Origin of the sequence: Lelliottia sp. RWM.1 (assembly GCF_016859735.1) — a bacterium.
Classification (GTDB): Bacteria; Pseudomonadota; Gammaproteobacteria; order Enterobacterales; family Enterobacteriaceae; genus Enterobacter.
This window is the reverse complement of sequence record NZ_WLVC01000014.1, coordinates 57,672-103,132: the sequence shown is the minus strand read 5'-3', so window position 1 is coordinate 103,132 and position 45,461 is coordinate 57,672. Positions and strand designations below refer to the sequence as shown.

Here is a 45,461-nt window from a genome sequence, read left to right as displayed (position 1 = left end):
GGTCGTTAGCTCAGTTGGTAGAGCAGTTGACTTTTAATCAATTGGTCGCAGGTTCGAATCCTGCACGACCCACCAATTTTAATATCTGACTCAGATGTTAAATGTGAAGGATAACGTTGCCTTAGCAACGGCCCGAAGGGCGAGGCGTAGCCGAGTCATCCTGCACGACCCACCAATGTAAAAAAGCGCCCTAAAGGCGCTTTTTTGCTATCTGTAATTTACACAATTCGAAGTTGCTGCAGGTGAGAGTCGGACGAAGCAAATCATCCAGCACGATCCACTCATATTTAAAGCCGCTTTTTCGCTCACCATTTCCGGTGACTTTTCACCTCAAATTCGCTATCTTGTTTAGTATATAAAACATGATTGTCATCCGTTTTGCTATGTCATGCAAAAGAAAGGCAATATTGTTAAGCCAGTAAAACGAGAAGCCATAATGAGCGTGATGTTTGATCCAGAAGCCGCAATCTATCCTTTCCCACCGAAACCTGTTCCGTTAAACCGGGATGAAAAACACTTTTATCGTGAGAAGATCAAACGCCTGCTCAAGGAACGTGACGCGGTGATGGTTGCGCACTACTACACCGATCCGGAGATCCAGCAACTGGCTGAAGAGACAGGCGGTTGTATCTCTGATTCTCTGGAGATGGCGCGTTTTGGCGCAAAGCATCCGGCATCCACACTGCTGGTTGCGGGTGTCCGTTTTATGGGGGAAACCGCCAAAATTCTGAGTCCTGAAAAAACTATCCTGATGCCGACGTTACATGCCGAATGTTCGCTTGACCTCGGCTGCCCAATCGACGAATTCAGCGCCTTTTGCGATGCGCATCCTGATCGAACCGTTGTGGTCTACGCCAACACGTCTGCGGCGGTAAAAGCTCGCGCAGACTGGGTGGTAACATCCAGTATTGCTGTTGAACTTATTGAACACCTGGACAGCCTTGGACAGAAAATTATCTGGGCCCCCGACCGCCATCTGGGAAATTATGTGCAAAAACAAACCGGGGCGGATGTCCTTTGCTGGCAGGGCGCATGTATTGTCCACGACGAATTCAAAACACAAGCGCTGGCGCGCATGAAAGGATTGTACCCGGACGCGGCTATCCTCGTTCACCCTGAATCGCCACAGTCGATTGTTGACATGGCAGATGCTGTTGGCTCAACCAGTCAGCTTATTAATGCCGCGAGAACTCTGCCGCATCAGCAACTTATCGTGGCAACCGATCGCGGTATATTTTATAAGATGCAGCAGGCCGTACCGGGAAAAGAGCTGCTTGAAGCACCTACTGCGGGAGAAGGAGCGACCTGTCGTAGCTGCGCTCACTGCCCGTGGATGGCGATGAATGGCCTGAAAGCGATTGCTGAAGGACTGGAAGCCGGTGGGGCAGAACACGAAATTCATGTTGATGCCGCCCTGCGTGAAGGTGCGTTAATTCCGCTTAACCGTATGCTTGAGTTTGCGGCTACACTACGTACTTAATTCAACATGCTCTGGGGAAAAGATGGATTTTTTTAGCACACAGAATATCCTGGTTCATATACCGATTGGGGCGGGTGGCTATGACCTGTCATGGATCGAAGCGATTGGTACACTGGCCGGTCTGCTCTGTATCTGGCTCGCCAGTCTTGAGAAGATCAGCAATTATGCGTTCGGGCTCATCAACGTGACCCTGTTCGCCATTATCTTTTTCCAGATCCAACTGTATGCCAGTCTGCTGTTACAGTTGTTTTTCTTCGCGGCGAACATTTATGGCTGGTATGCCTGGTCGCGGCAGAACAGCCAACAGGAAGCGGAGCTACAGATCCGCTGGTTGCCCTTATCAAAAGCTATCGCCTGGTTTGTGGCGTGCGTTGTTGCCATCGGTGTTATGACGGTTTATATCAACCCGGTATTTGCGTTCCTCACACAGATTGCGGTGTCAGTGATGTCAGCACTAGGGTTGAATGTCACAATGCCTGAATTACAACCCGATGCTTTCCCGTTCTGGGATTCCTGCATGATGGTTCTGTCGATTGCCGCGATGATCCTGATGACCCGTAAATACGTTGAGAACTGGCTGTTGTGGGTCATTATTAACGTGATCAGCGTGGTCATTTTCGCATTGCAAGGTGTGTACGCGATGTCGCTGGAATATCTGCTGCTGACCTTTATTGCATTGAACGGTAGTCGTATGTGGATTAACAGCGCGCGTGAGCGAGGCTCTCACGCACTGTCCAGTCAGTGATGGTGATGATGTGAATGGCCGGACTGCGCTTCGTTCAGGTGGCAGTCTGGTCCGTTACACGGCTGGTACTCCATCTGTATGGTGGCATGCGCAATCTCATAGTGATGTTCAAGAAAGTGCTGAATGCGTTCAAGCAGAGCGTCATGATCATGCGGTGGGATTACCTGAACATGCAATGTCATCAGCGGTTTCTCACCTACCATCCAGACGTGAACATGGTGAACATTTCTTACTTCGGGAATAGATTGGCGCAGGTTGCGTTTGAGTGCAGCGATATCCAGCGACGCGGGAGCACCTTCCAGTAATTCGTTCACACTCTCTTTCAGTAACTGCCAGGCGCTGTGAAGAACCAGACAAGAGACCAGAACGGACAGAATAGGGTCGATGGGTGTCCATCCGGTATAGATAATCACAAGGGCGGCGACAATGGCCCCTATTGATCCGAGTAAATCTCCCAACACATGCAGCGCCGCAGCACGCACATTCAGGTTTTTCTCTTCACTGCCGCCGCGATGCAAAATCCAGAATGCCAGCACATTCGCGAGCAGTCCGGCTACAGCAATAACCATCATCGTCGCCCCTGCGACAGGCTGAGGATGCCTGAAGCGCTGAAAGGCCTCCCAGACGATCAAAATGGTAATCACCACCAGAGCGATGGCATTCACGAACGCTGCAAGAGTTGTGAGCCGCAACCAACCAAAGGTATGACGGCCATTAGGAGGGCGTTGTGCAAACTGCACGGCCAGTAGTGCAAAGAGCAGGGCTGCGGCATCAGTCAGCATGTGTCCTGCATCTGCCAGTAACGCCAACGAGCCTGAAATAATCCCGCCAATAACCTCGATAATCATGAATATCGCGGTGACGGAAAAAGCCAGCATCAGGCGTTTCGCGTTTTCGTCTCTGGGGGTATGCGAGTGAGAATGCGCCATGTCAATTTTCCTGGTTCGATTTTAAGCTAAGTGTAGAATTTTTAATGTGTTACACAAATGTCTTTTTCGTTCTGTCACCGCAATTTCCCAAGAGGGTGTAAAAGGTGGTTTACACTAAGCGACTTGCAAGATAGATTGAAAGGATTGCATTCAACACTAGAGTTATGGCAGAGCTGGAAAGAAAATGAATTATCAGAACGACGATTTACGTATTAAAGAGATCAATGAGTTATTACCTCCTGTAGCACTCCTTGAAAAATTCCCCGCCACTGAAAATGCCGCAAACACGGTTTCTCATGCCCGTAAAGCGATCCATAAGATCCTGAAAGGTAATGATGATCGTCTTCTGGTCGTGATTGGTCCATGTTCTATTCACGATCCTGCTGCGGCTAAAGAGTACGCCTCACGCCTGATTAAACTGCGTGATGAGCTGAAAGGTGAGCTGGAAATCGTGATGCGCGTTTATTTTGAAAAGCCGCGCACGACGGTAGGCTGGAAAGGGCTGATTAACGATCCGCACATGGATAACAGCTTCCAGATTAACGATGGTCTGCGCATTGCACGCAAGTTGCTTCTGGAAATCAACGACAGTGGCCTGCCTGCCGCTGGCGAATTCCTCGACATGATTACGCCGCAATACCTCGCAGACCTGATGAGCTGGGGCGCAATTGGTGCGCGTACCACAGAATCTCAGGTACACCGTGAGCTGGCGTCCGGTCTTTCCTGCCCGGTTGGCTTCAAAAATGGCACAGATGGCACGATCAAAGTGGCGATTGACGCGATCAACGCTGCGGGTGCGCCTCACTGTTTCTTGTCCGTAACCAAATGGGGTCACTCTGCGATCGTGAATACCAGTGGGAACGGAGACTGCCATATTATCCTGCGCGGTGGCAAAGAGCCGAACTACAGTGCAAAACACGTGGCAGAAGTGAAAACCGGTCTCGAAAAAGCAGGCTTGTCTCCAAATGTGATGATTGACTTCAGCCATGCGAACTCCAGCAAGCAGTTTAAAAAGCAGATGGAAGTTGGTGCGGATGTCTGCCAGCAGATTGCAGGCGGTGAGAAATCCGTGATGGGTGTGATGATCGAAAGTCATCTGGTTGAAGGTAATCAGAATCTGGAAGGCAGTGAACCGCTGGTCTACGGCAAGAGCGTGACGGATGCCTGCATTGGCTGGGATGACACCGATACGCTTCTGCGTCAGTTGGCTGAAGCGGTTAAAGCCCGCCGCGGCTGATACGGCTGGGCAAATAAAAAAGCGTGGATTGCTCCACGCTTTTTTTGTCTCTGGCGAAAATTACTTCGCTTTACCCTGGTTTGCGACTGCCGCTGCTTTTGCAGCGATTTCGTCAGCGTTGCCCAGATAGTAATGTTTGATTGGTTTGAAGTTCTCATCGAACTCATACACCAGCGGGACGCCGGTTGGGATGTTCAGTTCGAGGATCTCATCTTCACCCATGTTGTCCAGGTATTTCACCAGTGCACGCAGGGAGTTACCGTGAGCGGCGATGATCACGCGCTCACCGCTTTTCAGGCGTGGCAGAATGGTTTCATTCCAGTATGGCACAACGCGATCGATGGTCAGCGCCAGGCTTTCGGTTTGTGGCAGTTCTGCATCGGTCAGTTTCGCGTAGCGCGGATCGTGGCCTGGGTAGCGCTCATCATCTTTGGTCAGCTCTGGTGGTGTTACTGCAAAACCACGACGCCACTGTTTAACTTGCTCGTCACCGTATTTCTCAGCGGTTTCAGCTTTGTTCAGACCCTGCAACGCACCGTAATGACGCTCGTTCAGTTTCCAGGATTTTTCAACAGGCAGCCAGGCTTGATCCAGTTCGTCCAGAACGTTCCACAGCGTGTGGATGGCACGTTTCAGCACAGAGGTGTAAGCAAAATCAAAGCTGAAGCCTTCTTCCTTCAGCAGTTTACCTGCTGCTTTTGCTTCGCTTACGCCTTTCTCGGACAGATCAACATCGTACCAACCGGTAAAGCGGTTTTCGTTGTTCCATTGGCTTTCGCCGTGGCGCACCAGTACCAGCTTAGTTACAGCCATATCTTACTCCTCAAGCATTTTGAATGATAACAATTCTCATTATATTGCCGTGACTGCGCCAGCGGCAACGCTTAACCCTAACCATAGCGAAAATAGTCTCTGAGTGTAAGATGCTTGTGAATCCAGGGTTATGATTTTGTCTGTGATCGGCGCTATTTTCAGCAGTATGGGCAAAAAAAGCCCTCCGGAAGGAGGGCTGGACGTTAATGGGGAATAAAGTGATATTCCGTCAGGCTCATGTACTCTTCACCTGGTCGCAGAATACAGTCTGGCTGCGGCCATTCTGGATGGTTGGGGCTGTCCGGGAGAAACTCACTTTCCAGTGCCAGACCTTGCCAGTCGCGGTACTCGTCATGTTCCCGTGCCGGTGTACCGCCAAGATAGTTACCAGAATAGAATTGCAGGGCCGGGGCAGTGGTATAAACCGTCATTTGCAGCTTTTCATCGGCGGACCAGACTTGTGCGGCAGGCTGATGAATATCGCCTTTTGCCTGTAGCAGGAAGGCGTGATCATAGCCTTTCACTTTGCGCTGATCGTCATCGCTCAGAAAATCCCGGGCAATGGTCTTCACGTTACGGAAGTCAAAGCTGTTACCGCTAACGGGCTTCAGACCCTGTTGTGGGATACCCATCTCATCTACCGGCAGATATTCGTCCGCCAGCATTTGCAGTTTATGCTGGCGCACGTCGCACTGATGACCGTCGAGATTGAAATAAGCGTGGTTCGTCATGTTGACCGGACACGGCTTATCAACCGTTGCGCGATACTCAATGGCAACACGGTTATCGTCGGTCAGGGAGAAGTGGGCTGACGCAGAGAGAGTGCCAGGGAAGCCCTGATCGCCATCACTGGAGTCCAGCGTAAGTAATACTTCTCTGTCGTTCTGCTGGGCAATTTGCCAGCGACGTTTATCAAATCCTTCCGGGCCACCGTGTAACTGGTTTTCACCCTGGCTTGAGAGAAGGGGATAGCGCACACCATCGAGTTCAAAGCAGCTTTTGGCGATACGATTGGCGTAGCGGCCCACCGATGCGCCGAGATAGGCCGCCTGATTCACATACTGCTCCGGTGACGCACAGCCCAGAAGCGTTTCGCGCACGCCACCATCCGGCATGGGAACGCGTGCAGAGAGTAATGTTGCACCCCAGTCCATCAGCGTAACCACCATCCCTGCGTGGTTGCGCAGGGTTAACAGGCGATACGGCAGACCATCAGGGGCGAGGGTTGGCGTTTCGTTTAGCACTGTCCCGCTCCTTGCGATGCTTTGCAGACATAGAAGGTTTCTTTGATGCCGGTTTTCGCTTCGTATTGTTTCGCGACCGCATCCTGAACCGCCGAAACCAGGTCTTCCGGAACCAGGGCCACGATACAACCCCCAAATCCTCCCCCGGTCATACGCACACCGCCTTTATCACCAATTGCGGCTTTGACAATTTCGACCAGTGTGTCGATTTGCGGAACGGTAATTTCGAAGTCATCCCGCATAGAGGCATGAGATTCAGCCATCAGCTCGCCCATGCGCTTTAAATCACCTTTTGCCAGTGCATCAGCCGCTTCAACGGTACGGGCATTTTCGGTCAGAACATGGCGCACACGTTTAGCGACAACAGGATCCAGCTCGTGAGCCACTTTGTTGAATTCATTAATTGAAACGTCACGCAGGGCGGGTTGCTGGAAGAAACGCGCACCTGTCTCGCACTGTTCGCGACGGGTGTTGTACTCGCTGCCCACCAGGGTCCGTTTGAAGTTGCTGTTGATGATCACCACCGCTGCACCTTTTGGCAGTGAAACGGCTTTCGTGCCCAGTGTCCGGCAGTCAATCAGCAGCGCATGCTCTTTTTTACCCAAAGCGGAGATGAGCTGGTCCATAATGCCGCAATTACACCCCACGAACTGGTTCTCAGCTTCCTGGCCATTCAGCGCAATTTGCGCACCATCAAGCGGTAAATGGTAAAGCTGCTGGAATACCGTCCCAACGGCTACCTCAAGCGAGGCTGAAGAACTTAACCCTGCACCTTGTGGCACGTTGCCGCTGATGACCAGGTCCGCGCCGCCGAAGTTTTTGTTACGTTTTTGCAGGTGTTTAACGACGCCGCGCACATAGTTAGACCATTGCTGGCTGTCGTGCGTCACGATGGGCGCATCGAGAGAAAATTCATCGCTCTGGTTGCCGTAATCTGCTGCAATTACGCGGATGTTGCGGTCATCGCGTTTGGCGCAACTGATTACGGTCTGGTAGTCGATCGCGCAAGGCAGCACGAAACCATCGTTATAGTCGGTGTGCTCGCCAATCAGATTAACGCGACCAGGCGCCTGAATAACGTGGGTGGCAGGGTAGCCGAATTTTTCAGCAAACAGGGATTGTGTTTTATCTTTCAGACTCATTTTTTAGACTCCTGATTCGCGGTAATGGACGTCGCTCACTGCGCGCAGACGCTCTGCCGCTTGTTCTGCCGTCAGATCACGCTGGGTTTCTGCCAGCATTTCATAGCCCACCATAAATTTACGCACCGTCGCGGAACGCAGCAGCGGCGGATAGAAATGGGCATGCAACTGCCAGTGTTGATTCTCTTCACCGTTGAACGGTGCACCATGCCAGCCCATCGAATACGGGAAAGAGCACTGGAACAGATTATCGTAGCGGCTGGTCAGTTTTTTCAGCGCCAGGGCAAGGTCATCCCGTTGCGCATCGCTGAGATCGGTAATGCGTTGTACGTGTGCCTTTGGCAACAGCAGCGTTTCGAACGGCCAGGCGGCCCAGTAAGGTACAACGGCCAGCCAGTGTTCAGTTTCGACCACAGTACGGCTGCCATCTGCCTGTTCACGCTGAACGTAGTCCACCAGCATTGGCGTGTGATTTTCCGCGTAATAGGCTTTTTGCAGGCGATCTTCACGCTCGGCCTCGTTCGGCAGGAAGCTGTTTGCCCACACCTGGCCATGCGGATGCGGGTTGGAACAGCCCATTGCTGCGCCTTTATTTTCAAACACCTGCACCCAGGGATAAGTTTGGCCTAACTCAGCGGTCTGTTCCTGCCAGGTACTGACGACTTCTTTTAGCGCATCCACGCTCAGCTCTGGCAGCGTCTTGCTGTGATCCGGAGAGAAGCAGATAACACGGCTTGTACCGCGTGCGCTTTCACAACGCATCAGCGGATCCTGGCTTTCAGGCGCAGCAGGGGTGTCCGTCATCAGGGCGGCAAAATCGTTCGTAAAAACGTAAGTTCCTGTGTAATCAGGGTTTTTATCCCCTGTCACACGAGTGTTGCCTGGACACAAAAAACAGTCAGGATCATGCTGTGGCAGCGTCTGTTTTGCAGGCGTTTCTTGCGCCCCCTGCCAGGGGCGCATAGCGCGGTGCGGAGAAACCAAAATCCATTGCCCGGTTAACGGGTTAAAGCGACGATGCGGGTGATCGACGGGATTGAATTGTGTCATGACGGATCCTTAGTCCGGATAACCTTGCGGATGGCGTGACTGCCAGTGCCAGGTATCTTGTGCCATTTCGTCAAGCGTGCGGGTGACACGCCAGTTCAGCTCTTTATCAGCTTTTGTTGCATCTGCCCAGTAAGCGGGAAGATCGCCGTCACGGCGCGGTGCGAAGTGATAGCTCACCGCTTTACCACAGGCTTTACTGAAGGCATTAACCACATCCAGCACACTGCTGCCGACGCCTGCACCGAGGTTATAAATATGCACACCTTGCTTGTTTGCCAGCTGTTGCATGGCGGCAACGTGACCATCGGCCAGGTCCATGACGTGGATATAATCGCGCACGCCCGTACCGTCTTCGGTTGGATAGTCGTGACCAAAAATAGCCAGTGAGTCGCGACGGCCTACCGCGACCTGTGCAATGTACGGCATCAGGTTATTGGGAATACCTTGCGGATCTTCACCCATATCTCCTGATGGATGTGCGCCAACCGGGTTGAAATAGCGCAGCAGGGCGATGCTCCACTCTGGTTGTGCTTTTTGCAGGTCAGTCAGAATCTGTTCCACCATCAGTTTGCTTTTGCCGTAAGGGCTTTGCGGCGTACCGGTCGGGAAACTTTCTACATAAGGGATTTTGGGCTGATCGCCGTAGACGGTGGCGGAAGAGCTGAAGATGACGTTTTTCACGTTCGCCGCACGCATGGCAGAGATCAAACGCAGCGTGCCGTTGACGTTATTGTCGTAGTACTCAAGCGGTTTCGCGACGGATTCACCGACCGCTTTCAGACCCGCAAAATGGATCACGGTTTCAATGGCGTGGTCGTGAAGAATTTCAGTCATCAACGCTTCGTTACGAATGTCACCTTCCACGAAGGTTGGCTGTTTGCCGCCAAGACGCTCAATCACGGGCAGCACGCTGCGCTTACTATTGCACAGGTTGTCGAGGATGATGACATCATGACCGCTTTGTAGCAGTTGTACGCAGGTGTGACTGCCTATGTAACCGCTACCACCTGTTACCAGAACTCGCATATTTCGCTCCATTGGGCTTATGGTATGTATTAACCATAGCATAACAGAGACGCGAAAAGTGTGACATGGGATAAATTAGTGGAATCGTTTACACTGATTATCAAACCTGATTTTTACATGGCTTTGGGCATTCTAGATCAAAGAGATAGCGTTGTAATGATGCAGCTTATCCGAAAAGAGGGGGCAGCCCCCCTGCAGGTTAATCTATTTTGCTCAAAAGGTAGCGATAGCCTGTCCCATCAGGGATAAACTCCAGGCGATGAGTGATGCAGGAAGGGGCGTCTTCGGCATGGTGTGAAACAAACAGCAACTGAGTTTCACCTTCACCAATCAACACATCAACAAATCGGCGGATCAACTGGCGGTTTAACGGGTCCAGCCCCTGAAGCGGTTCGTCCAGAATCAACAGCGTAGGGTGTTTGACCAGCGCGCGGGCAATCAATGCCAGGCGCTGTTGTCCCCACGAGAGGCTGTGGAACGGCGAATCAGCAACGCGGTTGTCCATTCCCAGGATTTCCAGCCACTGCTGCGCGAGTTTGTGCTGTTTATCAGACACGGCCTGATAAATGCCAATGGAGTCGAAGTAGCCGGACAGAATCACATTACGCACCGTGGTGCTGACCCGGTAGTCCAGATGCAGGCTACTGCTGACGTAACCAATATGCTTCTTAATGTCCCAGATGGTTTCACCGCTGCCACGACGACGCCCAAACAGCGTCAGATCGTTACTGTAGCCCTGAGGGTGATCGCCGGTGATCAGGCTGAGCAGGGTCGATTTTCCCGCGCCGTTTGGGCCAGTGATTTGCCAGTGATCGCCAGGATTCACCGTCCAGCTCAGTTGATTAAGGATAGGGCGATCGTCGTAAGACACAACGCCATTATGCAGGACGATCCTTGGCTGATGAGGATCTAAACCGTGTCGAGCCGAAGGGGCATCGGGTTCCGGGAGGGTAATACCATCGAGTTTCTCGCTGTGCGCCAGTTGGGCGATAAGCGCTTGCCGGAGCAGCGCCTCTTTTGGTCCTGTTTCCATCAGGCTGCAATCCGCTAACACTCCCGCGTATTGCACAAAATCCGGGATTTCATCAAACCGGTTGAGTACCAGCACGAGGGTGTAACCCTGCTGATTGAGCGTTTCCAGAAGTGCCGCCAGTTGGGCGCGTGATTGCACATCGAGCCCATCGAAGGGTTCATCCAGAATCAGCAAGTCCGGTTCGCTCATCAGCGCCTGACACAGCAGCGTTTTGCGCGTCTCGCCGGTCGAAAGATATTTGAAGCGCCGATCCAACAGGGCGGCTATGCCAAACTGCTCTGCCAGTTGCTGGCAACGTGCGCAGTCCTTGATCTCGTCCTGGATTATCTGTGCTGTGGTACGGCCCGTATCTTCTTCACCGGGGCTGAGCAAATCGGTGTTGTTACGCTGCCACTCATCGCTCACCAGCTTTTGTAATTGCTCAAACGAGAGACGGGTCACACGCGTAAAGCGGTTCTGGCGTTCACCTTTAAGTTGGGTAAGCTCTCCCGCCAGGGCACGCGCCAGTGCGGATTTACCGCTTCCGTTTGTGCCGACAAAGGCCCAGCTTTCGCCGGCCTGCAGTGTTAAATCAGGAAGCGTCAGCGTCCGGGTATCGCTAAGACGAAACGTGCCTTGCGAAATATGCAATGATGACATGATGTATCCCATTTTTTGCAGCAACAGATGTCAGGGATACTCACAGTTGGCGCGAATGTCAACGCGCTTAGCATAACGTGGCAATAATCACCCGGTCTGCATTGAAATATGCCGTCACCTCAGCACCTTCTTCCAGATTAATGGCATCGGCGACCGGCACTGTCGCGCAGAGGATTTGTCCATCCGGCAGGCTCATCAGTACTTCGCACTGTTCCTCACCGCGTTCGATATGGCTGATTGCACCGTGTAACTGGTTGTCCGCCTCTTTTGCAAGCTCAGGATCGCGCGTCACGCTTACCCACGGTGCTTTCAGCAGGATTAATACCTCTTTGCCTTCATCCAGCCCAAGACGTTGCCCGCTTTGTGCTGTGATCGCGGCTTTCAGGCGAGTGGAGCCATCGGCGAGTAAGATCTCAATGTGCTGTTGCACCTGCGAATTGTCGCGGGCTGTCACTGTACCAAACCACTGGTTACGGGCACTGGTTTGTAATGAGAAGCGGGAGATGGCGGCCAGCAGACTGTCCAGCGGCACATTATCGTCATCGCTGAGCACATCAAAGGCTTTTTGCTGAATTTGCGCCAGCAGATCGTAAAGCTGGATCAGGCGCTGACCGTAGCGAGTCAGCATCGCGCCACCGCCGCCTTTGCCGCCTGTCGCCCGGTCGACCAGCGCCTGTTCGCTCAGGGTATTCATTTCATTGATTGCATCCCACGCACTTTTGTAGCTGATGCCTGCGTTTTTAGCTCCCTGGCTAATTGAACCTGTATGATCTATTTGTTTAAGCAGGGCGATACGTCGCGGATCGGCGAAAAGCTTCTGCTGAAGTCGTAGGGTGAGGAGAATTTCGGCCTGCATAACAGTGTCCTGGCAAAAAGTGTATTGTGACCCAAATGCCCCTGAGCGCAAAGCGCACCGCACAAAAGGGGATGTTTTTCTTACTTTTCAGGGTAGAATAAGCCGTCCACAATATCTGGAGAAAACCATGTTAGAGTTGTTGAAAAGTCTGGTATTCGCCGTGATCATGGTCCCAGTGGTGATGGCCATCATCCTCGGTGCCATCTACGGCCTGGGTGAAGTGTTCAACGTCTTTTCGAACATCGGCCATAAAGGCCAGCCTAAAAAGCAGCATTAATTCCCTTCAAAACGCCCGGCCAGTCCGGGCGTTTTGCTCTCAAGTTTCCTCTCTTTTCGCCGATAGTATTCACAGCATCGGGTTTATTTACTCATTAATCGGTACGATTTAACGCTAGGATATCCCTACAGTTGTCGTTATATTTACGCATATATAACGACACTCAAAGGAGTTACAGATGGCACGTACATGGGTACGCCTTTTCGCAGGGGCAACACTGACACTTTCTCTCACCGGGCATGCGCTGGCAGACGAAGGTAAAATCACGGTTTTTGCAGCGGCATCACTGACTAACGCGATGCAGGATATTGCAGCAGAATATAAGAAAGAGAAAAACGTCGACGTGGTCTCCTCTTTTGCGTCGTCGTCAACCCTGGCGCGTCAGATTGAAGCCGGTGCACCTGCTGATTTATTCATTTCTGCCGACCAGAAGTGGATGGATTACGCGGTTGAGAAAAAATCAATCGATACGGCCACCCGCGAAACGTTGCTGGGGAACAGCCTTGTCGTGGTTGCACCAAAATCCAGTGCGCAGGGTGATATCACTATTAATAAAGAGACCAACTGGGCCAGCCTGTTGAAAGATGGCCGTCTGGCGGTTGGCGATCCTGAGCACGTCCCGGCCGGGATTTATGCCAAAGAAGCTCTGCAAAAACTGGGTGCGTGGGAGACCTTGTCTCCGAAACTGGCCCCAGCAGAAGATGTACGCGGCGCACTGGCACTGGTTGAGCGTAGCGAAGCACCTCTGGGGATTGTCTACGGCTCTGATGCTGTTGCCAGCAAAGGCGTAAAAGTGGTTGGCACGTTCCCGGAAGACTCCCACAAGAAAGTGGAATATCCTGTGGCGATTGTTGATGGACATAAAAATGCGACAGTCAGCGCCTTCTACGATTATCTGAAGGGGCCTCAGGCGTCTGCAATCTTTAAACGTTACGGATTTACGACTCACTAATGATATTGACCGATCCCGAATGGCAGGCCGTGCTGCTGAGCCTTAAAGTCTCTTCCCTGGCAGTTGCACTCAGTTTGCCCTTCGGGATCTTTTTTGCCTGGTTACTGGTTCGTTGTAAGTTTCCAGGCAAAGCCCTGCTCGACAGTGTGCTTCATCTTCCCCTCGTATTACCGCCGGTTGTGGTCGGCTATTTATTATTGATCGCCATGGGGCGACGCGGATTTATCGGCCAGTGGTTGTATGACTGGTTTGGTTTGACCTTTGCCTTTAGCTGGCGTGGTGCTGTGCTGGCTGCGGCAGTCATGTCATTCCCGCTGATGGTCCGGGCGATCCGCCTGGCGCTGGAAGGGGTTGACCTCAAACTTGAGCAAGCGGCACGCACATTAGGTGCAGGACGCTGGCGCGTGTTTTTCACCATCACACTTCCGCTTACGTTACCCGGTATTATTGTTGGCACGGTGCTGGCTTTTGCCCGCTCGCTCGGTGAGTTTGGCGCGACGATAACCTTCGTGTCGAACATCCCTGGTGAGACGCGTACCATCCCTTCGGCAATGTATACCCTGATTCAAACGCCAGGCGGCGAAAGTGCGGCCGCGCGGTTGTGCATTATTTCTATTGTGCTGGCGCTGGTTTCATTGCTGGTCTCAGAATGGCTGGCACGTATTAGCCGCGAGCGGATGGGGAAATAATCATGCTGGAACTGAATTTCACCCAAACGCTGGGAAGCCACTGCCTGACGCTTAACGAAACCCTGCCTGCAAACGGTATCACGGCGATATTCGGTGTCTCGGGGGCGGGGAAAACCTCGTTGATTAATGCCATCAGCGGGCTGACGCGTCCACAATCAGGCCGAATTGTGCTGAACGAGCGGGTGCTGAACGATGTGGAGAAGGGGGTTTATCTTTCACCGGATAAGCGCCGGATTGGTTATGTTTTTCAGGATGCGCGGCTCTTCCCGCATTACAGCGTGCGGGGAAACCTGCGTTACGGTATGGCGAAGAGCATGTCTGCACAGTTTGACAAGCTGGTGGCATTGCTGGGTATTGAACCACTGCTTGAACGGCTTCCTTCATCATTATCGGGTGGCGAAAAACAGCGTGTTGCGATTGGTCGTGCGTTGCTGACCGCACCGGAGCTTCTGCTGCTGGATGAGCCGCTGGCCTCGCTCGACATTCCTCGTAAACGTGAACTTCTGCCGTATCTGCAACGCCTGGCGCGTGAGATCAATATCCCCATGCTCTATGTCAGCCACTCGCTGGACGAAATTCTGCATCTGGCGGACAAAGTGCTGGTGCTGGAAGAGGGCAGCGTAAAAGCGTTTGGCAATCTTGAGGAGGTCTGGGGCAGCAGTGTGATGCATCCGTGGCTGCCAACAGAACAGCAAAGCAGCATTCTGAAAGTCAGCGTACTGGAACATCATCCGCATTATGCGATGACTGCCCTGGCGCTGGGCGACCAGCATCTGTGGGTGAATAAAGTCGATAAGCCGCTGCAGTCGGCGCTGCGGATCCGCATTCAGGCGTCTGATGTGTCTCTTGTGCTGCAACCACCACTACAAACCAGTATTCGTAATATTCTGCGTGCCAAAGTGGCGCAATGCTTTGACGATAATGGGCAGGTCGAAGTTCAGCTTGAGGTCGGGAGCAAGACGCTCTGGGCGCGTATCAGCCCGTGGGCCAGGGATGAGTTAGGGATTAAGCCTGGCCTGTGGCTTTACGCGCAAATTAAGAGCGTCTCTATCACCACCTGATCAGAGCAGGTGAGTATAAATGTACTGCGCGACGCTGTCGGTGGTGTTATCGCCAATGACGACGTTAGCGCGGGCTTTGACGGCATCATCAGCATTTCCCATTGCCACGCCTGTACCTGCGGCTTCCAGCATGCTGATGTCGTTATAGTTATCGCCAAACGCAATCACATTCTGCATCGACCAGCCCTGTGACTCGACGAACTGCGTCAGACGTTTACCTTTGCTGTTGCCTTTACGGGCAATATCGACCTGATCATGCCAGGACCATTCGCACTCAAGACCCAGCGTCTGCTCAACGTGCTTCGCAAAGTCATTCAGCTTGTGAGTGTCTTCGTCTGTCAGGGCGAACTTCCAGATAGCGTCTACATCCTGAGCAGCCTGACGCAGGGAAGCGACCTGGGTAAAGACAGGACGTTGCGCTTCAGGCAGTGACAGTGCCCACTTGCTGGTGCGGATAACGTGGCCAGTTGGGCGCTCGTACACCATCGCGTTATCGACATACATCAAGCCATGAATCGCGTGTTCATCCAGCAGGTCAATAAGTTGCAGAGCCTGGTCAACAGGGAGGGGATCGGACTCCAGAACCTTTTTTGCTTGATAATCATACAAATAAGTGCCATTACAACAAATTGCAGGTGTATCTAACGCCAGTGCCTGATAAAAAGGATGAATGGCAACGTGATGTCGACCCGTTACGATGAGGAGTTGATACCCCGCTTCTTTTGCACGCTTAAGGGCATCAAGAGAAGAGGGAAGCAGGGTTTTTTGAGGGGTAAGCAGTGTACCGTCTAAATCCAGTGCAATCACACGCGAGGTCATTTGTTCTTCCGGGTTAATATTGAATTTAAGGTCTTATGGGATGGTACACCGAGAGCATATCGCTGCAAAATTCCTGACTACAATTCAGCATTCGCCGTTAAAAATAATTACTTTCACGCGCAGTGAGGAAAGGAGTATTCATGAAACAGACCGTTTATACCGCCAGTCCTGAAAGTCAGCAGATCCATGTCTGGCGTTTGAATGCGGAAGGCTCGCTCACGCTGGTTCAGGTAGTTGATGTTCCGGGGCAGGTTCAGCCGATGATTGTCAGCCCGGATAAACGTTTTCTTTATGTTGGCGTGCGCCCGGAGTTTCGCGTGCTGGCGTATCGCATCTCCCCTGATGATGGTGCACTGACCTATGCCGCAGAAGCGCCATTACCAGGAAGCCCAACCCATATCTCGACTGACCACAAGGGGCAGTTCGTCTTCAGCGCTTCCTATAATTCAGGCTGCGTCAGCGTCACCCGTCTGGACGAGGGGATTCCGACAGAAACCGTGGATATCGTAGAAGGTCTGGAAGGTTGCCACTCGGCAAATATCAGCCCGGATAACCGGACGCTGTGGGTTCCTGCCCTGAAGCAGGATCGTATCTGCCTGTTTACGCTGAGTGATGATGGTCATCTGGTGGCGCAAGATCCGGCAGAAGTGACCACCGTTGAGGGGGCGGGTCCGCGTCACATGGTCTTCCATCCGAACCAGCAATATGGATACGTTGTGAATGAGCTGAATGGCTCTGTCGATGTGTGGGAGCTGAAAGATCCAAACGGTGAAATTGAATGTGTTCAGACTCTGGATATGATGCCGTCTGACTTCTCCGACACTCGCTGGGCCGCAGATATTCATATCACCCCGGATGGTCGTCATCTTTATACCTGCGACCGTACTTCCAGCCTGATTACCGTCTTTAGCGTCTCGGAAGATGGCAGTGTGCTGGCGATTGAAGGCTTCCAGCCGACGGAAACCCAGCCGCGTGGTTTTAATATCGATCACAGCGGGAAATACCTGATTGCGGCCGGGCAGAAATCTCACCATATCGCACTGTACGAAATCAAAGGCGAACAGGGCTTGCTGGAAGAGAAAGGGCGTTACGCTGTAGGCCAGGGGCCAATGTGGGTTGTGGTCAACGCACACTAATCCGCTGATAATAAAAAACCTCGCCATGGCGAGGTTTTTTTATGCCTGAAACCAGACTTATTGCTTCGGTTCAGCAACCACTTTGCTACCCAGACCGCGGTTGTTGTATTCCCACATGCGGTTGAAGTTAGCGTCGTTCAGGTTGCGCTGCACGTTGCCTTTGTCATCCACGACTCCGGTGTTGCCGGAATAAGGACGTTTGGAAATGGCAGCATCAGCCCATGGTTTCGCCATGTTGAAGCCTTCGTTGATGACGCTGTCACGGATCACAACCTGCCCGTTTGTTGTGGAATCAACGTCCAGCGAGCGGCCCAACTGTGCAACACCGTCGCCGGAAGCGGTAAAGCGGCTGTTCACGGCCAGGAAGCCATAATAGAGGTTAGACTGTGTGGCTGGCGCAAACACGTAGCCTTCCTGCTGGGTGCGGGAATTCACTACGCGGAAATCGGTGTTATCAAAGACCACTGCGCCACGGCCGGACACGAGATCCACATCCCCTTCAATATAGCTATTGGTGACCTGGGTACGCGTCAGACGGTTGTTTTGCAGGGTGTTCTGCACGCCGCTGTTAGTCACGAAGAAGGTATTCTGGCGACCCAGAATGTTCACGTTATTAATCTGTACCTGATCGCCATCGCTACGCAGGGCTACAGCCTGGTGGTTTCCGGCATCGACGCTGTCACCCAGGGTGTTTTGGATAGTCAGATTCTGCAACTGCAGACCGTTGTTCTGTGACCAGAACACGGCAGAGCACAGTACACCGACGGTCGCGCTGCGTTTGCTCTGGCAGTTATCAAACATATACCAGGCTGGTTTGCCCGGCATGTATTTACCGGCTGGATTTACCAGGCGACGCCAGGTATTGCTGTCGATTTCAGAATCGATCGCCAGACCAATTTTTACGTCGAGCGCTTTTTCGCCCATGCCGTACAACGTAATGCTGCCAGGGGCCGCTGGAACGTAAACCGTACCTTCGTATTCACCAGGCAGGATAGCGATGTACTGACGTGACGCGCTGTGTTTGGTAATCGCTGCGTCAACTGCGGCCTGGATAGTGGTATGTGTCACGCCCTGCGTACCCGCTGGCCCAACAACGAAATCAGGCTGCTTAGGCAGACGAATAGAGGATGGTGTCCACGGGGCGGCATTTGGGTCCATCGCCGAGAAGTAGTGTGCCTGATTGAAGTTCTTTGCTTCGTCAGCAGACAGGATCGGGCGAGATGCTGCGCCTGGTGCAACCTGCTCAGATGGCTTCTGATCCGGTGGCGTAGAGCTGCATGCAGACAACGTCACGCCAAAGGCGAGGGCCAGCGCCAGACGGGAAATCCTGGAAATGTTCAAGGTAAAGCTCCTGAGTATGCAAGTCTTAACGGGATAATCGAAATAGCCTGCTTTTTTATACTAAGTTGAGCGAAACAGGAAGATGAAAAGGTAAAAAGTTCTATTTTTCACCTGTCTGATGCGGGAAAGTCATCACAAATAAATAACATTTTCCGTAAAGGCAGTTGACAGAGGCAAGCAGATGAAAATAAATGTCTATACAACCCATGACAAGTGAAAACCCCATGCAGCAGCTTCATCCCGACGATGTGATATGGCGTAATGCGCGACTGGCGACAATGGATCCTGGTCATCCTGCGCCTTATGGTTTGATGGAACATGCTGCGCTCGTGGTGCGAGGCAACAGGATACAGGCCGTGCTGGCTGAGTCTGATATTCCGTCCTGGCATGGCAAGTCTGTTGATTTGCAGGGACGTCTGGTGACGCCCGGGCTTATCGACTGTCACACCCACCTGGTCTTTGGCGGTGATCGTGCGGCGGAATGGGAACAGCGTTTAAATGGTGTCTCCTATCAAACGATTAGCGCTCAGGGCGGTGGGATCAATGCCACGGTAACGGCGACCCGCAACAGCGCACCAGAAACCTTACTCCAGCTGGCACAGCAGCGTCTGCAACGTCTGATGGCTGAAGGCGTAACGACGGTTGAAATCAAGTCGGGATATGGCCTGAACGCCGAAACGGAAGAGAAAATGCTTCAGGTGGCGCGTCAGCTTGCGGTGAACAACCCTGTCGAGATTAGCCCAACCCTGCTTGCGGCCCATGCCGTACCGAAAGAATACCGCCACGATCCGGATGCCTACCTCACGCGGGTTTGCGAACAGATCATGCCCGCGTTGTGGGAAAAAGGGTTGTTCGACGCGGTGGATGTGTTCTGCGAAAACGTAGGGTTCACGCTGTTGCAGACTGAGAGGGTCTTTAAGGCCGCCTCGGCTCTGGGCATTCCCGTAAAGGGACATGTGGAGCAACTCTCTAATCTGGGGGGCGCGGCCCTCGTCAGCCGCTATCACGGGCTGTCAGCCGATCATATTGAATATCTTGATGATGCCGGTGTTCAGGCGATGGCGCATAGCGGCACGGTTGCAGTGTTATTACCAGGAGCGTTCTATTTTCTGCAGGAGCGACAGCGCCCGCCGGTTGAACAGCTCAGAAAAGCGGGGGTTTCCATTGCCGTCGCGACGGATTACAACCCCGGAACCAGCCCGTTTGCCAGCCTCCATCTGGCGATGAATATGGCCTGTGTCCAGTTTGGCCTGACGCCGGAAGAGGCGTGGGCTGGCGTGACCCGTCATGCGGCGCATGCTCTGGGCCGAAGTGAAACGCATGGGCAGCTAAAAGCCGGATATGTTGCTGATTTTAGCGTCTGGGATGCACACCATCCGGTGGAAATGGTGTACGAGCCGGGACGCAACCCGCTGTACCAACGCATTTTTCGGGGAGAAGGGATATGACGTTATGGCAGCCCGTTTCAGCATCAGTCTGGCAGGGGCGCGATGACCGCGCGGAGGCCAGCAATGCGCTGCGCCTTTTCCAGACGGTGCGTCAGTGTGAACACTTTACGCCAGGTGCGTCAGGCATCGCGCTGATAGGGTTTGCGTGTGATGAGGGCGTAAGACGCAACCACGGCAGACCCGGCGCTGCACTCGCGCCGGATGTTCTGCGTAGCGCACTGGCAAATATGGCAAGTCACCAGGGGCACGATCGCCTGTGGGATATGGGATCGATTTATGTTGAAGGCGAAGCGCTTGAAGCTGCTCAGCAGGCGCTAAGTGATGCAGTCCTGGCTTGCCAGAAGTCAGGTATGCGCACGCTGGTGCTGGGCGGTGGACATGAGACTGCCTGGGCGCATGGTCGTGGCGTGCTGGATGCCTTTGCGAATGAACGTGTGGCAATCGTTAACCTGGATGCTCATCTGGATCTACGTAATGCTGACAGGTCGACCTCCGGGACACCGTTTCGCCAGCTTGCGCGCTATTGTGCCGCGCAGTCGCGTGAATTTCAGTATGCTTGCCTGGGTGTCAGCCGTGCGGCAAATACCGAAGCGCTTTGGGACGAAGCGGCTCGTCTGAATGTGACGCTGGTTGAAGATCTTCGTTTCAGTCAGGATGCGTTATCCTCGCTGGAAAAGGTTCTGGCGCAGGCGGATCGCATCTATCTGACGATTGATCTGGATGTATTACCGGCAGAAGAGATGCCTGCGGTCTCGGCGCCCGCGGCATTAGGTATTTCTGCCCGTGAATTGTTGCCCGTAATAGAGTGCATCTGCCGCAGTGGAAAATTGCAGGCAGCCGATTTAGTCGAATTTAATCCGCAGTATGACCGGGATGGTCAGGGAGCCAGACTGGCTGCCCGACTGGCCTGGCAAATCGCTCACTGGTGGGCATAAAAATAACATTAAGGAGTTACGATGTTTTCACGCTCACCTGAGCCACAATCCAGCCCGCCCGCCCCCTTTTATGAAAAGGTGAAGCAGGCGATAAGCGAAAAGATCGCGACGGGCGTCTGGCGTCCTCATGACCGTATTCCCTCAGAAGCTGAGCTGGTGGCACAGTTTGGTTTTAGCCGGATGACCATTAACCGGGCGCTGCGTGAACTGACCGATGAAGGGTTGCTGGTTCGTCTGCAAGGGGTCGGAACCTTTGTGGCAGAGCCGAAAGGGCAGTCGGCTCTGTTTGAAATCCGTAGCATCGCAGATGAGATTGCCGCCCGGCATCACCAGCATCATTGTGAGGTGCGGGTGCTGGAAGAGACACCGGCCAGCGCGGAGCAGGCGGTGGAGTTGAATGTCAAAGAGGGCACGCGGATCTTTCATTCGGTGATGGTGCACTTTGAAAATGATATTCCGGTACAGATTGAAGATCGTTGCGTGAACGCGGAGCGCGTGCCGGAGTATCTTGCTCAGGATTACACACAGACCACGCCGCATGCTTACCTGTCGCGGGTTGCACCGCTGACGGAAGGGGAACACATTGTTGAGGCGGTGCGGGCGACGCCGCAAGAGTGCGAACTTTTGCGCATTAAAGAGCACGAGCCTTGCCTGCTAATCCGCCGTCGTACCTGGTCATCTTCACAGATTGTGTCACATGCGAAACTGCTGTTTCCGGGCAACCGTTACCGGCTACAGGGCCACTTTATGTCATAAGCATTAAAAGCGTGATAGCTGACGCAATATAATAAAATTGTATCTTTTTTGTTAAAAACGATCTTGTGTGTGCTTGTCTATACAAGTATATCTGTTTGTATCTTCTATCCCTGTGAGGAGCACACAATGTCGTCAGGTAAATACCGCCAGCAGGAGATCCGCGCCCCGCGTGGAACAACGCTTACTGCGAAAAGCTGGCTCACCGAAGCACCACTGCGCATGTTGATGAACAACCTTGATCCCGACGTCGCCGAAAATCCTCATGAGCTGGTGGTTTATGGCGGGATTGGTCGTGCCGCGCGTAACTGGGAGTGCTATGACGCCATTGTCGAATCCCTTACCAACCTTGAACATGACGAAACTCTGCTGGTGCAATCAGGTAAACCGGTAGGCGTCTTTAAAACCCATAAAAATGCACCACGGGTGTTGATTGCCAACTCAAACCTCGTCCCGCACTGGGCAACCTGGGAACACTTTAACGAGCTTGATGCGAAAGGGCTGGCGATGTATGGCCAGATGACGGCGGGAAGCTGGATCTATATTGGTAGCCAGGGGATTGTGCAGGGCACATACGAAACCTTTGTTGAAGCGGGTCGTCAGCACTATAACGGTTCGCTGAAAGGACGCTGGGTGCTAACGGCCGGACTCGGCGGTATGGGCGGCGCGCAGCCGCTGGCCGCAACGCTTGCCGGAGCCTGTTCACTGAATATCGAGTGCCAGCAAAGCCGTATTGATTTCCGTCTGCGTACCCGTTACGTGGATGAGCAGGCCGAAAACGTTGATGACGCGCTGGCGCGTATTCAAAAATATACGGCCGAAGGTAAAGCTGTCTCTATTGCCCTGTGCGGCAATGCCGCTGATGTGGTCCCGGAACTGGTTGCGAGAGGTGTTCGCCCGGATTTAGTGACCGACCAGACCAGCGCGCACGACCCGTTACATGGCTATTTGCCAAAAGGCTGGTCCTGGGAAACCTACCAGCAGCAATCAGAACGCGACCCGGAAGGAACGGTACTTGCCGCCAAACGCTCAATGGCAGAACACGTCAGTGCAATGCTGGCTTTCAGTCAAATGGGCATTCCCACCTTCGACTATGGCAACAACATCCGCCAGATGGCGAAAGAGATGGGCGTGGCCAACGCGTTTGATTTCCCCGGTTTTGTTCCGGCCTATATTCGCCCGCTGTTCTGTCGCGGCATTGGCCCGTTCCGCTGGGTTGCGCTCTCCGGCGACCCGAACGATATCTACAAAACAGACGCGAAAGTGAAAGAGATTGTCGCTGACGATGAACACCTTCATCACTGGCTGGATATGGCTCGTGAACGCATCAACTTCCAGGGCTTACCAGCCCGGATCTGCTGGGTCGGACTAGAGTGGCGTCAGAAACTGGGTCTCGCCTTTAACGAGATGGTGCGGAGCGGTGCAGTGTCTGCCCCGATTGTGATCGGGCGTGACCACCTGGATTCTGGCTCTGTTGCCAGCCCGAACCGTGAAACCGAAGCCATGCGTGACGGTTCTGACGCAGTGTCTGACTGGCCGCTCCTTAATGCCTTACTGAATACCGCCAGCGGCGCTACCTGGGTCTCCTTGCATCACGGCGGCGGGGTTGGGATGGGCTTCTCGCAACATTCGGGAATGGTCATTGTCTGTGACGGTACGGATGAAGCCGCTGCACGTATCGCTCGCGTGCTGCATAACGACCCAGCCACTGGCGTAATGCGCCATGCGGATGCGGGTTACGAGATTGCTATTGATTGTGCGAAAGAGCAGGGACTTAACCTGCCGATGATCCCTGCCACACAAGGAAAGCATTGATGAACACGTTAACACTCACCCCCGGTTCACTGTCGCTGAAACAGCTGCGTAGCGCATGGCGCCAGCCTGTCACACTTACGCTTGATGAACGCGCGCACGCGGCGATTAACGCTAGCGTTGCCTGCGTTGAGGCCATTGTTGCCGAGGGGCGCACGGCATACGGGATCAACACCGGTTTTGGCCTGCTGGCGCAGACCCGCATTGCGACCCACGATCTGGAGAATTTACAACGCTCACTGGTGCTGTCACATGCCGCGGGCGTGTGCCAGCCTCTGGATGATGAGATTGTGCGCCTGATGATGGTACTCAAAATCAACAGTCTGGCGCGCGGTTTCTCCGGCATTCGCCTGAGTGTGATTCAGGCGTTGATGGCACTGGTGAATGCGCAGGTTTATCCGTGGATCCCGGCGAAAGGTTCTGTCGGCGCATCGGGTGATTTAGCCCCGCTGGCGCATATGTCTTTACTTCTGCTTGGTGAAGGTCAAGCACGCTGGCAAGGGGAATGGCTGCCTGCAAAAGAGGCGCTGAAAAAAGCCGGGTTATCGCCGATTACGCTGGCTGCGAAAGAGGGGCTGGCGTTGCTTAACGGCACGCAGGCGTCTACGGCGTTTGCGCTGCGTGGTCTTTTTGAAGCTGAAGATCTGTTCGCCTCTGCAGTGGTCTGCGGCGCGCTGACCACGGAAGCGGTGCTGGGTTCGCGTCGTCCGTTTGATGCGCGCATTCATGAAGTGCGCGGCCAGCGTGGGCAAATTGATGCCGCCGCAATGTATCGCCATCTGCTGACTGACAGCAGTGATATAGCCGACTCTCACCATAACTGCGATAAGGTGCAAGATCCGTATTCGCTGCGTTGTCAGCCGCAAGTGATGGGCGCTTGCCTGACGCAGTTGCGCCAGGCGGCAGAAGTGCTGCTGGTGGAAGCGAACGCGGTGTCTGATAACCCACTGGTGTTTGCACAAGAAAACGAAGTGGTTTCCGGCGGAAACTTCCACGCGGAGCCGGTCGCCATGGCGGCGGACAATATCGCCCTGGCGATTGCGGAAGTGGGGGCGCTATCTGAACGTCGTATCGCACTGATGATGGATAAACATATGTCCCAGTTGCCGCCTTTCCTGGTGCGCAACGGTGGAGTGAACTCGGGCTTTATGATTGCCCAGGTCACAGCCGCAGCACTGGCAAGTGAAAACAAAGCGCTGTCTCATCCGCACAGTGTGGATAGCCTGCCTACGTCGGCAAACCAGGAAGATCATGTCTCCATGGCGCCTGCTGCCGGGCGTCGTCTGTGGGAAATGGCGTCAAATACGCGCGGTGTCCTGGCCGTTGAATGGCTGGCGGCGAGTCAGGGGGTTGATCTGCGTGAAGGACTGAAGTCCAGTCCACTGCTGGAACAGGCACGTCATACGCTTCGCGAGCAGGTGTCACATTATGATGACGATCGCTTCTTCGCACCGGATATTGATAAGGCGATGGCTCTCCTTGAGAAGGGGAGCCTGGTTGGGTTGTTGCCTTCAGTGCTGTGATATGTTGCCCTCATCCCGCGCAAGAGGGCAGGGTGAGGGCGTCAGGCTGTCCGGTTATGAATACATCGCCGTTAGCGACGCGCTACCCAGCGAATGGAAGTGCACGTTAAAGCCCACCATTGCGCCACTCGCCCTGTCATCCACCTCAATCTTGTCCACATCCAGGGCATGCACCGTGAAGATATAACGGTGTGTTTCCCCTTTCGGCGGCGCTGCGCCACCGTAGCCCGCTTTCCCAAAATCGGTACGCGTCTGGATAGCGCCCTCAGGCAAAGCAACCAGACCGGAGCCTGAACCCTGTGGCAGTTCGCGGGTCTCTGCAGGCAGATTCGCCACAAGCCAGTGCCACCAGCCGGAGCCTGTTGGGGCATCCGGATCATAGACGGTCACGACAAAGCTTTTGGTTCCCGCAGGAATATCATCCCATGCCAGATGAGGGGAGAGATTATCCCCGTGATACCCCATCCCGTTAAATACGTGGCGCTCCGGCAATTTCTCGCCGTCACGCAGATCCTGACTGGTGAGTTTCATTCGTTTTCTCCGTACTGAGTCGTGCAAAAAGTGTAATGCATAAACAGAGTACCGAAGCTAACGCATTGGGTTAAATCGCAAAATGTGCGGGAATGTTAACGGCTGCAACAACGGCAGTGGTCAGCTTGCGTAACTGTGCCTCTGTGATGACGTATGGCGGCATCAGATAAATCAGTTTGCCAAACGGGCGAACCCACACACCGTGTTCAACAAAGAAACGTTGCAGCACCGCCATATTCACCGGATGTGTTGTCTCTATCACGCCAATAGCGCCCAGCACGCGCACGTCCGCCACAAACTGAGCGCCTGCAGCGGCGCTCAGTTCTTGCCTGAGCTGCGTTTCAATGGCGGTGACCTGGTGTTGCCATTCGCCACTTTCCAGAATCGCAAGGCTTTCATTTGCCACTGCGCAAGCCAGCGGGTTGCCCATAAACGTCGGGCCATGCATGAAGCAACCGGCTTCGCCATCGCTGATGGTATCGGCAACATGTCGCGTGGTCAGCGTGGCAGAGAGCGTCATCGTGCCACCCGTCAGCGCTTTGCCGAGGCACAAAATATCCGGCGCAATACCCGCATGTTCGCAGGCGAACAGCTTTCCGGTACGGCCAAAACCGGTCGCGATCTCATCGGCAATCAGCAAAATGCCCTCGCGATCGCACATTTTGCGGATACGTTTGAGCCATTCCGGGTGATACATCCGCATTCCCCCTGCACCCTGGACAACAGGCTCCAGGATCACTGCGGCAATCTCATGGCGATGGGCTGCCATCAGGCGAGCGAAGCCAACCATGTCTGACTCGTCCCATTCTCCGTCGAAACGGCTTTGCGGCGCGGGGGCAAACAGGTTTTCCGGCAGATAGCCTTTCCACAGGCTGTGCATGGAGTTTTCAGGATCGCAGACCGACATCGCGCCGAAGGTGTCACCGTGATACCCGTTGCGGAAGGTGAGAAAACGCTGGCGCGATTCGCCTTTTGCATGCCAGTACTGCAGCGCCATTTTCATCGCCACTTCCACAGCCACTGAACCGGAGTCAGCAAGGAAAACACATTCCAGCGATGCTGGCGTCATGGCGACCAGACGACGACAAAGGTCAATGGCTGGCTGGTGTGTGATCCCGCCAAACATCACATGCGACATCTGGTCAATTTGCGTTTTCATCGCCGCATTGAGACGCGGGTGGTTGTAGCCGTGGATCGCTGCCCACCAGGAAGACATGCCATCTACCAGCGGCTCACCACTGGCAAGGTGTAGCTCGCACCCATGGGCTGATGCCACCGGGTAAACGGGCAGGGGAGTTGTCGTTGACGTGTAAGGATGCCAGATATGCAGTTTGTCGAAGGCGAGATCGTCCTGGGTCATAATCAGACTTGTAAACCATTTTGAAAAGTTTTAGGTTTACGAGTATAAACCGAACCGAAAATTAACAAAACCCTTTGGAGAAGCCCAATGGCTCACCACGCACGCTGGACGATGTCGCAAGTTACTGAATTATTCAATAAACCGTTCCTGGAACTGATGTTTGAAGCGCAACAGGTACACCGCCAGCACTTTGACCCTCGCCATGTTCAGGTCAGTACGTTGCTGTCGATTAAAACCGGCGCTTGCCCGGAGGATTGCAAATATTGCCCGCAAAGCGCGCGCTATAAAACCGGGCTGGAGTCTGAACGCCTGATGGAAGTTGAGCAAGTGCTCGACTCTGCGCGTAAGGCAAAAAATGCCGGGTCCACCCGTTTTTGCATGGGGGCGGCGTGGAAAAACCCTCACGATCGCGATATGCCGTATCTGGAGCAGATGGTCCAGGGCGTGAAAGCGATGGGGCTGGAAGCCTGCATGACGCTGGGTACGCTGAATGAAAACCAGGCGCAGCGACTGTCTGCCGCAGGACTGGATTATTACAACCACAACCTCGACACGTCGCCTGAGTTTTACGGCAACATTATTACCACCCGTACCTACCAGGAGCGTCTGGATACGCTGGATAAAGTGCGTGATGCGGGGATCAAAGTCTGTTCTGGTGGCATCGTAGGTTTAGGGGAAACGGTGAAAGATCGTGCCGGTCTGCTGTTACAGCTGGCGAACCTGCCGACTCCGCCGGAAAGCGTGCCTATTAACATGCTGGTAAAAGTGAAAGGCACACCAATGGCGGATAACGACGATGTGGATGCGTTTGATTTTATCCGCACCATTGCCGTGGCGCGTATCATGATGCCGACCTCTTTCGTTCGCCTCTCGGCGGGCCGTGAACAGATGAGCGAACAAACTCAGGCCATGTGCTTTATGGCGGGAGCAAACTCCATTTTCTACGGCTGCAAACTGCTGACCACACCAAACCCGGAAGAGGACAAAGATGTTCAGCTGTTCCGCAAACTGGGCTTAAACCCGCACCAGACCGACGTTCTGACGGGGGATAACGAGCAACAGCAGCAACTGGAACAGCAGATTTTCAACGCTGATACCGAACAGTTCTATAACGCGGCAGCCGTATGACCTGGCACGAAAGGATAAACATCGCCCTGGAGGGGCGTCGGGCGGCCGAGGCTTTTCGCGTGCGAAAGGTAGTGGAAAACGGCGCAGGCCGTTTTCTCTCCCGTGAAGGCCTGCGTTTCTGCAATTTTTCCAGTAACGATTACCTCGGCCTGAGCCAGCACCCACAGATTGTTCGCGCCTGGCAGGATGGGGCGGCGCGGTATGGTGTGGGAAGTGGCGGTTCGGGGCATGTTAGCGGCTATACAACGGCTCATCAGGCGCTGGAAGAACAGCTTGCTGACTGGCTAGGCTACCCGCGCGCGTTGTTGTTCATCTCTGGCTTTGCGGCCAATCAGGCGGTCATCACGGCTCTGATGGGAAAAGACGACCGGATTGTGGCGGACCGCTTAAGCCACGCCTCACTGCTGGAAGCTGCGAATCTTAGCCCGGCGCAGTTGCGTCGCTTTGCGCATAACGATGCACCGCAGTTGTCTGCCTTGCTGGACAAGCCCTGTACCGGACAGCAACTCATGGTGACAGAGGGGGTGTTTAGCATGGATGGCGACAGTGCTCCTCTGGGGGAATTGCACGCCATTGCACAGAAGAAAAATTGCTGGATGCTGGTGGATGATGCCCACGGTATTGGCGTGATGGGTGATGAAGGGCGCGGGAGCGCTCATCATCAGGGCGTGAAACCGGAGCTGCTGGTCGTCACCTTTGGCAAAGGATTCGGCATCAGCGGTGCTGCCGTGTTGTGCAGTGAAGCAGTGGCCGATTATCAGCTGCAGTTCGCGCGACATCTGATTTACAGCACCAGCATGCCCCCCGCGCAGGCTGTTGCACTTTCGGCTTCGCTGAAGGTGATCCGCAGCGAAGAAGGGACGGCTCGCCGGGAGAAATTAACCTCGTATATTCAGCGATTCCGTCAGGGGCTGACTACGTTGCCGTTTCAGCGAACCGATTCCCTGAGCGCTATCCAGCCAGTCATTGTGGGTGATAACCGTCGGGCATTGCGGCTGGCGCAGTCGCTACGCGAGAAAGGCATGTGGGTGACGGCGATACGGCCGCCAACCGTACCTGAGGGGACTGCGCGTTTGCGTCTGACGCTTACCGCATCGCACGAACCCGAAGATATCGATGCATTGCTGGAGGCGCTTCATGTCGCCAGTCAATAAGCAGGCTATCGCCGCGGCGTTTGGCCGGGCAGCGCAGAGCTATTCCCGGCACGATGAACTTCAGCGGCAAAGTGCGCAGGGGTTACTTACCGCGCTGGGAGAGGGGCATTTCCCGTACGTGCTGGATGCAGGTTGCGGACCGGGAGCGAACAGCCGCTATTGGCGCGATACGGGAAGCCACGTCACGGCCCTGGATCTCTCTGAGAAGATGCTCGATGAGGCGCGTGAACAGCAATCTGCCGAAAGCTATCTGGTTGCCGATATTGAGGCGATTCCATTACCCGATGCGCAGTTTGACCTGGTCTGGAGCCACCTTGCCGTTCAGTGGTGCAGTAGCCTGCCGCAGGCGCTGCATGAATTGTATCGGGTGGCGAGACCCGGCGGAAAAGTGGCCTTTACGACGTTACTCGAAAGCGCGTTACCGGAGTTAAATCAGGCCTGGAAAACGGTGGATGAACAGCCGCATGCGAACCGGTTTCTCTCGCATCACGAGGTGGTGCAGACGCTGGCTGGCTGGCGTTATCGCAGTAGGGTACAGACCATTACGCTTAACTTCAGCGATGCACTCACCGCGATGCGTTCCCTGAAGGGCATTGGTGCAACGCATCTGCATGCCGGGCGCGAGCGAAAGGCGCTCACTCGTGGGCAGTTACGCCTGCTGGAGTTGGCCTGGCCGCAACAGCGGGGTCAGTTCCCGCTCTCTTATCAATTATTTCATGGGATTATCGAACGTGACTGAACGTTATTTTGTCACCGGAACAGATACAGAAGTGGGCAAAACGGTTGCCAGTTCCGCGTTGCTACAGGCGGCTCGCCTGGCAGGACATATCACTGCGGGGTATAAACCGGTGGCCTCTGGCAGTGAGATGACACCAGAAGGTTTGCGAAATACCGACGCGCTGGCATTGCAACGTAACAGCAGCGTCCCCCTTTCCTACGAAGCCGTAAACCCCTATACCTTTGAAGAACCTACCTCACCGCACATCGTGAGCGCTGACGAACAACGCCCCATCAATTTCGCTGTATTATCTGCTGGGTTAAAGTCGCTGGAAAATCAGGCGGATTGGGTACTGGTGGAAGGGGCTGGCGGCTGGTTTACTCCGCTTTCAGAAACGCAGACGTTCGCCGACTGGGTGCGCACCGAGCAGCTTCCGGTTATCCTGGTCGTTGGCGTAAAACTGGGTTGTATCAACCACGCCATGCTGACGGCACAGGCCGTTCAGCATGCGGGGTTGCGTCTGGCTGGCTGGATTGCCAACGATGTCGTTGCCCCTGGCAAACGTCATCAGGCATATCTGACCACCCTTAAACGGGTTCTTCCCGCACCGTTCCTCGGAGAGATTCCGTGGCTTGCGGACGGTGCTGACCATGCTGAAACCGGACGTTATCTGGAGCTCAGCGTCTTGCATCCCGCGTCATCCAGTGCGCAATAAGCGCATCATCCAGCTCGTTAACGTGGCCCTGAGCCACGTTACGCCCACGATAGAGCACGCAAAAGCGATCTGCGACCCGGCGGATAAACGATAGCTGCTGTTCTGCTAACAACACGGTCATCCCCAACTCCCGATTTAACCGCACCAGCAAGTGCCCGAGCTTTTGCGCAAAACTGTGTCCCGCACCCAGCATGGGTTCATCGAGGATCAAGACGCGTGGGCGGCTCACCAGCGCATTGGCGAGTGCGAGCTGGTACTGGTCGTCAGGGGCGAGTCCTGTTGCACGGGTTTGTCGCAACGCGTATAGCTGCGGAAACAAGTCATAGACCTCACTTTTGGCGACAGGATCAGGCTTTCCGGTTGCTCGCATGGCGATATGCAGATTTTCCTCAATGGTCAGTTGTGAAAAAATCCGCCGATCCTGCGGGACGTAGCCAATTCCGACCATGTTGCGCTGCTCGGGGGCTGGGCCGAGCAGGTCACGCGGCGGAGCACCCGCTTCATGCCAGATGATAGTGCCGCTTTCAACCGGTACATTCCCTGTAATGCAGTTCATCAGGGTGGTTTTGCCCATACCCGGCAGGCCAATCACCCCTGTACACAGGCCTGGCGGGAGATCTAAATCAACATTCCATAGCGTATGTTGGTTTCCGTAAAACTGATTGACTGCACGCAGACTCAACATGTTTCTCTCCTTAATTATCGCGGTGGGTGGGGCTCATACGGGAATGTGCAAAACCCCTGCCAGATCCGGCAAGTTGATTAAAAAAGAGACTTTTTTAGGAATACATCACAGCGATGAGCGGAGATTGTGGCCGTCTTGCACAGTCGCAGTGCCTGGCTGTTGGGTTGTGGTGCAGGCATCAGAATGGCGAAATTGTGAGTAAGATCTCACCAGTTCGTTATGATTAACTCAACTGATTATCATCAAAAAATAGCGATAAAAATTTTTTGTCACCCCACCGATGGGAAAAACCGGGAATTTGCTGAGTGGCGGTCTGTACGGGCTGGAAGCAGTTATCCACTATTCCTGTGGATAACCATGTGTATTAGAGTTAGAAAACACGCGATAAGCGAGAGAATACGCGGCCTACGCCTGAATTGGTGCGAAACACGGCTTTAGGAAATATCGCTTATTAATTAATTGGTTAGATAAAAGCAATTGCCGTAATGAAACTGTCACTCGTTGCCACAAAACTTTCATTACATGGCTTGACAAATGTTAAAAAAGGAAAAGTTCTGGGGATAACCGGTGGTCGCTGGTGTTTTATTTTGTCACAGTCTACATTTCAGCCGGGTTTACGCTAATCACCCGGATGCTAATCTAAATATTCTGATACGCTACTGGTTTTTCATCCAGTCTTTTTTACTGGCAATCCTGGCAACAGCGAGTAAAATTACTCACCTGCCGCTTATTAGGTCATCAGGTTGTCGCCCATGAGTAAACCGTTCAAATTGAATTCTGTTTTTCGTCCTTCTGGCGATCAGCCGGACGCCATTCGTCGTCTGAAAGAGGGGCTGGAAGATGGGCTTGCACATCAAACGCTGTTGGGCGTGACCGGTTCGGGTAAAACCTTCACCATCGCCAACGTGATTGCCGATTTGCAGCGCCCCACAATGGTGCTGGCGCCCAATAAAACGCTGGCGGCGCAGTTGTACGGCGAGATGAAAGAGTTCTTCCCTGAGAACGCGGTAGAGTATTTCGTCTCGTACTATGACTATTACCAGCCAGAAGCCTATGTCCCAAGCTCTGACACGTTTATCGAGAAAGATGCGTCGGTGAACGAACACATTGAGCAGATGCGCCTCTCGGCAACCAAGGCGCTTCTCGAACGGCGTGATGTCATCGTTGTGGCCTCCGTCTCCGCTATTTACGGTCTGGGCGACCCGGACCTCTATCTGAAGATGATGTTGCATCTTACGCAGGGGATGATTATCGATCAGCGCGCGATTGTACGCCGCCTGACGGAACTGCAATACGCCCGCAACGATCAGGCGTTCCAGCGCGGGACGTTCCGCGTGCGCGGTGAAGTGATCGACATCTTCCCGGCAGAATCTGATGATCTCGCGCTGCGCGTTGAGCTGTTCGATGAAGAGGTCGAGCGTTTGTCGCTCTTTGATCCGCTGACTGGCCATGTTGAATCGGTTATTCAGCGTTTTACCATTTACCCGAAAACGCACTACGTCACACCGCGTGAACGTATTTTGCAGGCCATGGAAGAGATCAAAGTGGAGCTGGCCGAGCGTCGTAAAGTGCTGCTGGCAAACAATAAGCTGGTTGAAGAGCAACGTCTGAGTCAACGTACCCAGTTCGACCTTGAGATGATGAATGAGCTGGGATACTGCTCTGGTATCGAAAACTATTCCCGTTATCTTTCGGGGCGTGGTCCAGGCGAAGCTCCGCCAACACTGTTTGATTACCTGCCGGCTGATGGCTTGCTGGTTGTTGACGAATCGCACGTGACCATTCCGCAAATTGGCGGTATGTACAGGGGTGACCGCGCCCGTAAAGAGACGCTGGTGGAGTACGGTTTCCGCCTGCCGTCGGCGCTTGATAACCGTCCAATGAAGTTTGAAGAGTTTGAAGCGCTTGCACCGCAAACTATCTATGTCTCGGCAACACCAGGCAACTATGAGCTGGAAAAATCCGGCGATGAAGTGGTTGACCAGGTGGTGCGTCCAACCGGTCTGCTTGATCCTGTGATCGAAGTGCGCCCGGTCGCCACGCAGGTGGACGATCTTTTGTCTGAAATCCGTGCGCGCGCGGTCATCAATGAACGTGTTCTGGTGACAACGTTAACCAAACGTATGGCTGAAGATCTTACTGAGTATCTCGAGGAACACGGCGAGCGCGTGCGGTATCTTCACTCGGACATCGATACGGTCGAACGTATGGAGATCATCCGCGATTTGCGTCTGGGCGAATTTGACGTGCTGGTCGGGATTAACCTTCTGCGAGAAGGCCTGGACATGCCAGAAGTGTCGCTGGTGGCAATACTGGATGCCGACAAAGAGGGATTCCTGCGCTCTGAACGTTCGCTTATTCAGACCATTGGTCGTGCTGCGCGTAATATCAACGGTAAAGCCATTCTTTACGGCGATAAGATCACGGCATCAATGGCAAAAGCCATCAGTGAGACCGAGCGCCGTCGCGAGAAGCAACAGCAGTACAACGAAGCAAATGGCATTGTTCCGCAAGGGTTGAACAAGAAGGTCGTGGATATTCTGGCGCTGGGCCAGGGTCTTGCCAGAACCAAAGCGAAAGGTCGTGGCAAGTCTCGCTCAGTGGTTGAGGAAGATACCGTCGTGCTGACACCAAAAGCTCTGCAGCAGAAAATTCACGAACTGGAAGGGCAGATGATGCAGCACGCTCAGAATCTGGAATTCGAAGAAGCCGCGCAGATCCGCGACCAGCTCCATCAATTGCGGGATCTGTTTATCGCCGCATCCTAGGTGAAAGTAAAATGGCAGCCAGTGGCTGCCATTCATCCTGCCTGCCCTCTCATCTGTGGGCAACTAACAGCAACTTGCTGAAACCGCTAACCCAGCGCCTGAATGGCCTTCTCCAGCGCCTCACGCAGCAGGTGGCGGTCATGGCGATATTTAATGTCGTCCGCTTCCAGAGGCTCCTGAACCACCACGCGCCCCTGAATGCCAGAGACATCCGTCTTCGGCCCAACGACAACGGCGTCGATAATCTTTTTCCCGACATACTGCTCCATCAGGCTGAGCTTATCCTCTAGTTTCAGGCTGGCGGCGGCGGGGCTGAGTTCGCGACCCAAATTGCCAATGTACACGACGGGAGCAGGCGTTCTGCGCAGGGCCTGCGCCAGCTCTTTCACCAGCAGGCCCGGCATCAGGCTGGTGTAGAAACTGCCTGGGCCAATCAGAATCAAATCCGCCTCGGCAATGGCCTCCACAGCTTCGCGCGTGGCGGGTACACTGGGATAGGTCATCAGCTCTTTGGGCGGGAGAGTAAGCTGGTCAATATTCACTTCACCATAAACTTCATGGCCTTCTGTATCGATTGCCATCAAATCAACCGGATACTCTGACATTGGTATCAGGAAAGCGTCTACTTTAAGCAGGTTACGTATTAAATTGATAGCTTCAAGTGGGCGCACGCTCAGGTGATCGAGTGCCTTTAACATCAGATTTCCGAGGTTATGGCCGGAAAGCTCTCCGTTACCGCCAAAACGGTACTCAAACATCGCAGAAGCGACGCTGGGTTCCGTAATTAACTGGTTCAGGCAATTACGCATATCACCCCAGGCGATACCGCCTTCAGAGCGACGGATCCGCCCTGTAGAGCCTCCGTTATCGGTCGTTGTCACAATCCCTGTCAGCCTGGAACCCAGCGAGGATAATGATGACATTACTCGCCCCAGGCCGTGCCCTCCGCCGAGAGCGACCACACGATCAAGATCCGCAAAAGTGCGATTGCGCATACCTATTCCTTATCACGTTCGAACCGCGTAACAGTAACCTAACTACCCCTAAAAGACGATGCCTCACCCGATGCAAAATGACGTATATCAATGCGAAAGTGCTGTTTTTGCGTATTCTGTAGCGAAAGTGCACGATCATGCCGATATATATATAATTATATAGCGAATGACGGGAATGGCGAAGAGCTAATTTCCGCGCTACTATCGGCATAACCACGTTTTCAAATTTGAAAACATACACTCTAGCCTTTGTGCCTGTGTCGAAAGATATGGCGCTCTGGCCGTGGCGGTTTCGCCACCAGGGTACAGAAAGAAATGACTGTGCCTCCCGTATCTGGAAAGGTGTACATGGCTTCACAACTCACTGATGCTTTCGCGCGTAAGTTCTTCTATTTACGTCTGTCGATTACCGATGTGTGCAACTTCCGTTGCACCTATTGCCTGCCTGACGGCTATAAACCGGGCAGCGTCACCAATAACGGCTTTCTCTCCGTGGATGAAGTGCGCCGCGTGACCCGCGCGTTTTCTGAACTTGGTACTGAAAAGGTGCGCCTGACCGGTGGAGAGCCGTCGCTACGCCGGGACTTTACCGATATCATCGCCGCCGTCCGCGAAAATGCTGCTATTCGTCAAATTGCGGTAACCACCAATGGTTATCGTCTGGCGCGTGACGCTGAAAAATGGCGCGATGCTGGTCTGACGGCCATTAACGTCAGCGTCGACAGCCTCGATGCCCGCCAGTTTCAGGCCATTACCGGACAAGACAAGTTTCAACAGGTGATGGACGGTATTGACGCTGCCTTTGCTGCAGGTTTTGACAAGGTGAAAGTCAATACGGTTTTGATGCGCGATGTTAACCATCATCAACTGGACACCTTTCTGGCGTGGATTAAACCACGCCGTATTCAATTGCGTTTTATTGAGCTGATGGAAACCGGCGAGGGCAGCGATCTGTTCCGTCGCCACCATATCTCCGGCATGGTGCTTCGCGACGCGTTGCTAAAACGCGGCTGGATCCATCAGATCCGCCAGCGCAGCGATGGACCGGCGCAGGTCTTTTGTCACCCGGATTACGAAGGTGAAATTGGCCTTATCATGCCGTATGAGAAAGATTTCTGTGCCACCTGCAATCGTCTTCGCGTCTCGTCTGTGGGCAAGCTGCATCTCTGCTTGTTCGGTGATGGCGGTGTCGATTTACGCGATTTGCTGGAAGACGATGCTCAACAAGCCGCACTTGAAGCGCGCATTTCCGCTGCCCTGACGCATAAAAAACAGACCCACTTCCTGCACCAGGGCAACACCGGAATTACTCAGAACCTGTCATACATTGGCGGGTAATCAGGCTTAAGAAGGAACCAGAAAATGAGTCAGGTAAGCGCAGAATTTATCCCGACACGCATTGCTATTCTTACCGTTTCTGAACGCCGTGGCGAAGAGGATGACACCTCCGGCCACTGGCTGCGCGATGCCGCTCTCGAAGCCGGGCATCACATCGCGGATAAAGCGATTGTCAAAGAGAACCGCTACGCGATTCGCGCTCAGGTCTCTCAGTGGATCGCAAGCGATGACGTTCAGGTGGTATTGATCACCGGCGGAACCGGATTCACCGCCGGAGATCAGACACCAGAAGCGTTATTACCGTTGTTTGACCGCGAAGTTGAAGGTTTTGGCGAAGTGTTTCGTATGCTCTCCTTTGAAGAGATCGGCACATCCACACTGCAGTCGCGCGCGGTTGCCGGTGTGGCGAACAAAACGTTGATTTTCGCGATGCCTGGCTCAACCAAAGCGTGTCGTACTGCCTGGGAAAACATTATTGCCCCGCAGCTCGATGCGCGAACCCGTCCGTGTAATTTTCATCCTCATCTAAAGAAATAAGTTATGTCGCAACTGACCCATATTAATGCTGCTGGCGAAGCCCACATGGTTGATGTCTCTGCCAAGGCTGAAACGGTACGCGAAGCACGCGCTGAAGCGTTCATTACGATGCTACCTGAAACGCTGGCGATGATTATCGAGGGCAGTCACCACAAAGGTGATGTGTTTGCTACTGCCCGTATCGCCGGGATCCAGGCGGCGAAACGCACCTGGGATTTAATCCCACTGTGTCATCCGCTGATGCTCAGCAAAGTGGAGGTGAACCTGCAGGCCCAGCCTGAGCACCACCGTGTACGCATTGAGTCATTATGCCGTCTAACCGGAAAAACGGGCGTCGAGATGGAAGCCTTGACGGCGGCGTCCGTGGCTGCACTGACTATTTACGATATGTGCAAAGCCGTACAAAAAGACATGGTGATTGGACCGATCCGTTTGTTAGCGAAAAGCGGCGGCAAATCCGGTGATTTTAGGGTGGACAGCAATGATTAAAGTGCTCTTTTTTGCACAGGTGCGCGAGTTAGTCAGCACCGACAGCCTGATGCTCGAGACCCCATTTGATAACGTGGCCGCGTTGCGTGCGCATCTCGCACAACAAGACGAACGCTGGGCGCTGGCGCTGGATGAGGGCAAACTGCTGGCCGCAGTTAACCAGACGCTGGTGGACTTTAATCATCCGCTGAAAGCGGGCGATGAGGTTGCCTTCTTCCCACCGGTTACCGGAGGCTGATATGGCAGAAACGCGAATTCTGGTAGGTCACGATCGCTTTGACGTTGGCGCAGAATATGGCTGGCTGGCGGAGCGTGATGAAGATGGCGCAGTGGTAACATTCACCGGCAAAGTGCGCAACCACAATCTGGGTGACAGCGTGAAAGCACTGACGCTGGAACACTATCCTGGTATGACGGAAAAATCGCTGGTTGAAATCGTCGACGAAGCGCGTGGCCGCTGGCCGCTCGGACGGGTGACGGTTATCCACCGTATCGGTGAAATGTGGCCTGGTGAGGAGATCGTCTTTGTCGGCGTCACCAGTGCACATCGTAGCAGCGCTTTTGCTGCCGGGGAGTTCATCATGGATTACCTCAAAACCAAAGAACCGTTCTGGAAACGTGAAGCGACGCCAGAGGGTGACCGCTGGGTTGAATCGCGAGAAAGTGATAAACAAGCCGCTGGCCGTTGGTAGCTGGTTTATGTGGATGTGTTAGTCTTAACGTGTGTGTCTACTTAATCAGGAGTGAATCATGGACCGATTTCCGCGTTCCGATTCTATTGTTCAGCAGTCCCGAACCGGGCTGCAAACGTATATGGCTCAGGTCTACGGCTGGATGACAGTCGGTTTGCTGCTCACCGCGTTTATCGCGTGGTATGCCGCAAATACGCCTGAGTTGATGATGTTTATCTTCTCCAGCAAAATCACCTTCTTTGGTCTGATTATTGCACAACTCGCGCTGGTGTTTGTGCTCTCTGGCCTGGTGCAAAAGCTCAGTGCGGGGATGGCAACCACATTGTTCATGCTGTACTCGGCACTGACAGGGCTGACGCTTTCCAGCATTTTCGTGGTCTATACCTACTCCTCCATCGCCAGTACCTTTGTGGTTACCGGTGGGATGTTTGGCGCGATGAGTCTTTACGGCTACACCACGAAACGTGACCTGGGCGGTTTCGGCAGCATGCTGTTTATGGGGCTGATTGGGATTGTGCTGGCCTCGCTGGTCAACCTGTGGCTTAAGAGCGAAGCATTGATGTGGGCGGTGACCTATATCGGGGTGGTTGTTTTTGTCGGATTAACCGCGTACGACACGCAGAAACTGAAAAATATTGGTGAGCAGATCGATGTACGCGACAGTTCAACGCTGCGCAAATACTCCATTCTGGGCGCGTTGACCCTGTATCTCGACTTTATAAACCTGTTCCTGATGTTGCTGCGTATTTTGGGCAACCGTCGCTAAACATTCCTTCTCACCCTAACCCTTTCCCCAATGGGAGAGGGCCGGGGTGAGGGGAAATCACTTCGCTAACGCCTTCTGATTTTTTGCCCGCAACGTCTTCGCCCGACTCTCCAGAATCAAATAACACACCGTCGCCAGCGCCAGGGGCAGAAAGTAATAGAGCACACGGTAAGCGAGCAGGGCGGCAATAATGGTTCCATGGGAGATCTCCTCTCCGGCGAGAAGGGCAATAAACACCGCTTCCAGCACACCTATCCCGGCCGGGATATGCACGATAACACCGGCGATACTGCTCACCAGTAGCACGCCGAGCACAAAGAAATAGTTCACCTCTTCGCCCATCAATAACCAGATGATGGCGCCCATCACCATCCAGTTGGCACTGGAAACGACCATCTGTATAACGGCGAATCGCCACGACGGCAGCACCAGTTTTTGCCCCTTAATCGTCATATGGCGGCGTCTGGCAAACGCGCTGGCCCACAGATATGCTGCAATCACCAACAGCAGAACTATGCCCGCGATTCGCAACGTGGCTTCATCGATATACCAGTGCTTTGGCAGTTGAACTATCCCTGCGGTGAAAATCACGCCGCCGAGCAGAATATAGCCCAGCCAGTTGGTGGTAATGCTCAGCGAGAAAATGCGCGTGATCGTGCTGCCGGGCAGTCCAAGACGTGAATAGAGACGATAGCGCATGCCAATGCCGCCAACCCAGGTACTCAGCGTCAGGTTAAAGGCATAACAAATAAAGGACACCAGCATGACCTGGCGTTTTGCAAGTTTATGACCGCAGTAAGCGCGTCCCAGCAGGTCATAGCAGCCGTAAATAAGATAACTTAGCACCGTCAACCCAACAGCACTCAGGAGGGTCAGGCGGTTATAATTGCGGATAACCTTCCAGACCTCTTCCCAGCTAATTTTCTGCGCGTAAATCACCAGTAATACTGCGACCGCCAGAAAGAATAATCCGGTGAGGATTTTTTTTGCCAGCCTCCAGCGAGGATGGGATTTTGACATCAGGTTTTCCCTCCGCTTTCTTCCGCTTCAATACGATCCTGTGTTTCCATTTCGGGCTGAGCCGGGGGATCGACCAGCGCAAGCTCAGGCGTATGGGCTGGCAGCCATCCCACCATCGCCGGGAAATGGCGCAGAAAGTGGAACACCACCACCCCAATACCCAGATTCCACCAGGTGCGTTTTGGAACCATCGATTCATCCACTCGTACGCAGTCATTGGCGATCAGCCCCTGAAGGTTATCGCGTAGCGTCTGGTTGAACTGGCGATCGTGAACGATCAGGTTTGCTTCCAGATTGAGTGACAGGCTCAGTGGGTCAAGGTTACTTGAGCCGACGGTCGCCCAGTGATCGTCCATCAGGGCGACCTTGCCATGCAGCGGCCGGCGGCGATATTCGTATATCTGCACGCCGCCTTTTACCAGATAGTTATAGAGCAGGCGCGCGCCCACTTTGACAATCGGCATATCCGGCTCGCCCTGGACAATCAGCTTTACACGCACACCGCGCCTGGCGGCATTGCGCATGGCGTGCAGCAGACGATAACCGGGGAAGAAGTAGGCGTTGGCGATAATCACCTCGCGCTTCGCGTTCGCCAGCATTTTAAGGTAATGGCGTTCGATATCGTCCCTGTGTTCTCCGTTATCGCGCCAGACAAAGAGCGCCTGTGCCTCACCAGGGTGCCGGTTCTCTTCGGGGCGATGACGGCGTTTCCACCAGCGGCGAACCGCTTCTTTACCCGGCAGATTTTCCAGCTCAAACAGTAAAATATCCTGAACCACGGGCCCTTCGATCCGAATGGCGTAATCCTGTTTGGCCTCCGGCCCGTAACCAGACATATGTTCGGCGGAATAGTTAATACCACCGACAAACGCCACGACCTCATCAACCACCACGATTTTGCGGTGCATTCGACGGAAGAGGTTGGTGCGCATCCCGAAAAGGCGCGGGGCGGGATCATAGTAGCGGAACACCACGCCAGCAGACGTGAGTGCGTTGACGAAGTCATCGCTGAGATCCGGCGAGCCATAGCCGTCGAGTAAGACGTCGATTTTGATACCGCGCAGGGCGGCGCGTAGCAGCACGCTGTGCAGCTGTTTACCCACCTCGTCTTCAAACCAGATAAAGGTTTCAAGGATCACTTTCTGTTGTGCGCGGTGAATGGCGTCAAACACTGCCGGATAATACTCATCGCCATTTTCCAGCAGCGTGATGCTGTTACCTTCCCGCCATGAGCTGTTCATAAATGGATCTCCGCACTGAGAGGCGCGTGGTCGGAGAGATGACGCCAGTTGAGTAACGTCAGTGCCCTTGGGGCGCTGGCATGGGCGTTTTTCACGTAGATTCGGTCGAGACGCAGCAGGGGGTAGCGGACCGGAAAGGTGCGCGCCGGTCGGCCATGTGCACGGGTGAAAATCTCCTCCAGCCCGGCATTCACTTTCAGCGGGTGGTTGGCACGCTGCCGCCAGTCGTTAAAATCCCCCGCGATGACCACAGGCTCTCCCTCTGGCAGGGTATTGGTCCAGTTCGCCAGCATCTGCAGTTGCGCTTTGCGATGGGCTTCCCGCAGGCCGAGATGAACGCAGCCAACATGAACGGGAAACGCGAGATCCGGTGGCGCGATGCGGCAGTAAAGCAGCCCGCGCTTTTCACTCTCCCCGATCGATACATCCCGGTTTTCGTAATGTTCAATGGGAAAACGTGACAGCACCGCATTGCCATGATGCCCTTCTGGGTAGACCGCGTTGCGTCCGTAGGCATAATCGTGCCACAGGGAATCAGCCAGAAATTCGTAATGCGGAACGCTGGGCCAGTTGTTGATTTGCTGCGAGTAGGTGTCATGCGATCCCATCACTTCCTGCAGGCAGACAATGTCCGCGCTGACGGTTCGAATCGCGTCGCGTAGCTCGGGTAACATGAAACGACGGTTAAATGCCGAGAAACCTTTATGGGTGTTAATCGTCAGCACATTCAGCGAGAAATGCCGGTTTTTTTGGATCATAAACTCCTGCCAACGTCACTATCCTGATGAAAATAAAGTGTAGTCGGCGTCACAAAAAGATGCGGTGTTACGGAATTTTCCGTAAAGTGCGGTAGTCTGATTGAGCAGAGAGATATTCTTCAGGAGAGAAGCCATGAAGTGGCAACAACGTGTTCGTGTGGCAACTGGCCTAAGTTGCTGGCAGATAATGTTGCATTTACTGGTCGTGGCCGTACTGGTGATGGGCTGGATGAGCGGTACGCTGGTGCGTGTCGGCTTAGGTTTATGCGTCCTGTATGGCGTAACTGTGTTGTCGATGCTGTTTTTACAGCGACATCACGAAGCGCGCTGGCGCGAGGTGGGTGATGTGCTCGAAGAGCTCACCACCACCTGGTATTTTGGTGCAGCAATGATCGTTTTATGGCTGTTATCACGAGTCTTGCAAAACAACTACCTGCTGGCCCTTGCGGGGCTGGTGATCCTTGCAGGGCCTGCGGTTGTATCATTACTGACCAAAGAGAAAAAGCTACGCAATGTTTCGTCTAAACATCGCGTACGCCACTGAACCTGTCGTGGCCGCTATGACCAGTAGCGGCCACAAACTTCCCCAGACAATATCCAGACTCGCATCCTTCAGATAAATTTGCTTCGTGATATCCGTAAAGTGACGGATTGGGTTAATCCACGTCAGATCCTGTAACCACACCGGCATGTTCTCTACCGGAGAGACATACCCCGACAGCAAAATAGCGGGTATCATAAAGACGAATACGCCGATAAACGCCTGCTGTTGTGTAGAGCAGAGCGCTGAAATCAGCAGACCAAATCCCACCAGTGACAAGCCATAAACCAGCATGGTGAAATAAAACAGTGCCAGCGATCCGGCAAACGGAATTTGATAAGCCCAGATCCCCACGCCCAGTACAATCGATGCCTGGAAGGTCGCCACAATCAGCGCCGGAACGGCTTTGCCAACGAATATTTGCCAGGTTGCCAGAGGGGAAACCAGAAGCTGATCCAGCGTACCTTGCTCGCGTTCACGGGCCACAGAGAGTGACGTTACGATCATCACGCCGATGGTGGTGATCATGGCGATCAGCGACGGCACGACAAACCATTTGTAATCCAGATTGGGGTTATACCAGTTACGCACCACCAGTTTGCTGTTGTTGGGTTTGGTTTTTCCCTGAAGTAACTCCTGCTGGTAGTCCTTCACGACCTGTTGCAGATAGTTTGCAGCGATCTGGGCGCTGTTCGAGTTACGTCCATCCAGGATCAACTGCATCGGCGCGGTCTGAAACGTATCCAGGTTGCGGGAAAAATCAGCCGGAAAACGTACCAGCAGTAACGCTTTTTGCGTATCAATCGTGGGTTGGATCTCCTGCGGGCTTTTAAGTAACAGGATATGCGTAAAGGCTTTTGCACGTGCAAACCGTTGCGTCAGCTCGACAGAGTGCTTGCCGCTGTCTTCGTTGTAGATCGCAATTGTGGCATTGGTGACTTCAAGTGTCGCGGCAAACGGGAACAGAAAAACCTGAATAAGCACAGGCAAAACCAAAATTGCGCGAGTCTGCGGCTCGCGCAGCAGGGATTGCAGCTCTTTGCGTATCAATGTCCATAAACGGTGAAACATGTTCGCTCCTTAATCCAGCCGCCGTTTGGTTTTTATCCACGTCAGGCCGATAAACATCACCGCTGACGCCATCAAAAACAGAATGTTGATCACCAGCACCACCGGGATATTGCCGGCCAGGAACAGGCTTTGCAGCGTACTCACGAAGTAGCGCGCAGGAATGATATAGGTCACCGCGCGGATCACCGCAGGCATACTGTCTATCTGGAAAATAAAACCCGACAGCATAATTGAGGGTAAAAAAGCGGCGTTAAGCGCGACCTGCGCCGCGTTGAACTGATTACGGGTCACGGTGGAGATCAGCAGCCCCATGCCCAATGTGCTGAGTAAAAACAGACTGGTGATAAAAAATAGCAGGACCAGCGAGCCGCGGTACGGTACGCCGAGGATAAACACCGAGACCAGCATACAGAGCAGCATGGCCAGCATGCCGAGGAAGTAATAGGGGATCAGTTTACAGAGCAAGAGCTCGACACGCGTGACTTCCGTGGAGAGCAGGGCTTCCATCGTGCCGCGTTCCCACTCGCGGGCGATCACCAGTGAGGTCAGAATCGCCCCAATCACCGTCATGATGATGGTGACCGCTCCGGGAATGATAAAATGCTGGCTGATAGCGGCAGGGTTAAACCAGTAGCGGGTTTGTACGTCGATGAGTGGTTCAAACTCTTCACCTCTGTCCTCTGCCCGCTGCATTTGCCACAACTGCCAGATGCCTTCTACGTAGCCCTGAACAAAGTTGGCCGTGTTCGGCTCGCTACCATCGGTAATCACCTGGACAGGCGCGTCAGTATTGGCGCGTGCCATGTTGGCGTCGAAATCCACGGGAATAACCACCAGACCGCGAATCCGCCCGGCCTGCATTTTCTGAATCAACGCCTGGCGATTGTCGCTGATGGTGGCGTCAATGTAAGGCGAGCCGGTCATGGCGTGAGTAAAGCTCAGGGCCTCTTCGCTATGCTGCTCCAGCAAAATACCGACCCGCAGCTTGCTGGAGTCGAGATTAATCCCATAACCAAAAATGAACAGCAGCAACAGCGGGATCACCACGGCTATCAGCCAGCTACTGGGATCGCGCACGATCTGGCGCGTCTCTTTGATGCATAACGCGCGGACTCTGCGCCACGAAATAGCGTTAATGCTCATTGGCGTGCTCCTTATCCCAGTCATGGATCAGCGTAATAAACGCTTGCTCCATTGTCGGGTCCGGCTGTGTTTCATCAGCCGCCTGACTTTTAAGATCGTCCGGCGTGCCGTGGGCGATAAGCTTACCGCGGTAGACCAGCCCGATACGGTCGCAATACTCCGCCTCATCCATAAAGTGAGTCGTGACCATCACGGTTACACCTTTTTCCACCATGCTGTTGATGTGCAGCCAAAATTCGCGACGGGTGAGGGGGTCAACGCCTGACGTGGGTTCGTCAAGAAACAAAATATCGGGTTCGTGCATCAGGGAACAGGCCAGCGCAAGACGCTGCTTAAAGCCGAGTGGCAGGTCGTCCGTGGCATGGGAGGCAATGGTGGTCAGGCCAAATGCATCGCTCATGCGGGATATTTTCTCGCTTTGTGCCCGCCCGCGCAGGCCATAGACACCGGAGAAGAACCGTAAATTCTGCTCCACGGTGAGGTTGCCGTATAACGAGAATTTTTGCGCCATGTAGCCCAGGTGTTGACGTGCTTTACCTGAGCTGACCTTAAGGTCCATATCCAGCACCAGTGCTTTACCCGCTGTCGGAACCAGCAATCCACACATCATCTTGAAGGTGGTCGATTTACCCGCGCCATTAGGCCCCAGCAGGCCGAAAATCTCTCCGCGTTTGACGGCAAAATTGACGTTATCCGTGGCGGCAAAATCCCCAAATTTCTTGGTGAGGGATTTGGCTTCAATCACCGTTTCGCCCGGTGTACCTTCCACGGTATGCAGGATAGCGCCTAACGGTGACTCCGATGTCCCTGCACCGCCCAACAGGTCGATAAATGCATCTTCAAAGCGCGGTGCTGTCTCTTCAATCTCAAT

The 45,461-nt window shown here is 53.8% G+C and carries 45 protein-coding genes, 1 other RNA gene and 1 riboswitch (1 of these 47 only partly in view); of the genes, 26 read left to right on the top strand and 20 right to left on the bottom strand.

The window, feature by feature from the left end:
* Positions 1 to 6: 6 nt before the first annotated feature.
* From GF617_RS12765 to pnuC, 3 genes are all read left to right on the top strand, one after another.
* A non-coding RNA gene (locus GF617_RS12765) (RtT sRNA) lies at positions 7 to 175 on the top strand.
* Positions 176 to 436: 261 nt separating this feature from the next.
* Positions 437 to 1,480: a quinolinate synthase NadA gene (gene nadA / locus GF617_RS12760; protein ID WP_203451807.1), complete on the top strand. Its 1,044-nt coding sequence runs from the start codon at positions 437 to 439 to the stop codon at positions 1,478 to 1,480.
* Between the two features lie 22 nt (positions 1,481 to 1,502).
* Positions 1,503 to 2,225 (top strand): nicotinamide riboside transporter PnuC, encoded by a 723-nt coding sequence (gene pnuC / locus GF617_RS12755; RefSeq protein ID WP_181622713.1) that lies wholly within the window; start codon positions 1,503 to 1,505, stop codon positions 2,223 to 2,225.
* Here pnuC and zitB read toward each other — a convergent pair.
* Positions 2,219 to 3,154: a CDF family zinc transporter ZitB gene (gene zitB / locus GF617_RS12750; protein WP_203451806.1), complete on the bottom strand. Its 936-nt coding sequence runs from the start codon at positions 3,152 to 3,154 to the stop codon at positions 2,219 to 2,221. The two genes, pnuC and zitB, sit on opposite strands and share 7 nt — an antisense overlap.
* Before the next feature lie 184 nt (positions 3,155 to 3,338).
* Between zitB and aroG the strand changes: the two genes are divergently transcribed.
* Positions 3,339 to 4,391 carry a 3-deoxy-7-phosphoheptulonate synthase AroG gene (gene aroG, locus GF617_RS12745; protein ID WP_181622715.1) on the top strand — a complete coding sequence of 351 codons (1,053 nt, stop codon included), beginning with the start codon at positions 3,339 to 3,341 and terminating at the stop codon, positions 4,389 to 4,391.
* Positions 4,392 to 4,451: 60 nt separating this feature from the next.
* On the opposite strand, the gene gpmA is transcribed toward aroG, so the two are convergent.
* From gpmA to modE, 7 genes are all read right to left on the bottom strand, one after another.
* Positions 4,452 to 5,204 (bottom strand): 2,3-diphosphoglycerate-dependent phosphoglycerate mutase, encoded by a 753-nt coding sequence (gene gpmA / locus GF617_RS12740; protein ID WP_114978400.1) that lies wholly within the window; start codon positions 5,202 to 5,204, stop codon positions 4,452 to 4,454.
* Positions 5,205 to 5,407: 203 nt separating this feature from the next.
* Positions 5,408 to 6,448: a galactose-1-epimerase gene (gene galM / locus GF617_RS12735; protein ID WP_203451805.1), complete on the bottom strand. Its 1,041-nt coding sequence runs from the start codon at positions 6,446 to 6,448 to the stop codon at positions 5,408 to 5,410.
* A complete protein-coding gene (gene galK / locus GF617_RS12730) occupies positions 6,442 to 7,590 on the bottom strand; it encodes a galactokinase (RefSeq protein ID WP_181622717.1) in 1,149 nt (382 codons plus the stop codon). Before galK ends, galM begins: the two co-directional genes overlap by 7 nt.
* A gap of 3 nt (positions 7,591 to 7,593) precedes the next feature.
* Positions 7,594 to 8,640, bottom strand: a complete 1,047-nt coding sequence (gene galT / locus GF617_RS12725) for a galactose-1-phosphate uridylyltransferase (protein WP_203451804.1) — start codon at positions 8,638 to 8,640, stop codon at positions 7,594 to 7,596.
* A gap of 9 nt (positions 8,641 to 8,649) precedes the next feature.
* The gene (galE, locus tag GF617_RS12720; protein ID WP_203451803.1) at positions 8,650 to 9,666 is read right to left on the bottom strand and encodes a UDP-glucose 4-epimerase GalE; all 1,017 of its coding nucleotides are present in this window, start codon (positions 9,664 to 9,666) and stop codon (positions 8,650 to 8,652) included.
* A 199-nt stretch (positions 9,667 to 9,865) separates the two neighbouring features.
* Positions 9,866 to 11,338: a molybdate ABC transporter ATP-binding protein ModF gene (modF, locus tag GF617_RS12715; protein WP_203451802.1), complete on the bottom strand. Its 1,473-nt coding sequence runs from the start codon at positions 11,336 to 11,338 to the stop codon at positions 9,866 to 9,868.
* Positions 11,339 to 11,405: 67 nt separating this feature from the next.
* Complete coding sequence (gene modE / locus GF617_RS12710; RefSeq protein WP_203451801.1) at positions 11,406 to 12,194, bottom strand: molybdenum-dependent transcriptional regulator; 789 nt, start codon at positions 12,192 to 12,194, stop codon at positions 11,406 to 11,408.
* Positions 12,195 to 12,321: 127 nt separating this feature from the next.
* Between modE and GF617_RS12705 the strand changes: the two genes are divergently transcribed.
* The 4 genes from GF617_RS12705 to modC all read left to right on the top strand — a co-directional run bounded on the left by GF617_RS12705 (position 12,322) and on the right by modC (position 15,173).
* Positions 12,322 to 12,471 carry an AcrZ family multidrug efflux pump-associated protein gene (locus GF617_RS12705; RefSeq protein WP_181622722.1) on the top strand — a complete coding sequence of 50 codons (150 nt, stop codon included), beginning with the start codon at positions 12,322 to 12,324 and terminating at the stop codon, positions 12,469 to 12,471.
* A 178-nt stretch (positions 12,472 to 12,649) separates the two neighbouring features.
* A complete protein-coding gene (gene modA, locus GF617_RS12700) occupies positions 12,650 to 13,423 on the top strand; it encodes a molybdate ABC transporter substrate-binding protein (RefSeq protein ID WP_181622723.1) in 774 nt (257 codons plus the stop codon).
* A complete protein-coding gene (gene modB / locus GF617_RS12695) occupies positions 13,423 to 14,112 on the top strand; it encodes a molybdate ABC transporter permease subunit (protein ID WP_181622724.1) in 690 nt (229 codons plus the stop codon). Before modA ends, modB begins: the two co-directional genes overlap by 1 nt.
* Positions 14,113 to 14,114: 2 nt before the next feature.
* A complete protein-coding gene (gene modC, locus GF617_RS12690; RefSeq protein WP_181622725.1) occupies positions 14,115 to 15,173 on the top strand; it encodes a molybdenum ABC transporter ATP-binding protein ModC in 1,059 nt (352 codons plus the stop codon).
* Here modC and GF617_RS12685 read toward each other — a convergent pair whose 3' ends face one another.
* Positions 15,174 to 15,992 (bottom strand): pyridoxal phosphatase, encoded by an 819-nt coding sequence (locus tag GF617_RS12685; RefSeq protein ID WP_181622726.1) that lies wholly within the window; start codon positions 15,990 to 15,992, stop codon positions 15,174 to 15,176. It lies immediately after the preceding gene.
* 140 nt (positions 15,993 to 16,132) lie between these two features.
* Here GF617_RS12685 and pgl point away from each other — a divergent pair, with 140 nt between their 5' ends.
* Positions 16,133 to 17,128: a 6-phosphogluconolactonase gene (gene pgl, locus GF617_RS12680; RefSeq protein ID WP_181622727.1), complete on the top strand. Its 996-nt coding sequence runs from the start codon at positions 16,133 to 16,135 to the stop codon at positions 17,126 to 17,128.
* Positions 17,129 to 17,185: 57 nt separating this feature from the next.
* Here pgl and GF617_RS12675 read toward each other — a convergent pair whose 3' ends face one another.
* Positions 17,186 to 18,469: a putative acyl-CoA thioester hydrolase gene (locus GF617_RS12675; protein WP_203451800.1), complete on the bottom strand. Its 1,284-nt coding sequence runs from the start codon at positions 18,467 to 18,469 to the stop codon at positions 17,186 to 17,188.
* 224 nt (positions 18,470 to 18,693) lie between these two features.
* Here GF617_RS12675 and hutI point away from each other — a divergent pair, with 224 nt between their 5' ends.
* From hutI to hutH, 5 genes are all read left to right on the top strand, one after another.
* Positions 18,694 to 19,917 (top strand): imidazolonepropionase, encoded by a 1,224-nt coding sequence (gene hutI, locus GF617_RS12670; RefSeq protein ID WP_181623710.1) that lies wholly within the window; start codon positions 18,694 to 18,696, stop codon positions 19,915 to 19,917.
* On the top strand, positions 19,914 to 20,852 hold the full coding sequence (hutG, locus tag GF617_RS12665; RefSeq protein WP_203451799.1) for a formimidoylglutamase: 939 nt from the start codon (positions 19,914 to 19,916) through the stop codon (positions 20,850 to 20,852). Before hutI ends, hutG begins: the two co-directional genes overlap by 4 nt.
* A 21-nt stretch (positions 20,853 to 20,873) precedes the next feature.
* Positions 20,874 to 21,608 carry a histidine utilization repressor gene (locus GF617_RS12660; RefSeq protein ID WP_203451798.1) on the top strand — a complete coding sequence of 245 codons (735 nt, stop codon included), beginning with the start codon at positions 20,874 to 20,876 and terminating at the stop codon, positions 21,606 to 21,608.
* Between the two features lie 126 nt (positions 21,609 to 21,734).
* The gene (gene hutU, locus GF617_RS12655; RefSeq protein WP_203451797.1) at positions 21,735 to 23,420 is read left to right on the top strand and encodes a urocanate hydratase; all 1,686 of its coding nucleotides are present in this window, start codon (positions 21,735 to 21,737) and stop codon (positions 23,418 to 23,420) included.
* Positions 23,420 to 24,940 carry a histidine ammonia-lyase gene (gene hutH / locus GF617_RS12650; protein WP_203451796.1) on the top strand — a complete coding sequence of 507 codons (1,521 nt, stop codon included), beginning with the start codon at positions 23,420 to 23,422 and terminating at the stop codon, positions 24,938 to 24,940. The genes hutU and hutH overlap by 1 nt, the downstream gene beginning before the upstream one ends.
* A 54-nt stretch (positions 24,941 to 24,994) precedes the next feature.
* Here hutH and GF617_RS12645 read toward each other — a convergent pair whose 3' ends face one another.
* Positions 24,995 to 25,471, bottom strand: a complete 477-nt coding sequence (locus tag GF617_RS12645; protein WP_203451795.1) for a kinase inhibitor — start codon at positions 25,469 to 25,471, stop codon at positions 24,995 to 24,997.
* A gap of 70 nt (positions 25,472 to 25,541) precedes the next feature.
* On the bottom strand, positions 25,542 to 26,831 hold the full coding sequence (gene bioA / locus GF617_RS12640) for an adenosylmethionine--8-amino-7-oxononanoate transaminase (protein WP_181622734.1): 1,290 nt from the start codon (positions 26,829 to 26,831) through the stop codon (positions 25,542 to 25,544).
* Between the two features lie 87 nt (positions 26,832 to 26,918).
* On the opposite strand from bioA, the gene bioB reads away from it, so the two are divergent.
* Genes bioB through bioD form a run of 4 tightly spaced genes read left to right on the top strand, consistent with a single transcriptional unit; the run spans position 26,919 to position 30,546 of the window.
* Entirely contained in the window at positions 26,919 to 27,959 is a 1,041-nt protein-coding gene (gene bioB / locus GF617_RS12635; RefSeq protein ID WP_181622735.1) for a biotin synthase BioB, read from the top strand.
* Complete coding sequence (gene bioF / locus GF617_RS12630) at positions 27,956 to 29,113, top strand: 8-amino-7-oxononanoate synthase (protein ID WP_203451794.1); 1,158 nt, start codon at positions 27,956 to 27,958, stop codon at positions 29,111 to 29,113. Before bioB ends, bioF begins: the two co-directional genes overlap by 4 nt.
* Positions 29,097 to 29,852, top strand: coding sequence for a malonyl-ACP O-methyltransferase BioC (gene bioC / locus GF617_RS12625; protein ID WP_181622737.1), 756 nt, complete (start codon positions 29,097 to 29,099; stop codon positions 29,850 to 29,852). Before bioF ends, bioC begins: the two co-directional genes overlap by 17 nt.
* On the top strand, positions 29,845 to 30,546 hold the full coding sequence (gene bioD, locus GF617_RS12620) for a dethiobiotin synthase (RefSeq protein WP_181622738.1): 702 nt from the start codon (positions 29,845 to 29,847) through the stop codon (positions 30,544 to 30,546). The genes bioC and bioD overlap by 8 nt, the downstream gene beginning before the upstream one ends.
* Here bioD and GF617_RS12615 read toward each other — a convergent pair.
* Entirely contained in the window at positions 30,509 to 31,231 is a 723-nt protein-coding gene (locus GF617_RS12615) for an ABC transporter ATP-binding protein (RefSeq protein WP_181622739.1), read from the bottom strand. The genes bioD and GF617_RS12615 overlap by 38 nt on opposite strands.
* 752 nt (positions 31,232 to 31,983) lie before the next feature.
* Between GF617_RS12615 and uvrB the strand changes: the two genes are divergently transcribed.
* Entirely contained in the window at positions 31,984 to 33,999 is a 2,016-nt protein-coding gene (gene uvrB / locus GF617_RS12610; protein WP_181622740.1) for an excinuclease ABC subunit UvrB, read from the top strand.
* A gap of 86 nt (positions 34,000 to 34,085) precedes the next feature.
* Here uvrB and yvcK read toward each other — a convergent pair whose 3' ends face one another.
* On the bottom strand, positions 34,086 to 34,994 hold the full coding sequence (yvcK, locus tag GF617_RS12605) for a uridine diphosphate-N-acetylglucosamine-binding protein YvcK (protein ID WP_181622741.1): 909 nt from the start codon (positions 34,992 to 34,994) through the stop codon (positions 34,086 to 34,088).
* A 226-nt stretch (positions 34,995 to 35,220) separates the two neighbouring features.
* A riboswitch (molybdenum cofactor riboswitch) is annotated at positions 35,221 to 35,355 on the top strand.
* Between yvcK and moaA the strand changes: the two genes are divergently transcribed.
* The 6 genes from moaA to GF617_RS12575 all read left to right on the top strand — a co-directional run bounded on the left by moaA (position 35,343) and on the right by GF617_RS12575 (position 38,816).
* Positions 35,343 to 36,332 (top strand): GTP 3',8-cyclase MoaA, encoded by a 990-nt coding sequence (gene moaA / locus GF617_RS12600; RefSeq protein ID WP_181622742.1) that lies wholly within the window; start codon positions 35,343 to 35,345, stop codon positions 36,330 to 36,332. It overlaps the preceding riboswitch by 13 nt.
* A gap of 24 nt (positions 36,333 to 36,356) precedes the next feature.
* Positions 36,357 to 36,869, top strand: a complete 513-nt coding sequence (gene moaB, locus GF617_RS12595; RefSeq protein ID WP_181622743.1) for a molybdenum cofactor biosynthesis protein B — start codon at positions 36,357 to 36,359, stop codon at positions 36,867 to 36,869.
* A 3-nt stretch (positions 36,870 to 36,872) separates the two neighbouring features.
* Positions 36,873 to 37,358, top strand: coding sequence for a cyclic pyranopterin monophosphate synthase MoaC (gene moaC / locus GF617_RS12590; protein ID WP_181622744.1), 486 nt, complete (start codon positions 36,873 to 36,875; stop codon positions 37,356 to 37,358).
* A complete protein-coding gene (moaD, locus tag GF617_RS12585) occupies positions 37,351 to 37,596 on the top strand; it encodes a molybdopterin synthase sulfur carrier subunit (RefSeq protein WP_181622745.1) in 246 nt (81 codons plus the stop codon). Before moaC ends, moaD begins: the two co-directional genes overlap by 8 nt.
* Before the next feature lies 1 nt (position 37,597).
* Positions 37,598 to 38,050 (top strand): molybdopterin synthase catalytic subunit MoaE, encoded by a 453-nt coding sequence (gene moaE, locus GF617_RS12580; RefSeq protein ID WP_203451793.1) that lies wholly within the window; start codon positions 37,598 to 37,600, stop codon positions 38,048 to 38,050.
* A 58-nt stretch (positions 38,051 to 38,108) separates the two neighbouring features.
* Positions 38,109 to 38,816: a Bax inhibitor-1/YccA family protein gene (locus GF617_RS12575; protein WP_203451792.1), complete on the top strand. Its 708-nt coding sequence runs from the start codon at positions 38,109 to 38,111 to the stop codon at positions 38,814 to 38,816.
* Positions 38,817 to 38,873: 57 nt separating this feature from the next.
* On the opposite strand, the gene GF617_RS12570 is transcribed toward GF617_RS12575, so the two are convergent.
* Genes GF617_RS12570 through GF617_RS12560 form a run of 3 tightly spaced genes read right to left on the bottom strand, consistent with a single transcriptional unit; the run spans position 38,874 to position 41,835 of the window.
* A complete protein-coding gene (locus GF617_RS12570; RefSeq protein ID WP_203451791.1) occupies positions 38,874 to 39,836 on the bottom strand; it encodes a lysylphosphatidylglycerol synthase domain-containing protein in 963 nt (320 codons plus the stop codon).
* Positions 39,836 to 41,077 carry a cardiolipin synthase ClsB gene (gene clsB / locus GF617_RS12565; RefSeq protein WP_181622749.1) on the bottom strand — a complete coding sequence of 414 codons (1,242 nt, stop codon included), beginning with the start codon at positions 41,075 to 41,077 and terminating at the stop codon, positions 39,836 to 39,838. The genes GF617_RS12570 and clsB overlap by 1 nt, the downstream gene beginning before the upstream one ends.
* A complete protein-coding gene (locus GF617_RS12560) occupies positions 41,074 to 41,835 on the bottom strand; it encodes an endonuclease/exonuclease/phosphatase family protein (protein WP_203451790.1) in 762 nt (253 codons plus the stop codon). The genes clsB and GF617_RS12560 overlap by 4 nt, the downstream gene beginning before the upstream one ends.
* A 133-nt stretch (positions 41,836 to 41,968) precedes the next feature.
* On the opposite strand from GF617_RS12560, the gene GF617_RS12555 reads away from it, so the two are divergent.
* Positions 41,969 to 42,379, top strand: a complete 411-nt coding sequence (locus GF617_RS12555; RefSeq protein WP_181622751.1) for a YbhQ family protein — start codon at positions 41,969 to 41,971, stop codon at positions 42,377 to 42,379.
* Here the strand turns inward: GF617_RS12555 and GF617_RS12550 are convergent.
* The 3 genes in view from GF617_RS12550 to GF617_RS12540 are tightly spaced (at most 9 nt apart) and all read right to left on the bottom strand, a layout consistent with a single transcriptional unit that may run on beyond the window.
* Positions 42,341 to 43,447, bottom strand: a complete 1,107-nt coding sequence (locus GF617_RS12550; protein ID WP_203451789.1) for an ABC transporter permease — start codon at positions 43,445 to 43,447, stop codon at positions 42,341 to 42,343. The genes GF617_RS12555 and GF617_RS12550 overlap by 39 nt on opposite strands.
* 9 nt (positions 43,448 to 43,456) lie before the next feature.
* Entirely contained in the window at positions 43,457 to 44,590 is a 1,134-nt protein-coding gene (locus tag GF617_RS12545) for an ABC transporter permease (protein ID WP_181622753.1), read from the bottom strand.
* Positions 44,580 to 45,461, bottom strand: the 3' portion of a protein-coding gene (locus GF617_RS12540) for an ATP-binding cassette domain-containing protein (RefSeq protein WP_203451788.1). Its footprint extends 858 nt past the window's final position; 882 of the gene's 1,740 nt are visible here — the last part of the coding sequence; its start codon lies beyond the right edge, outside the window; the stop codon is at positions 44,580 to 44,582. The genes GF617_RS12545 and GF617_RS12540 overlap by 11 nt, the downstream gene beginning before the upstream one ends.

What these genes read in the sequence shown, in the direction of transcription:
- nadA (WP_203451807.1), top strand. Translation starts at nt 437, where the DNA reads ATGAGCGTGATGTTTGATCCAGAAGCCGCAATCTATCCTTTCCCACCG.
- pnuC (WP_181622713.1), top strand. Translation starts at nt 1,503, where the DNA reads ATGGATTTTTTTAGCACACAGAATATCCTGGTTCATATACCGATTGGG.
- zitB (WP_203451806.1), bottom strand. Translation starts at nt 3,154, where the DNA reads ATGGCGCATTCTCACTCGCATACCCCCAGAGACGAAAACGCGAAACGC.
- aroG (WP_181622715.1), top strand. Translation starts at nt 3,339, where the DNA reads ATGAATTATCAGAACGACGATTTACGTATTAAAGAGATCAATGAGTTA.
- gpmA (WP_114978400.1), bottom strand. Translation starts at nt 5,204, where the DNA reads ATGGCTGTAACTAAGCTGGTACTGGTGCGCCACGGCGAAAGCCAATGG.
- galK (WP_181622717.1), bottom strand. Translation starts at nt 7,590, where the DNA reads ATGAGTCTGAAAGATAAAACACAATCCCTGTTTGCTGAAAAATTCGGC.
- galT (WP_203451804.1), bottom strand. Translation starts at nt 8,640, where the DNA reads ATGACACAATTCAATCCCGTCGATCACCCGCATCGTCGCTTTAACCCG.
- galE (WP_203451803.1), bottom strand. Translation starts at nt 9,666, where the DNA reads ATGCGAGTTCTGGTAACAGGTGGTAGCGGTTACATAGGCAGTCACACC.
- modF (WP_203451802.1), bottom strand. Translation starts at nt 11,338, where the DNA reads ATGTCATCATTGCATATTTCGCAAGGCACGTTTCGTCTTAGCGATACC.
- modE (WP_203451801.1), bottom strand. Translation starts at nt 12,194, where the DNA reads ATGCAGGCCGAAATTCTCCTCACCCTACGACTTCAGCAGAAGCTTTTC.
- GF617_RS12705 (WP_181622722.1), top strand. Translation starts at nt 12,322, where the DNA reads ATGTTAGAGTTGTTGAAAAGTCTGGTATTCGCCGTGATCATGGTCCCA.
- modA (WP_181622723.1), top strand. Translation starts at nt 12,650, where the DNA reads ATGGCACGTACATGGGTACGCCTTTTCGCAGGGGCAACACTGACACTT.
- modB (WP_181622724.1), top strand. Translation starts at nt 13,423, where the DNA reads ATGATATTGACCGATCCCGAATGGCAGGCCGTGCTGCTGAGCCTTAAA.
- modC (WP_181622725.1), top strand. Translation starts at nt 14,115, where the DNA reads ATGCTGGAACTGAATTTCACCCAAACGCTGGGAAGCCACTGCCTGACG.
- GF617_RS12685 (WP_181622726.1), bottom strand. Translation starts at nt 15,992, where the DNA reads ATGACCTCGCGTGTGATTGCACTGGATTTAGACGGTACACTGCTTACC.
- pgl (WP_181622727.1), top strand. Translation starts at nt 16,133, where the DNA reads ATGAAACAGACCGTTTATACCGCCAGTCCTGAAAGTCAGCAGATCCAT.
- hutI (WP_181623710.1), top strand. Translation starts at nt 18,694, where the DNA reads ATGCAGCAGCTTCATCCCGACGATGTGATATGGCGTAATGCGCGACTG.
- hutG (WP_203451799.1), top strand. Translation starts at nt 19,914, where the DNA reads ATGACGTTATGGCAGCCCGTTTCAGCATCAGTCTGGCAGGGGCGCGAT.
- GF617_RS12660 (WP_203451798.1), top strand. Translation starts at nt 20,874, where the DNA reads ATGTTTTCACGCTCACCTGAGCCACAATCCAGCCCGCCCGCCCCCTTT.
- hutU (WP_203451797.1), top strand. Translation starts at nt 21,735, where the DNA reads ATGTCGTCAGGTAAATACCGCCAGCAGGAGATCCGCGCCCCGCGTGGA.
- hutH (WP_203451796.1), top strand. Translation starts at nt 23,420, where the DNA reads ATGAACACGTTAACACTCACCCCCGGTTCACTGTCGCTGAAACAGCTG.
- GF617_RS12645 (WP_203451795.1), bottom strand. Translation starts at nt 25,471, where the DNA reads ATGAAACTCACCAGTCAGGATCTGCGTGACGGCGAGAAATTGCCGGAG.
- bioA (WP_181622734.1), bottom strand. Translation starts at nt 26,831, where the DNA reads ATGACCCAGGACGATCTCGCCTTCGACAAACTGCATATCTGGCATCCT.
- bioB (WP_181622735.1), top strand. Translation starts at nt 26,919, where the DNA reads ATGGCTCACCACGCACGCTGGACGATGTCGCAAGTTACTGAATTATTC.
- bioF (WP_203451794.1), top strand. Translation starts at nt 27,956, where the DNA reads ATGACCTGGCACGAAAGGATAAACATCGCCCTGGAGGGGCGTCGGGCG.
- bioC (WP_181622737.1), top strand. Translation starts at nt 29,097, where the DNA reads ATGTCGCCAGTCAATAAGCAGGCTATCGCCGCGGCGTTTGGCCGGGCA.
- GF617_RS12615 (WP_181622739.1), bottom strand. Translation starts at nt 31,231, where the DNA reads ATGTTGAGTCTGCGTGCAGTCAATCAGTTTTACGGAAACCAACATACG.
- uvrB (WP_181622740.1), top strand. Translation starts at nt 31,984, where the DNA reads ATGAGTAAACCGTTCAAATTGAATTCTGTTTTTCGTCCTTCTGGCGAT.
- yvcK (WP_181622741.1), bottom strand. Translation starts at nt 34,994, where the DNA reads ATGCGCAATCGCACTTTTGCGGATCTTGATCGTGTGGTCGCTCTCGGC.
- moaA (WP_181622742.1), top strand. Translation starts at nt 35,343, where the DNA reads ATGGCTTCACAACTCACTGATGCTTTCGCGCGTAAGTTCTTCTATTTA.
- moaB (WP_181622743.1), top strand. Translation starts at nt 36,357, where the DNA reads ATGAGTCAGGTAAGCGCAGAATTTATCCCGACACGCATTGCTATTCTT.
- moaC (WP_181622744.1), top strand. Translation starts at nt 36,873, where the DNA reads ATGTCGCAACTGACCCATATTAATGCTGCTGGCGAAGCCCACATGGTT.
- moaD (WP_181622745.1), top strand. Translation starts at nt 37,351, where the DNA reads ATGATTAAAGTGCTCTTTTTTGCACAGGTGCGCGAGTTAGTCAGCACC.
- moaE (WP_203451793.1), top strand. Translation starts at nt 37,598, where the DNA reads ATGGCAGAAACGCGAATTCTGGTAGGTCACGATCGCTTTGACGTTGGC.
- GF617_RS12575 (WP_203451792.1), top strand. Translation starts at nt 38,109, where the DNA reads ATGGACCGATTTCCGCGTTCCGATTCTATTGTTCAGCAGTCCCGAACC.
- GF617_RS12570 (WP_203451791.1), bottom strand. Translation starts at nt 39,836, where the DNA reads ATGTCAAAATCCCATCCTCGCTGGAGGCTGGCAAAAAAAATCCTCACC.
- clsB (WP_181622749.1), bottom strand. Translation starts at nt 41,077, where the DNA reads ATGAACAGCTCATGGCGGGAAGGTAACAGCATCACGCTGCTGGAAAAT.
- GF617_RS12560 (WP_203451790.1), bottom strand. Translation starts at nt 41,835, where the DNA reads ATGATCCAAAAAAACCGGCATTTCTCGCTGAATGTGCTGACGATTAAC.
- GF617_RS12555 (WP_181622751.1), top strand. Translation starts at nt 41,969, where the DNA reads ATGAAGTGGCAACAACGTGTTCGTGTGGCAACTGGCCTAAGTTGCTGG.
- GF617_RS12550 (WP_203451789.1), bottom strand. Translation starts at nt 43,447, where the DNA reads ATGTTTCACCGTTTATGGACATTGATACGCAAAGAGCTGCAATCCCTG.
- GF617_RS12545 (WP_181622753.1), bottom strand. Translation starts at nt 44,590, where the DNA reads ATGAGCATTAACGCTATTTCGTGGCGCAGAGTCCGCGCGTTATGCATC.